The 57,671-nt window shown below is 43.2% G+C and carries 45 protein-coding genes (2 of these 45 cut by a window edge); 22 read left to right on the forward strand and 23 right to left on the reverse strand.

The genetic code is table 11. The annotated features are described in order from the left end of the window. The 6 genes from LXL81_RS04590 to glgX all read right to left on the reverse strand — a co-directional run. Nucleotides 1-252 carry the 5' portion of an SDR family oxidoreductase gene (locus LXL81_RS04590; protein ID WP_234645530.1) on the reverse strand. It extends 666 nt beyond the left edge of the window, so only the first 252 of its 918 coding nucleotides appear in the window; the start codon lies at nt 250-252; its stop codon lies off the left edge, out of view. Nucleotides 253-770: 518 nt separating this feature from the next. Then, on the reverse strand, nt 771-1,154 hold the full coding sequence (locus LXL81_RS04595; protein ID WP_234645531.1) for a RidA family protein: 384 nt from the start codon (nt 1,152-1,154) through the stop codon (nt 771-773). A 233-nt stretch (nt 1,155-1,387) separates the two neighbouring features. Next, complete coding sequence (locus LXL81_RS04600) at nt 1,388-1,960, reverse strand: dihydrofolate reductase family protein (protein ID WP_234645532.1); 573 nt, start codon at nt 1,958-1,960, stop codon at nt 1,388-1,390. Nucleotides 1,961-2,270: 310 nt separating this feature from the next. Next, nucleotides 2,271-3,833 (reverse strand): FAD-dependent oxidoreductase, encoded by a 1,563-nt coding sequence (locus tag LXL81_RS04610; RefSeq protein ID WP_304488672.1) that lies wholly within the window; start codon nt 3,831-3,833, stop codon nt 2,271-2,273. Between the two features lie 88 nt (nt 3,834-3,921). Then, nucleotides 3,922-4,185 carry a SemiSWEET family sugar transporter gene (locus tag LXL81_RS04615; RefSeq protein ID WP_234645533.1) on the reverse strand — a complete coding sequence of 88 codons (264 nt, stop codon included), beginning with the start codon at nt 4,183-4,185 and terminating at the stop codon, nt 3,922-3,924. Beyond that, on the reverse strand, nt 4,185-6,380 hold the full coding sequence (gene glgX / locus LXL81_RS04620; protein ID WP_234645534.1) for a glycogen debranching protein GlgX: 2,196 nt from the start codon (nt 6,378-6,380) through the stop codon (nt 4,185-4,187). The genes LXL81_RS04615 and glgX overlap by 1 nt, the downstream gene beginning before the upstream one ends. A 356-nt stretch (nt 6,381-6,736) precedes the next feature. Between glgX and LXL81_RS04625 the strand changes: the two genes are divergently transcribed. The 5 genes from LXL81_RS04625 to LXL81_RS04645 all read left to right on the forward strand — a co-directional run bounded on the left by LXL81_RS04625 (nt 6,737) and on the right by LXL81_RS04645 (nt 10,814). Further along, nucleotides 6,737-7,162 carry a hypothetical protein gene (locus tag LXL81_RS04625; RefSeq protein WP_234645535.1) on the forward strand — a complete coding sequence of 142 codons (426 nt, stop codon included), beginning with the start codon at nt 6,737-6,739 and terminating at the stop codon, nt 7,160-7,162. A 139-nt stretch (nt 7,163-7,301) separates the two neighbouring features. Further along, a complete protein-coding gene (locus LXL81_RS04630; RefSeq protein ID WP_234645536.1) occupies nt 7,302-8,060 on the forward strand; it encodes an OBAP family protein in 759 nt (252 codons plus the stop codon). A 149-nt stretch (nt 8,061-8,209) separates the two neighbouring features. Further along, the gene (locus LXL81_RS04635) at nt 8,210-9,394 is read left to right on the forward strand and encodes a glycosyltransferase family 1 protein (protein WP_234645537.1); all 1,185 of its coding nucleotides are present in this window, start codon (nt 8,210-8,212) and stop codon (nt 9,392-9,394) included. Then, nucleotides 9,391-10,554, forward strand: a complete 1,164-nt coding sequence (locus LXL81_RS04640; RefSeq protein ID WP_234645538.1) for an amine oxidase — start codon at nt 9,391-9,393, stop codon at nt 10,552-10,554. Before LXL81_RS04635 ends, LXL81_RS04640 begins: the two co-directional genes overlap by 4 nt. An 11-nt stretch (nt 10,555-10,565) precedes the next feature. Further along, on the forward strand, nt 10,566-10,814 hold the full coding sequence (locus LXL81_RS04645; RefSeq protein WP_234645539.1) for a hypothetical protein: 249 nt from the start codon (nt 10,566-10,568) through the stop codon (nt 10,812-10,814). A gap of 28 nt (nt 10,815-10,842) precedes the next feature. Here LXL81_RS04645 and LXL81_RS04650 read toward each other — a convergent pair whose 3' ends face one another. Genes LXL81_RS04650 through LXL81_RS04660 form a run of 3 tightly spaced genes read right to left on the reverse strand, consistent with a single transcriptional unit; the run spans nt 10,843 to nt 14,530 of the window. After that, nucleotides 10,843-11,829: a glycosyltransferase family 9 protein gene (locus LXL81_RS04650; protein WP_234645540.1), complete on the reverse strand. Its 987-nt coding sequence runs from the start codon at nt 11,827-11,829 to the stop codon at nt 10,843-10,845. Beyond that, nucleotides 11,826-12,818, reverse strand: a complete 993-nt coding sequence (locus tag LXL81_RS04655) for a glycosyltransferase family 2 protein (protein ID WP_234645541.1) — start codon at nt 12,816-12,818, stop codon at nt 11,826-11,828. The genes LXL81_RS04650 and LXL81_RS04655 overlap by 4 nt, the downstream gene beginning before the upstream one ends. Beyond that, nucleotides 12,815-14,530, reverse strand: coding sequence for a carbamoyltransferase C-terminal domain-containing protein (locus LXL81_RS04660; RefSeq protein ID WP_234645542.1), 1,716 nt, complete (start codon nt 14,528-14,530; stop codon nt 12,815-12,817). The genes LXL81_RS04655 and LXL81_RS04660 overlap by 4 nt, the downstream gene beginning before the upstream one ends. 366 nt (nt 14,531-14,896) lie before the next feature. Between LXL81_RS04660 and LXL81_RS04665 the strand changes: the two genes are divergently transcribed. The 4 genes from LXL81_RS04665 to LXL81_RS04680 are packed head-to-tail and all read left to right on the forward strand — an operon-like array spanning nt 14,897 to nt 18,832. After that, on the forward strand, nt 14,897-15,904 hold the full coding sequence (locus LXL81_RS04665; RefSeq protein WP_234645543.1) for a glycosyltransferase family 4 protein: 1,008 nt from the start codon (nt 14,897-14,899) through the stop codon (nt 15,902-15,904). Further along, nucleotides 15,876-17,201 (forward strand): glycosyltransferase family 1 protein, encoded by a 1,326-nt coding sequence (locus LXL81_RS04670; RefSeq protein ID WP_234645544.1) that lies wholly within the window; start codon nt 15,876-15,878, stop codon nt 17,199-17,201. The genes LXL81_RS04665 and LXL81_RS04670 overlap by 29 nt, the downstream gene beginning before the upstream one ends. After that, nucleotides 17,188-17,772, forward strand: coding sequence for an HAD-IIIA family hydrolase (locus LXL81_RS04675; protein ID WP_234645545.1), 585 nt, complete (start codon nt 17,188-17,190; stop codon nt 17,770-17,772). Before LXL81_RS04670 ends, LXL81_RS04675 begins: the two co-directional genes overlap by 14 nt. Continuing rightward, nucleotides 17,759-18,832 (forward strand): glycosyltransferase family 9 protein, encoded by a 1,074-nt coding sequence (locus tag LXL81_RS04680; RefSeq protein WP_234645546.1) that lies wholly within the window; start codon nt 17,759-17,761, stop codon nt 18,830-18,832. Before LXL81_RS04675 ends, LXL81_RS04680 begins: the two co-directional genes overlap by 14 nt. A gap of 50 nt (nt 18,833-18,882) precedes the next feature. On the opposite strand, the gene LXL81_RS04685 is transcribed toward LXL81_RS04680, so the two are convergent. Then, complete coding sequence (locus tag LXL81_RS04685) at nt 18,883-19,269, reverse strand: hypothetical protein (protein WP_234645547.1); 387 nt, start codon at nt 19,267-19,269, stop codon at nt 18,883-18,885. 77 nt (nt 19,270-19,346) lie between these two features. Next, nucleotides 19,347-20,345 (reverse strand): TIGR03885 family FMN-dependent LLM class oxidoreductase, encoded by a 999-nt coding sequence (locus tag LXL81_RS04690; protein WP_234645548.1) that lies wholly within the window; start codon nt 20,343-20,345, stop codon nt 19,347-19,349. 882 nt (nt 20,346-21,227) lie between these two features. Between LXL81_RS04690 and LXL81_RS04695 the strand changes: the two genes are divergently transcribed. From LXL81_RS04695 to LXL81_RS04725, 7 genes are all read left to right on the forward strand, one after another. Then, nucleotides 21,228-21,455 carry a hypothetical protein gene (locus LXL81_RS04695; protein ID WP_234645549.1) on the forward strand — a complete coding sequence of 76 codons (228 nt, stop codon included), beginning with the start codon at nt 21,228-21,230 and terminating at the stop codon, nt 21,453-21,455. 193 nt (nt 21,456-21,648) lie between these two features. Then, nucleotides 21,649-23,520: a cbb3-type cytochrome c oxidase subunit I gene (locus LXL81_RS04700; protein ID WP_234645550.1), complete on the forward strand. Its 1,872-nt coding sequence runs from the start codon at nt 21,649-21,651 to the stop codon at nt 23,518-23,520. Nucleotides 23,521-23,688: 168 nt separating this feature from the next. After that, nucleotides 23,689-26,790 carry a TonB-dependent receptor gene (locus LXL81_RS04705; protein ID WP_234645551.1) on the forward strand — a complete coding sequence of 1,034 codons (3,102 nt, stop codon included), beginning with the start codon at nt 23,689-23,691 and terminating at the stop codon, nt 26,788-26,790. 32 nt (nt 26,791-26,822) lie between these two features. Further along, entirely contained in the window at nt 26,823-28,367 is a 1,545-nt protein-coding gene (locus tag LXL81_RS04710; protein ID WP_234645552.1) for a RagB/SusD family nutrient uptake outer membrane protein, read from the forward strand. 37 nt (nt 28,368-28,404) lie between these two features. After that, nucleotides 28,405-29,475: a family 43 glycosylhydrolase gene (locus LXL81_RS04715; RefSeq protein WP_234645553.1), complete on the forward strand. Its 1,071-nt coding sequence runs from the start codon at nt 28,405-28,407 to the stop codon at nt 29,473-29,475. A gap of 42 nt (nt 29,476-29,517) precedes the next feature. Beyond that, nucleotides 29,518-31,002 carry a family 43 glycosylhydrolase gene (locus LXL81_RS04720; protein ID WP_234645554.1) on the forward strand — a complete coding sequence of 495 codons (1,485 nt, stop codon included), beginning with the start codon at nt 29,518-29,520 and terminating at the stop codon, nt 31,000-31,002. Between the two features lie 255 nt (nt 31,003-31,257). Next, nucleotides 31,258-31,641, forward strand: a complete 384-nt coding sequence (locus LXL81_RS04725) for a hypothetical protein (protein ID WP_234645555.1) — start codon at nt 31,258-31,260, stop codon at nt 31,639-31,641. A 216-nt stretch (nt 31,642-31,857) separates the two neighbouring features. Here the strand turns inward: LXL81_RS04725 and LXL81_RS04730 are convergent, their stop codons facing one another. Beyond that, complete coding sequence (locus tag LXL81_RS04730) at nt 31,858-32,685, reverse strand: AraC family transcriptional regulator (protein ID WP_234645556.1); 828 nt, start codon at nt 32,683-32,685, stop codon at nt 31,858-31,860. Continuing rightward, nucleotides 32,686-33,657 (reverse strand): aldo/keto reductase, encoded by a 972-nt coding sequence (locus LXL81_RS04735; RefSeq protein WP_234645557.1) that lies wholly within the window; start codon nt 33,655-33,657, stop codon nt 32,686-32,688. It abuts the gene before it with no gap. A 995-nt stretch (nt 33,658-34,652) separates the two neighbouring features. Here LXL81_RS04735 and LXL81_RS04740 point away from each other — a divergent pair. The 3 genes from LXL81_RS04740 (at nt 34,653) to LXL81_RS04750 (ending at nt 38,776) form a co-directional block, all read left to right on the forward strand. Beyond that, the gene (locus LXL81_RS04740) at nt 34,653-35,519 is read left to right on the forward strand and encodes a hypothetical protein (RefSeq protein ID WP_234645558.1); all 867 of its coding nucleotides are present in this window, start codon (nt 34,653-34,655) and stop codon (nt 35,517-35,519) included. Between the two features lie 162 nt (nt 35,520-35,681). Beyond that, entirely contained in the window at nt 35,682-36,815 is a 1,134-nt protein-coding gene (locus tag LXL81_RS04745; RefSeq protein ID WP_234645559.1) for an AraC family transcriptional regulator, read from the forward strand. A gap of 215 nt (nt 36,816-37,030) precedes the next feature. After that, the gene (locus LXL81_RS04750; protein ID WP_234645560.1) at nt 37,031-38,776 is read left to right on the forward strand and encodes a serine hydrolase; all 1,746 of its coding nucleotides are present in this window, start codon (nt 37,031-37,033) and stop codon (nt 38,774-38,776) included. A 138-nt stretch (nt 38,777-38,914) separates the two neighbouring features. Here LXL81_RS04750 and LXL81_RS04755 read toward each other — a convergent pair whose 3' ends face one another. The 5 genes from LXL81_RS04755 to LXL81_RS04775 form a co-directional block, all read right to left on the reverse strand. Continuing rightward, nucleotides 38,915-40,693, reverse strand: coding sequence for a RagB/SusD family nutrient uptake outer membrane protein (locus LXL81_RS04755; protein WP_234645561.1), 1,779 nt, complete (start codon nt 40,691-40,693; stop codon nt 38,915-38,917). A gap of 19 nt (nt 40,694-40,712) precedes the next feature. Continuing rightward, nucleotides 40,713-44,276, reverse strand: a complete 3,564-nt coding sequence (locus LXL81_RS04760) for a TonB-dependent receptor (RefSeq protein ID WP_234645562.1) — start codon at nt 44,274-44,276, stop codon at nt 40,713-40,715. A 168-nt stretch (nt 44,277-44,444) separates the two neighbouring features. Next, on the reverse strand, nt 44,445-45,422 hold the full coding sequence (locus LXL81_RS04765) for a FecR family protein (RefSeq protein ID WP_234645563.1): 978 nt from the start codon (nt 45,420-45,422) through the stop codon (nt 44,445-44,447). Nucleotides 45,423-45,520: 98 nt separating this feature from the next. Continuing rightward, a complete protein-coding gene (locus LXL81_RS04770) occupies nt 45,521-46,105 on the reverse strand; it encodes an RNA polymerase sigma factor (RefSeq protein WP_234645564.1) in 585 nt (194 codons plus the stop codon). 253 nt (nt 46,106-46,358) lie between these two features. After that, entirely contained in the window at nt 46,359-47,234 is an 876-nt protein-coding gene (locus LXL81_RS04775; RefSeq protein ID WP_234645565.1) for a response regulator, read from the reverse strand. 202 nt (nt 47,235-47,436) lie between these two features. On the opposite strand from LXL81_RS04775, the gene LXL81_RS04780 reads away from it, so the two are divergent. After that, nucleotides 47,437-48,723, forward strand: coding sequence for a sensor histidine kinase (locus tag LXL81_RS04780; protein WP_234645566.1), 1,287 nt, complete (start codon nt 47,437-47,439; stop codon nt 48,721-48,723). A gap of 209 nt (nt 48,724-48,932) precedes the next feature. On the opposite strand, the gene LXL81_RS04785 is transcribed toward LXL81_RS04780, so the two are convergent. Continuing rightward, nucleotides 48,933-50,549, reverse strand: coding sequence for a hypothetical protein (locus LXL81_RS04785; protein WP_234645567.1), 1,617 nt, complete (start codon nt 50,547-50,549; stop codon nt 48,933-48,935). Nucleotides 50,550-50,953: 404 nt separating this feature from the next. After that, nucleotides 50,954-51,931 (reverse strand): NmrA/HSCARG family protein, encoded by a 978-nt coding sequence (locus LXL81_RS04790; protein ID WP_234645568.1) that lies wholly within the window; start codon nt 51,929-51,931, stop codon nt 50,954-50,956. A gap of 100 nt (nt 51,932-52,031) precedes the next feature. Here LXL81_RS04790 and LXL81_RS04795 point away from each other — a divergent pair, with 100 nt between their 5' ends. Next, nucleotides 52,032-52,409, forward strand: a complete 378-nt coding sequence (locus LXL81_RS04795; RefSeq protein ID WP_234645569.1) for a helix-turn-helix domain-containing protein — start codon at nt 52,032-52,034, stop codon at nt 52,407-52,409. Nucleotides 52,410-52,537: 128 nt separating this feature from the next. Here the strand turns inward: LXL81_RS04795 and LXL81_RS04800 are convergent, their stop codons facing one another. The 3 genes from LXL81_RS04800 to LXL81_RS04810 all read right to left on the reverse strand — a co-directional run bounded on the left by LXL81_RS04800 (nt 52,538) and on the right by LXL81_RS04810 (nt 56,565). Further along, nucleotides 52,538-53,149, reverse strand: a complete 612-nt coding sequence (locus tag LXL81_RS04800; RefSeq protein ID WP_234645570.1) for a response regulator transcription factor — start codon at nt 53,147-53,149, stop codon at nt 52,538-52,540. Nucleotides 53,150-53,479: 330 nt separating this feature from the next. Further along, on the reverse strand, nt 53,480-54,970 hold the full coding sequence (locus LXL81_RS04805) for a choice-of-anchor E domain-containing protein (RefSeq protein WP_234645571.1): 1,491 nt from the start codon (nt 54,968-54,970) through the stop codon (nt 53,480-53,482). Nucleotides 54,971-55,602: 632 nt separating this feature from the next. Further along, nucleotides 55,603-56,565, reverse strand: a complete 963-nt coding sequence (locus LXL81_RS04810; RefSeq protein WP_234645572.1) for a helix-turn-helix transcriptional regulator — start codon at nt 56,563-56,565, stop codon at nt 55,603-55,605. A 176-nt stretch (nt 56,566-56,741) separates the two neighbouring features. Between LXL81_RS04810 and LXL81_RS04815 the strand changes: the two genes are divergently transcribed. Further along, nucleotides 56,742-57,671: the 5' portion of an FAD-dependent monooxygenase gene (locus tag LXL81_RS04815; RefSeq protein WP_234645573.1), read on the forward strand. It continues 174 nt past the right edge of the window; 930 of the gene's 1,104 nt are visible here — the first part of the coding sequence; it begins with the start codon at nt 56,742-56,744; its stop codon lies beyond the right edge, outside the window.

Below are 57,671 nucleotides of genomic sequence, written 5' to 3' on the forward strand. Positions count from 1 at the left end.
TACAGTGCCTGCCTGCTGAGGTGCCAGCGTATGTATCGATATATAAACCGCATCCATCGATTCGAGCGCATGTTCAAAAGAGGAAAGATCGGTAATGTCGCCTTCAATAATCTCGCATCCGTTCCGGGCAAGATCTTTCATTTTCTGCGGGTTACGCGCAAGACAACGCACCCGGTATCCTTCTGATAATAATTGCCGGGTCAGATAACTTCCCACAAAACCGGATGCTCCGATGACGAAAATATTTTTCATAATCATTGATTTTTTACAAACACAAAGCTCCGCACAATACTGAAAGTAACCGTAGTCAATTCAGGTATTATTGTAGCCAAAACCGGTGCATGGCTGTTTTAATGATTGATGATAAAATCCTTTCGCCAGCTCCGGCATCGGATCATAAAGGTTTTCAGGATGTTTTAGTTATCAGGGGGAGGGGGGCATTTTATTATTATTGTAAAAACAAAGTTAATCTTTTATTCAGGCAACGATTAATGTGATACTTAAAATCAGGCTAACCATGAACACTTAGACAGATTTAGATAGAAAAGCTCTTTTGGTAAACACCCTTTTTGCAAAATCAATAAGAATATTGAATTTTAGGCCGCGTAGATGACAGAGAGGAACCTGTACAAGTCGTCCCTGATATTAATTGAAATAATCAAGCTGGCTTTAATTGTTCAATTGAAATGTTGCTGACGTTGACCATAGTGGAAAGTTTTGTTGCATTAGAATGCAGGGCGCTTGCTTAAAAAATTTCAGGACAAAATTTTTTAAAGCAATGCGATACACTCTATGGAAATTAGAATTCCGCCCGGAAAAGGCATTACCTGGGGAGTGCTGCGTGCAGGTGCGTCTGTTGGAAAGAATTCTGCGTAAACTTTATTTATAACATTGAAATCATTACCAGTCACCATAAAAATTGTTGTTTTTACAACACTGCTCATACTGCTTCCCGCTTCTTCAAGTATTGTTTTAATATTTAAAAAAGCTTGTCTTGTTTGATCTTCAAATGAGCTGCTGACCAACTGACCCGAAACAGGATCCAGGCCCGGCATACCGGAAAGGAAAACAAGATTGTTTGCAATCACCGCCTGTGGAAATGCCGTATTCATTCGCGGCGCTTTGTCAGTATTGAAATTTCTTTTTTCACCCATGACCCGACTTGTTTAACAGTAAAAACTAAGGCAGTCTGCTTCCAACTCACCAGTGGACGCATTTTCATACAAGTTAAGCAACCTTTATCTGGTTTTAAGGGCAAATCATCAGATAATATTATTGAGATACTAATTTGTCATTTGGTTAATGGCTAAGATAATCACCGGTTTGGCTACGTACATTAAACCCATGCAAGTGCCTGGTAGGCTGCCGTCAATTTTGTTAGTATTAGTTATTCAGGCACCTTTTCATAATGCAAAGTAACTATGCCGGAGCCAAGCGTTTTTGATTCCAGTAATTTCAGATTACTCATTGGTGTCTTGCTATCGAACAAACTGATGCCTTTTCCCAGTATGACAGGATGGAGGGTTAATTTATATGCATCGATAAGTCCAAGATTCATAAGGCTTTTTGACAGGCCCGGGCTGCCGAATATGACCAGATCTTTACCTGGCTGTTGTTTAAGTTTATTCACTTCTTCAAGCACATTATCTTTGATCAACGTCGTATTGTTCCAGTCCGCACCTGGCAATGTTGTTGAAAAAACAATTTTTGGAACCTCATGAACCCATTTTGCGTGTTCAAGTGAATGTCCGCTCGCGTTCGGATCTGCTAAAACGGTGGGCCAGTAAACTGCCATTAACTGATAAGTATTCTTTCCATAAACAGGAATGCCTACCGTTTGTACCAGCTCATGGGCGAATTGCTGAAGTTCTTCATTGTATGATAAAAAACCCAGACCGCCGTTAATATCTCCCGCAAAACCGTCCAGGGAAATATGCGCGAACAAAACTAATTTTCTCATATCGATCGTACTTTATTTTTTCAACTAAAAGTACAAAATATATGATATGAAACTATTACCTGCGAAACGGATGGTTCACAGTAGTTGATGATAGTTCTGCTCCTAAAGTGAAACGGCTTTTTTGGAAGAAATCCGTATCACTTTAGGCGGATAAACTGCCGCGCTTACCTTTTTACGACAGGAAAAAATATTGAAATTAAACAGAATGAGCCCGATGGAATTTCGGGCTCATAGTAAGAAATCTGGTTATATAATTCGTTCGGACATTCCAGAAAGTCCAAATTTGTCAGTTTTATAGTTTACAAAATTATTACAGAAAGAAATAGGGATCGCTTGGAACCTGGATATCAACCACCCGAAGGTCCTCTCTTGCCGGGCCGGTCATCACTTTGCCGTCGGTATCAAAACGCGCCCCGTGACAAGGGCAGTCCCAGCTTTTTTCTGAATTATTCCAGTGGACTATACATTTTGAATGCGTACATACAGGATCAAGTGCTTTCACCTGATCAAAGGAATCTTTATAAATCGCCAGTTTCTGACCTTCAAATTCTACAATTTCACCTGAATCAGGTTGCAGTTGGGAAACCGACTCGATCTTTTCAAGACCAAATCGGTCACCTATAAAACGGGCTACCACATCAGCCCCTTCTTTAACGATTTCGCTAAATCCGGCAACAGGTTTAATACGCGCCGGATCATAAAGATTTTCGTATTCACTTTCACCTTGCAGTATCAAATCACTTAAAACCATTGCAGAGACAGTTCCCAGGATCATGCCGTTTCCGTTGAAACCTGTGGCGGTATAAATCCCGTCAGAAGCTCCGGGAAGCTGGCCAATATAAGGCAGGCCGTCAGCCGGAACGTAATACTGCGCCGACCACTGTGTGAATATATCTTTGATCGGGTAACAAAGTTTTGCATAATTGATCAGATCTGTAAAAGCCTGTTCAGGATCGCTGTGACCGGTTTTATGATCATGACCACCTGCCACAAGGTATTTTTGTCCGTCAATGGTATGTGTCCTGAAATAATGGTAAGGCTCCTGCATATCATAAACCAGGGCATCCGGATATTGATCTTTTTCCAAAGTTGCCGCGATGACATAACTGCGGTACGGGGCATTTCTGAAGTGAAGCACATTCACGACTCCCGGAGGGATATGTGTGGCATAGATAACTTTTTTTGCCTTGATCTGTACGGAAGCTGCCGAGGCCATGTGCGTACCACCCACAGATTTTATATCATCAATAAGTGTGTTTTCCAGTAAGACACCTCCCAGATTGTAAAAATGATTTTGTAAACCCCGGATATATTTTAGCGGATGAAACTGTGCATTATGATCAAAAACAATTGCTTTTTGAAATTCCAGGTTGATTGGCACAGCCTTCGTTTCGCTGACTTCAACCCCAACCCGGACAGCACTCTCAAAAATGTCATCGAGCTCGCCGGTTTCCTTTTTATTTTGGGAATAAACATATGCTTTCTTCCATGCAAAGTCACAGTCGATATGACAGGTCTCCACCAATTCATGTATCAGTTGCACGGATTCAGCAATAGATTCTGCAAATTGCGTTGCTGCTTCTGCACTGAATGCGCTTTCTACTTCCGCAAAAGTGGTGTCTGCAAAAGTATTTATATGGGCCGTTGTACCACCGGTTGTGCCGTATCCCGGATTATGCGCCTCAGCAATAATGCATTGCAGTCCTGCCTTTTGTAACAAAAATGCGGTAGTCAGCCCGGTAATTCCGGCGCCGACAATAAGTACATCATAGGTTATTGTCGGGTCAAAAACATTTTTCTCACCGATTGTCTCCGTGTTTTGTTGCCAGAGACTTTTGTTTCGTCCGTCACGCGTATTTTGGTTGGTTTCCATTGTAGCGAATTTTTAGCTATACCATAATTATAATCACGAGTTTCGTAGGTGATCAGGAGTTCTTATGCGGTAGTTGGCAAGAACTGCCTCAATCATTGTCTTTATACTTATATTTCAAAAAAAGCATAGCCACATTCAGGCATATGGTGAAAATATTGGTTGCAATGATGGGAATATCCTTTTTATCAAGTCCATAATAAACCCATAAAGCATTACCTGTAAGCAGCACGACAAACATGGCCGTAGAAACTTCGCTAGCCTTTTTCTTTTTAATTGTCGTAACCAGCTGCGGTATCACTGCCGAAGATGTGCATATGCCCGCCAAAAGGCCGAGTGCTTCTATAAAATCCATCAATCGTTCGTTTTTTGTGAGCTATGAGAGGAGCATTTTAAGGCAATCACGCAGTGCCCGATCACATTCAGTTTGTCACCTGATGCAAGAACATCGTCCTTTTCACCGACGAAACTTTCTGCTGTATTAAGTACAAGCGTCCAGTTGGACCCGCATTCTTCATTGGGCAGTGTAAAGTCAATCGGATCATTTCCGGCATGAAAAATGATATAGAAGTGATCATCCTTAATCCGGTGTCCATCGAAATCGACACATCTGATACCTTGTCCGTTTAGAAAAACACCAAAAGATTTTCCTTTCTCCTTATCCCATTTTTCGTCTGGTATCTGATTGCCGTCCGGTAAAAACCACATAATATCTTTCATATCAGAGCCTGTAACGGGCAGATCCTGAAACCAGCGCCGGCGCCGGAAAGTAGGGTGGTCTTCACAAAGATGGATCAGCGATTTTGTGAATTGAAGCAACTTATAGTCAGCATTATTCCAGTCGAGCCATGATATTTCGTTGTCCTGGCAATATGCATTGTTGTTTCCATGCTGAGTTCTGCCGAATTCATCGCCCGCTACGATCATAGGCACACCTTGTGACAGAAACATGGTGGTCAGCAGATTTCTTTTCTGTCTGTCGCGCAGGGCAATAATTTCCGGATCGTCTGTTTCTCCTTCAACTCCACAGTTCCATGAATGATTGCTATTGTCGCCATCCTTGTTGTCTTCGCCGTTGTCTTCATTATGTTTTTGATCATAACTTACCAGATCATTTATACTGAAACCATCGTGGGCTGTTATAAAATTGATGCTTGCCGTTGGCCTGCGATAGTCATTTTTATACAAGTCGGGGCTGCCTGTAAAACGCTGGGCGAATGAAGTCATTTCAACATCCTCGCCCCGCCAGAAGTTGCGGATCTGGTCGCGGTATATCCCGTTCCATTCTCCCCAACCCACCGGAAACTTTCCAACCATATACCCCTGATCGCCGATATCCCAGGGTTCGGCAATTAGTTTGGCCTGAGATATAATCGGGTCCTGATGAATGATATTGAAAAATGAGCTCAGCGTATCTGTATCATGCAGGGTGCGGGCAAGCGCCACAGCAAGATCAAACCGGAAACCATCCACGTGCATTTCTGTTATCCAGTACCGAAGGCTGTCCATGATCAGGGCCAGCACATTGGGGAGCCGTACATTGAGCGTATTTCCCGTTCCGGTATAATCCATATAATGCCGCTTGTCATCCTCAACCAGCCGGTAATAGGAGGCATTATCCAACCCTTTAAAAGACAAAGTAGGACCCATGTGATTGCCTTCGGCAGTATGATTGTAAACCACATCAAGTATCACTTCAATTCCCGCCTGATGCAGTGCGAGCACCATTTCCTTAAATTCTTTGACCTGCCCGCCTGGTTCGCTGCTGCTGCTGTAACGCAGATCCGGAGCAAAGAAACCCAGTGTGTTATATCCCCAATAATTGGTCAACCCCTTTTCGAGCAAGTGCTTATCTTCTACAAAATGATGGATAGGCATCAGCTCAACCGCGGTTACACCCAGGTCTTTGAGATAGTTGATAGAAACAGGGTCGGCAATGGCCGCATACGTCCCGCGAATCTGTTCTGGGATATGCTCATTTAAAATTGAAAAGCCCTTTACATGAACTTCATAAATGACAGTATTATGATAAGGGATTTCCAGTGGCGAGTCACCCTGCCATTCAAAACCGGGATCGATGACAACCGCTTTTGGCATAAACCCAGCACTATCCTTATCATTGTAACTCAAATCTTTCTCTTCACTTTCAAACTGATAGCCAAAAACTGCACTATCCCATCTTACCGTGCCATTAATGGCTTTGCAATATGGGTCCAGCAATAATTTGTTAGGATTGAAACGATGACCGTTTTCAGGATCGTGAGGTCCGTAAACACGGTATCCGTAAAGCTGACCCGGGTTAAGATCAGGCACGTAAACATGCCATATATGGTGCGTTACCTCTTCGATCTTGATTTTAATAAACTCCTCAGACTCATTTTCCGGCTCAAAAAGGCAGAGCTCCACACCATCTGCATTTTCAGAAAAAAGGGCGAAATTGATCCCTTTTCCATCCCATGTTGCGCCAAGCGGATAAGGCTTTCCAGGAAGCGTTCTTACTTCTTCGCCCTGGGGTGATTCTAATAGCTGGTTTTCTATACGTCTTTCCATGGTTATCGGTATTTAAATTGGTAAGCCATTTTTGTTTGATATTGAGCAGGCATCGACAAATCGAACGGTCAATGCAAACAGGATTTTTCTCTTAGGTATCTCCAATTAATTTTTTTGAGTCAAATCGGTCATAAGAATTCTATTTCAAATTTGGCTTTAACACCCGGGCATTAAACCGGGTCATTGGTTTGGTGAGAATGCCGGCCGTGGTAAAAACTTGTGCCACAACCGGCCAGGCTTCCACGCTGTGTAAATTCTACAAGGTGGGGAACCAATCAGGTTAATTCTTCCAGTGACCGGAATATTGCTTTTGGCAGGATTTTTACTAAGGCGGTGCGATTTTAAAACGCATCAACATGAAAAAAACCAGATTTTTAATAGTAACGATCGGATTAACCGCGTGCTTTTTTACGAATGCATTTTGCCAGACAGAGGTTGTGGAGCACATGCCCGATGAGGCTTATGTTGTCAACTGGCAGCCATTATTTCTGAAAAAGATTGTGTCTTATGTTCAGCTCCCGGGAGATTCACTGGAATACAAGAAAATTAAAACCTATGTTCGTTACAGGGCAAAAAGTAACATGGAAAAAGATGAGGAATTGCTCAAGACCGAGGATCTGAGCCGGACCAGATATCTGGGCGCATATCTGGTTCCGACAGGGCGTACTTTTTCAATATTGATAGACGACAGCGTATTGGGTGTTGAAAATACAAACCTTAATACCCGTGACCAGTTGATGAATAATGAGACTGTTTCGGTCAACCTGGAAACCGGCCCCTGAAAGTTGATGTGCCAGACTGGGTGGCTGTTACCAGATTTAACCTGGTATGGTTTTAAGAATTCCCCGCGATTTTCGGTTCCCCGAATAAGGGTACAGAACAATGATATCAGCAATTTTTAACAACTTCTTGCGAGGCCGTATGAAATACAGCAACTCATTTTTTTTACCCATACTCGTCATTATTGTTTTTGCCTGTGGCGAGCGTAACACTTCGTCAAATGTGGAAGCTCCGGGAGATGAAAAAACCGGAAAAGACAAATTGCTTACAGCGGGTTCTGATGTACTTCAATCTAAAAATCCCTTAAAAAAGTTCAGCACTTATCTTGACGGTTTTCATTTTTACAATGGCAATATCAATGCCCAGATGGAGGCGCATCATTACGTCAGCCAGCTAAATGAGGATCTGTATCAGGCTATCATTTTTGATGGAAATAAAGAGGATGCGAAAATTATGGGGATTGAATATATCATTACTGCCAAATTATTTGCAACACTCAGCCTGGAGGAAAAAAGGCTTTGGCATAGTCACAGCTTTGAGGTAAGCTCCGGATCGCTGATTGCTCCGGGGCTTCCTGATGTTGCAGAACACGAGCTGATGGAAAAACTGGTCTCAACTTATGGGAAAACGATCCATACATGGCATACCGATCAGCAGCGGACTTTACCCATAGGAGCGCCTATGATTATGATGGGGTTTACCAAAGAAGGTCAGCTTCACCCTGAAATGTTAGCTGACAGAGATAAAAGATTTAATGTTTCAACCAAAAAAAAGAAAGAGAACCGTCAGGATATTCCGGTTACAAAACCAGCTGCCGGTGCTGACGCATGGCAAAAAGGGCAGGTAAGGCAACTTGTCATCTCGCATAAACCGGATTCTGCCATGCATAAGCACCAGTGATTTTCAAATATAGGATACTTCCGGATGATACTGATTTGCCGGATCGGACTGCAATTTTATGATATACGTTAGAGCGGCTATTGAATTGACAGCAGTCCTGGCACAATTCTTATTTGGGGGGAGTCTTTTTTATTTCATACCCAATCCATATGAACAACAATTCAAAAAAAGATCTGCTTTGTTTTTCCCACCTAAGATGGGACTTCGTATTTCAGCGTCCACAGCACCTGATGACGCGCTTTGCCCAAATTGCGAATGTATATTTTCTTGAAGAGCCCCAGTTTGACTGCGTAGGCAATCCTTATCTGAAAATTGAAAAAAAGACCGCAGGATTATGGGTTTGCGTCCCTCATTTGCCTGCTGACCTTGGCCAGCAGGAAACAGTAACTGCGATGAGCAGGCTGCTTGAATCGTTTTTTGAAAGCAGGGATTGTAATCAGTTTATATTTTGGTATTACACGCCTATGGCTTTGGAGTTTTCTGGCTCGCTTAATCCTGAAATAGTTGTGTATGATTGCATGGACGAGCTTTCTGCGTTCCAGTTTGCGCCGCCACGTATTAAATACATTGAGCAGCAGCTTTTAAAAAAAGCCGATGTTGTCTTCACAGGCGGCGCCAGTCTTTACGAAGCTAAAAAAAGCAGCCATCAAAATATACATGCATTTCCAAGCAGTATTGATAAAGCGCATTTCAAAGCGGCCCGGACTGTCTTACCACAGCCAGCTGATCAGGCTTCCATTTCTGGTTTAAAACTGGGATTTTATGGCGTCATCGATGAGCGCTTTGATAAGGAACTGATCAGGGAAATTTCAGCTAAAAGGCCCGACTGGCAAATTATTGTGATTGGCCCGGTTGTCAAAATTGATCCGGCAACACTCCCTTATGCTGATAATATTCACTATTTGGGATCTAAAACATACCAGCAGTTACCTGCTTATCTATCGGGTTGGGATCTGGCACTGATCCCTTTCCTTTTAAATGATTCCACCCGCTTTATCAGTCCTACAAAAACGCCTGAATATTTGGCCGCAGGCAAGCCGGTCGTCTCATCGGCCATTCGCGATGTAGTTTTTCCATATGCTAAATTGGGATTGGTCAGTATCGGCAAGGATGCTGAAACTTTTATCACAGCCATTGAAAGTGAGCTTATAAAGTCCGCCGACCAGCGGTGGCTGGAAGAAGTAGATGAATTTCTTTCTGATAAATCATGGGAGAATACTTTTGCTTCGATGTTAAAGCTGATACTTGCTGCCCGGCAGGCGGCAAAACCGGTGGTTTTTATCAGCAAACCAAAATTGCGGGTTACCAAGTACAACCAAACCCTTGGCATATGATCAATGAATTCAAGTCATTCTGGATGGCCGGGTTTGAATGCACCGATCAGATGAACGCTCATGGAGACAGGGTAGATCTGCTTGAATTGACCGGGCACCTGAAACTGATCCGCGAGGATTATGCCCGGGTGTGTTCTCTTGGAATCCGGACCGTGAGGGAAGGGATCAGATGGAGTGTGGTGGAATACGAACCATATCAATATAATTTTGAATACGTACATGAAATGATACGTGCGGGAAAGCAATATGGTGTGCAGCAGATCTGGGATATTTGTCATTTCGGATATCCCGACGATCTGAGCCCTTTATATCCACATTTCAAGTCCCGGTTTGTGGCTCTTTGCAAAGCATTTGCAAGTTTTTATACAGAGAATTATCCAGGTGAGATACTGCATGTCACGCCTATCAATGAAGTGAGTTTTATTTCCTGGCTTGGTGGTGAGGCCGGACTGACTGTGCCTTACTGCACCAAAAATGGCTGGGAGTTAAAATATGCTTTGATGGGCGCGTATATCGCAGGCGTGAAAGCAATGAAAAAAATTAGTGAGGATATCAGGGTGGTTACCACAGAGCCGCTTGTCAACATGGTGCCAGGTCTGAATCCGGATGCAGGGGCACTGGCCAGGGCAGTCCTTGAAAATGAACAGCAGTTTCAGGCCGTTGATATGCTTTGCGGGAGGATTTGTCCGGAACTCGGTGGAAGCGTGGATCTGGTTGATATTATTGGTTTTAATTACTATTATAATAACCAGTGGATCGTTGGCGGATTTGAATTTTTAGGTTGGAATGATCCGGTGCCTGACCCCAGATACATGAATTTGTCCGATTTGCTCGAAACTGCTTATCGGCGGTATAAAAAGCCATTTATCTTGTCGGAAACAAGCCATTCAAAAGAAGACAGACCCTTATGGATTCAAATGATCGCATCTGAATGTGCCAAGGTCATTGCACGCGGTTTACCAATGCTGGGTATTTGTATCTATCCGATCATTGACCGGCCTGACTGGGATCATCCCGCAGTTTGGCACAATTCGGGAATATGGGATACTGATCTTTTAACTGGCCATGGAAGAGTGTTGCATGAGCCTTCTGCGAAAGCTTTGCTGGCCGGGCAAAAATTGATTTCCAGATATTTAGAGATTACTGAAACAACCGTTTGAATCTGATTATTATGAAAGTAGGAGAGAAACTGCTTAAAGTGCTCGGTAAAAAATACGGGCCTGACCAGATGATACACAAGGAATTTGAGCGCTACGACATCAGTTTTAAAACAGATGAGGAAGGAAATCCTGTCATGCTTTTTATAGGGACAAGAAAAGAAGACGGGCTGATTAAAGGAGATCGTTTTGCGAGGGTACTGATCAGGGATACGACCGGAAAAGTCCTGAAAGACCATTGGGATAATAAAGGTAAGATCTGAATTTTATGGCGAACTAACCTACTGGTTCCTATGCTTTCAAGAGCATATCTCTTGTCGCCAGCTCCGCAAATTCAAAATCAGGACGCTTTGTCCAGTCAATCATAGTATGCAGATCTTTGTTTAAAGGCCCCCAGCGTTCGGGCTCACCATCCATACTGATGACAATACTAGGCGTTTGGAGGGCAGCAGCAATATGCGAAACGCCTGTGCAGTTGCTGATCAGTAATTTAGCACCTTCAATTAATGCTCCGATTTCACCCAGACTGGTTTTTCCGGTCAGATCCATGGCCGGATAATCCATCAGTTCAACCACTTGCCCGGTTATAAATGCTTCTTCCTCCGTGCCGGTAATAAGCACTAAATAACCCAAGCCTGCGCAGTAATCTGCTAAAAGCGCAAAATGAGACGCAGGCCATTGTCGCCAGCTGCCGCGCGAACCCGGATGTATACATATGTAACTGCGTCCTTCAAGGAATGGATGTTTTCTGTGTAATGTTGTGTTTTCAATTTGCAGGACCGGAAATTCCAGCTCGTAGCCCTGTACGTTAATGCCAAGGTGCTCGATCAGTTCAAGATGTCTGCTGATCTCGGACGTACCTACCGGATATTCAATGAACAGATTCTTATCCGAGTAGCTTCCTTTTGAATGAAAACCTGCTACCGGCCCCGCCTGCAAATCGGCAAGCATGGTATTGACAACGCTGCCATTACCCTGCATTTGCAATATAAGATCGAAAGGTTCTGCACGCATCTGACAGACAAATTCCTGCCAGTGTTGTTTATCAAAGCGCTGTTCAGGTAAACCGGGGAAACCGGGAAAATGTACAAAATGATCCAGATATTCTGAGAAACGCGTGCAAAATGATTCCGCCCAAGGAAGGCCAAGCAAGGTGATTTCTGAGTCGGGGTAGGCTGCACGCAAAGCGCGGAATGCGGGCACAGCACATAGCATATCCCCCAGCTGCAATGCGCGGAATATGGCTATTCTTTTAGTAGTTTCAGGTAGAAATTTCATAAGAAAAAAACTTTATATTTCCACGCGCCGCGCAGTGTCCAATATACAGAGAGATACGGTATGGCCAAAGAAGTTACAACCATTTCTAAACGGTGCTTTAATGACTTGTCAGTACCATCCAGCCGTCGGATTACAAAAGATCCCACTGCTGAGAGCCAACTGAAAAATGCGATTACAAAAGCTATCTTGTCCCCCAGGAACAGTGAGAAGACTGAGACAAATGTTAAAAGAATAATCAGGTAGTAACGCCATACGGGCGTGTCTGCAATTCTTTTTCTGTAAAGGTCCGGATGCTTTTTAAAAAGCAGGGCATTGAACATACTTTTCCGCTGCTCATAAATACTGACACCCCAGGAGGCTTTTCTGACCGGGTGAAATACTAAAGCGTCAGAAACATGATTGATAGCAATCCCGGCTCGCAGTAATTTGAAATGAAGATCAGAATCCTCCCGCCATGCGGCAGCAAATGCTTCATCAAAACCTCCGACAAGACAAAGCGCTGAACGGGTGCATGCACAATTTGCTGTTATAAATTCAGCGGTTGATAAGTGGGAAATATTCTTTTCATAATCTGTGGGAAGCTGTTTGACCGGAACATTTACCTTTCCGGTAAATGACACAGGTTTTCCCTGCGTATGACGACCATAAGCCTGTTGGTATGCTGCAAGCCAGTTTGATGCAGGAATACAATCATCATCAGTGAAAACGATAAGTTCTCCTTTACTTCTAAGCCAGCCTGCATTACGCGCCGCAGCAGGACCGCTCTTCGCTGGTAAACTGTAATAATGCAAACGCAGCGTTGTGCTGAAATCTGGTATCATTTCACTGATCATCTTTTCGGTTGCCGGATCCGGCCCGTCAGAAACCACAATCACCTCAAAATTCTGGTGTGGGTAAGTTTGGGAGTGCATAGCATCAAGCACACGCATCAACAGCGTCACACGCCGGAAGGTTGGAATAACAACGCTGATGTGTACAGGATTATTCATTTTTGAAGAATGAACGAGTTGATAATCAATGCGTCAAAAGGCGAAGTCCAGAAACATTCAATTGCATCACGCGGTGAGCAGACAATGGGTTCTCCACGGGTGTTAAAGGATGTGTTAACCAGTACCGGCACTCCTGTCAACGCTTTAAATTCGCTGATCAAATCGTAATACAAAGGGTGCTGATCCTTATTGATTGTCTGTACACGGGCAGTTCCGTCTGTGTGCCGCACGGCCGGGATCAGATCTGCTTTTTCATCTTTAACCGGAAATACGAAAAGCATAAATGGTGAAACGCAGGCGCGCTCAAACCACTCAGAAGCATCCTGTTCCAATATCACAGGGGCAACGGGACGAAAATCTTCGCGGTCTTTGATATCATTGAGTCTGGCCTGCATTTGCGGATTGATCGGGGAAGCAAGGATTGATCTTGCACCCAGCGAGCGTGGGCCAAATTCCATTCTACCCTGATACCAGGCAATTATTTTATCCTGCGCAAGTATCTCAGCCGTTTCTTTTGCAACATCCGAAAGCCGTTTGTAAGGCATCTTGGCCCAGATCATAAATTTTTCTATTTCTTCGTCTGAATATTCCGGCCCCCAGTAAACGTGTTCCATCGGCGCAGTATACCGGATGTTTTCATTGGATGCATTTAATTGCACGTCAATCCATTGTGCAGCCCCGAGCGCAGTTCCGGCATCACCGGCTGCTGGTTGTATCCAGACATTTTTGAAAGGGCCTCTGTCCCTTATGACAGCGTTCAGCACGCAATTCAGCGCTATTCCACCGGCCAGGCAAAGGTTTTCAGCATGCGTTTGTCTATGTAGCCAGTCGACTAATTTCAATACCGTTTCTTCCAACGCTTTTTGAAGCGATTGTGCAATGTTAAAATGAAGTTCCCCAAATGGATCATCTCGTTTCCGCCCCGGACCCCAGAATTCTACTGGGTCAAAATCATCGATCGTGTATTGTCCGTTGTTACCTACGTGGATTATAGAGCGGAAATCTTCCAGAAACACAGGCTTGCCATACGATGCCAGAGCCATCACTTTATATTCGTCTGAGGAATGTAAAAACCCGAGATAGGTTGTGATTTTTTCATACAATATGCCCAGTGAATGTGGCATATCAACCGAGGCGATTTGCCTGAGCGAATTGAAGTCTCCGGTAAAATAACCCGTGGTAGCCATCTCGCCGCGGCCGTCGAGCGTTAAAACAGCAGCTTCTGTAAAAGGCGAAGAGAAAAAAGCGCTGGCAGCATGCGCGATGTGGTGATTAACAAAATCCCACTTCCGGCTCAGGTCACCAGCATCTGAAAAACGTTTTTGCAGATGATGCGGATAACCGTCCCGCAACTGGTCGGGTGCTTTTCTTATATAATCCAGAAAAAGAATATCCCAGTTGTTTCGGTTGCCGGCAACAAGGGTTATTTCGTTATCTTCAAACAGTGTTTCTTCAAATATGGCAGAATCATTCACCCCATCAGGGTCAAATGAATAAGCAATCCTGTCTACATCTTTCAATGTAATACCCGCAGTTTTCAAACAGAAATCAATGGCATGGAAAGGCAGTTCCCAGGTCGAGAACGGGACCGGGCGTTTTCCATGTTTGATATGGGTGAATCTTTCCTCTTCGGCGGCGGCAATAATCTTTCCGTCTTTGACCAGTGCAGCAGCAGTATCGTGAAACGCTGCATTAATTCCCAGGATGTACATAGGCGATATATTTTTGAATTGCAGGCGTCCACTGCATAAGTATCATGCCAGACGCCTATGGCCAAAATGGGGAATTATCCGGGATGATGATAAAAACAATTCGTGCTTTATCTACTAGAGGGACATAAATTTTCAGGGTTGATTTTATTGTCGGATCTGAGCGCTGTATTGCCTGTGCCTGGGAACTGTGGATATTACTCCCGACACCCGGTTTCTGTAAAAAAAATCCTCTAAACGTTGAACCGCAAGCGTTTCACAAATATTTACCTGTCAATTCGTAAAGTTCTCGTAATCAGGGAAGCGTCTCTGCGGCATTGGCATATTTTTTTACAAGGGCGCGTCGGTTCAGCGAAAATTTGGAAAATTATGAATGAGATTTCTGGTGAAAAATCAAGACTTAAAATACTTACCTGGCACGTGCATGGGAGTTATCTGTACTATCTTTCACAGGGTGATTATGATATTTACATTCCGGTAAAAAAAGAAAAAACAGAAGGTTATTTCGGCCGGGGAGAGACGTTTCCATTCGGTCCGAATGTGATTGAGATTCCGGCGTCGGAAGTCAGGAATTTAGATTTTGACTGCATCCTTTTCCAATCGGAACGTAACTATCTGATCGATCAGCATGAGCTGCTTGCAGAATGGCAAATGCAGTTTCCCCGGATTTATGTCGAGCACAATACACCCGAAAGGCATCCGACCAATACTGTCCATGTGATGAGAGATCCGTCAGTTACCATGGTGCATGTTACGCATTTTAACAAACTGATGTGGGATAACGGCCCGGCCCGGAACGTTCATGTGATCGAACACGGAGTTTGTATTCCGCCGGTAAGCTATAAAGGTGATATTCCCCGGGGTATTGTTGTGATTAATCACATTGAGCAGCGTGGAAGGATCACCGGCTGGGACATTTTTGATGAAGTAAGAAAACACGTTCCGCTGGATTTAGTCGGGATGGGCACACTGGAATCCGGTGGGCTGGGCGAGGTTCTTAACCCGCAGCTGCCAGAGTTCATCAGTCATTACCGCTTTTTCTTCAATCCTATAAGATATACAAGTTTCGGACTTGCAGTTTGCGAAGCGATGCTGACGGGCATGCCTGTGGTTGCACTGGCAACAACAGAATATGTAACGGTGATCAAGGACGGTGAATCGGGATTTATTGATACCAATATTTCCAGGCTTATCGGCAATATGAAGCTATTGATTGACAACCCGGCTCTTGCCCGCACGATGGGCGACAATGCCAAAGAGATTGCGCTTCACAAATTCGATATCGGAAGGTTCTGCACCGAATGGAAAGACATTATTCAACAAACGATTCAAGCCAACTCCCACAACCATGAAAAACAAAATAGCATTCATCAGTGAGCACGCATCGCCCTTAGCAGTATTGGGCGGAATTGATGCGGGCGGACAAAATGTATATGTTGCTGAAATCTGCAAAGTGCTGTTAAGAAAAGGTTATCAGATTGATATTTTCACCCGGTTAGATCGTCCCAACCAGCCATCGGTTGTAAACTGGATGCCGGGTATCCGGGTCATTTATGTCAAAGCGGGCCCGGCGGCGCAGGTTCCAAAAGAGCTCTTACTTGGCTATATGGACGAGTTTACCGGATGCATGCTGGATTTTATCACCGAGTCAGGTATTCAGTACGATCTGATTCATGCCAATTTTTTCATGTCAGGACTGGTAGCCTCCCGTATCAAGGAGCAACTTGGCATACCATATGTGATAACCTTTCATGCACTGGGCAAAATAAGGATGATCCATCAAAAAGAAAAGGACGCGTTTCCGGTTGCCCGGCTTGAAATCGAGCAGATGATCGTTGATGATGCGGATTATATTATTGCAGAATGCCCGCAGGATCAGCAGGATCTTGTGGATCATTATCAAGCTGATTTATCCAAAATAAAAATAATACCCTGCGGTTTCAGCGCGGACGAATTTTATCCGCAAACCAAGTCGAAGGCACGCAGCAAACTTGGATTGCCGCAAAGTGATCTGGTATTATTACAGCTGGGAAGGATAGTGCCCAGAAAAGGAATTGACAATGTGATCCGGTGTTTGAAATACCTGAAAGATATTCCTAATGTCAGGCTGCTGGTGGTAGGAGGATCCTGTGAAACTCCTGATTTTGAAAATGACAGTGAATTTAAAAGATTGCTTGCGATCGCTAAAAATGAAGGTGTTGATGATAGGGTCGAATTTGCTGGCCGAAGGGACCGCGATCAGCTCAAATTTTATTACCAGGCCGCAGACTTTTTTATCACAACGCCCTGGTATGAACCTTTCGGTATCACCCCGCTGGAAGCGATGGCCTGCGGTACACCTGTGATCGGGGCCAATGTAGGTGGAATTAAATACACCGTAGCGCATAAGCAAACAGGTTTTCTGGTTCCACCTGATGATCCGCGGGCTCTGGCGGATGCAGTCCGGGAAGGGATTTCTTGTCCGGATCAATATCGTTTATTATGCAAAAATGCACTTAAGCGCGTCAATGAATACTTTACCTGGGAATCTGTGGCAGATGATATGAGCAGGTTATATGCACAGGTCGCACAAAGACCGCACACCATGCCGCGTTATCTGCTCAAATTGAAACGTTCCAACCGCAAGTTGACAAGCCGTCAAAGCATTAATGCAGCAGCCTATGTCTTACGCTGATACTGCTTTTCAAAAGGCTGTGTTTCTTGATAAAGATGGCACCCTGATAAAGGATGTCCCATATAATATTGATCCGGCGTTAGTAGTTTTTGAGCAGGGCGTTTTTGATGGACTTCGCAGCTTACAGGACTGTGGTTATAAACTGATTATAATTTCCAACCAACCTGGAATTTCACTGGGCTATTTTTCGGAATGTGAGCTCAGTAATCTCATCCATTATTTTGAAGAAAAGTTTGTAGAGAATAATGTCTTGTTGTCCGGTTTTTATTACTGCCCGCATCTGCCAGAAAAAAGCCACAGCGCGTGCAGGTGCCGTAAGCCCAGGCCGGGAATGATTATGCAGGCCGCTCAGGATTTAGCAATCGACCTAAAAAGCTCCTGGATGATTGGCGATATTTTAAACGATGTTGAAGCTGGTAACAGGGCTGGTTGCCAGACCATATTAATTGATAATGGTAACGAGACCGAATGGGTATCCGGACTTTACCGGGAGCCGGATTATATTACCCGAAATTTCCCTGATGCGGCATATATCACATCCAGAACAGTGATCAAAGATGGAAAACAGTAATGCATATAAAAAGGTGCTTTGTGTGAGAGCGGATAACATGGGCGATGTGATCATGTCATCTCCTGCAATCAGGGCACTGAAAGATAGTTTCGGTTGTCATATTACTTTACTGACCTCCTGTGCAGGGGCCATCATTACGCCCTATCTGGAATGTATCGATGATGTAATGGTGGCAGACCTTCCCTGGATAAACGCGGCCGGATCAGATGATGGTAATTTAAATAATCTAATCGAACAGATTAAAAACAAAGATTTTGATGCGGCTTTGATTTTTACTGTTTACAGCCAAAGCGCGCTGCCGGCCGCCCTGATGTTATACCTTGCCGGAGTGCCGGTCAGAATTGCCTACGCGCGTGAAAATCCATACAATCTTCTCACACACTGGCTGCCTGACACTGAGCCCTATGAGCATATTTTACACCAGGTTCAAAGGGATCTTAATCTGGCCGGCCATCTGGGCGCTGTCACTGAAAATGATCATTTACTATTGGAAATGCGACCTTCTGAAAAGCATTTGTTTTTTCAAAAGTTATTTGATTTACTGCCTGACGCTCCTGATGCACCGTACTTTGTTTTGCATCCGGGTGTTTCGGAAACAAAAAGGCAATATCCGGTCGAACACTGGATAGCCGTTGGTAAATGTATTGGTGCGGAATTTAATATGCCGGTGCTGGTGACAGGTTCGAAATCTGAACTTGCTTTGGCTGAAATGATTACGGAGGGGATTGGATCTGACGCAACATGTGTTGCAGGTACCTTTTCGATTGGAGAATTTATTTATCTTATTGACAGGGCTTACGGACTTATTTCAGTAAATACCGGTACTGTGCACATTGCAGCAGCCAGGCAAACGCCTACTGTTGTGCTGTATGCTCAAACAAATCCCCAGCATTTTCCCTGGAAAAACAAGCATGAGATAATTCCTTTTTCAGTGCCGGGGCATTTGCAGAGCCGTAATGTTGTTATTAGCCATGTTACTTCAAAATGTTATGCTGAGCAAATTCCCTTTCCCCAGCCCAGCTCCATTATGCATGCGCTGAAAAAACTTTTGGTTGAGTAGTGTCAGCATCCAGCACTTTTAAAGTTTCAGTCAGTGATTATGACCGGGATTTATACCACTTTTTGTTCTTCCAGATTTTCCGGTAGCGCTGCTTTCGAGTGCGGTGAAGTGGCCAATGCTGCCACAGTCTCAAATAGTCCAAAGGCAACAAAGGGTAAATAAACCTGATCTGAAAAACCAAAGAACCATGGAGAGCAGGCAACCGTAATTCCGGTAACAACGTCAATGACCAGGTGTATGCGCATGGGCACTGCGGCCATAATTCCACCTTCATAATTGGTAAAAAGAGACATGGTCAAAATCATGAATCCAACAGCAATGACAGTCCATGTCGCAGTAGCAACGTCATTAAATCCGGCAATCCATGGCAATGCCAGCAACGACAGGGCTGATATATAATCAATAACGGCGTGAATTTTTGTGCTAAGAAATCTCATAAAAATAAAGTTTAAGTTCAGATAAAACAAAATTGATCCGGCCGGTTAGTAAAAGTCGTGCCAATAAAAATGCCAGTTTACCAGGAGTTTTGCGCTGCCATATTTCCGGCATTTATCAAATAAGGAATAACCTTTTGGCCAAAAACATCTATAAATTGTGATTGCCGGGTATTAACATTATGAAGATACAGATTCGAAACACCGGCGTTGATATCAGCCATCAGCCACTCCAGATGCTGGTCGGTACTGTCTGAAATGCGGACCGAGGTAAGCATGTCTGCCGGTTTTACCATTTGGCCTGCTGCATCAAATCCTTGTGCAGAACGGATGTCTGAAAGCAGCGCAGAAGAAAATACGTTGTTTCTCCATTGGTCATGAGCTCCGGAAAGCGCACTTGCAAAAGTGGTGTCATATGACAACTGTATTTTCAAATACACCGGTTTGCCCTCTCCGCCACCCAGCCGGAAAGCATCAATTATTTTGCGGAGTTCTGCCGGCTGGCGCGAAGTAGTGATCATGCCATCTGCCCAGCTTCCCACCCATTTGGCAGTTTCTTCGGTAAGTGCCGCACCGATTATGGATGGAATATATTCCGGGCGCGTGTAAAGCCTGGCCTCACTGACCTGCACATGCCCGTTATGGGAGACAGTCTCGCCCCTCCACAGAGCCCGCATAATATCCACGGATTCTTTCAGTCTTTCATTGCGAACTTGTTTTAAAGGCCATTTTTGACCATCGATATGTTCGTTTAAAAACTGGCCGCTTCCGGTAGCGATCCAAAATCTGCCGGGGTTCATTTCGCAGAGTGTCGCAACAGCCTGGGCAATAATGGCAGGATGGTAACGCTGGCCAGGTGCATTGACAATACCATAACCCATTTTCGTAGCATGCATGGCAGCCCCCAACCAGCTCCATGCAAATCCGCTTTCTCCCTGCGATTCACTCCACGGAAAAAAGTGATCCGAACTGAGCACCTGGGTAAATCCTGCCTGTTCAGCTTGCTGTACCAATTCCAAAAGCGCACTTGGTTTAAACTGCTCATGAGATGCATGATAACCAATTTGTATCTTCTCCATTTGTTTGAACTTTGAACATTGAATTATATCGGCGACTGCAGACTGTTGTTAAAATCGCCGGGACCTTATAAATCTTATGCCAAAGTAAGCGTGGGCCTGGCAGGATCATCAAACTTTCGACGATTATAAGAAAGTGGCTCTAAAATGAGGAAATGTTGCCTTTGGAAGAAATTGCACAGCAATATGAAAGGATTGAGCAAGCCCGCCCGAATCATTTCAATTGATCATTGCGCGGTTGTATGAGCACTTTGTGTGCCAGCCTTATCCTTCTAAACACGGAAAGAATATATATTGAAAATAAGTAACTGTTGGAACGGTTTTTTATAAGCGGCCCGGAAAAAAAAGGTGCGTTATGGACGATAGGGTAGAGCTCGTCAAACTGACAGCGGCAATTTGGCGGATACATCACAGGCAAGAGTCAATGTACAAAACATTCATGTGCATGGATATCTCATGCCATACAAGAAAACTCTGCAGCAACGGACACATCAGTGCATTGTTATTCAAGAAAGACATCAAAGTAATCTACGAATCTGTGAAGTGCACTTTTTCTGTGAAGTGCACTTTCTGATGGTGATCTTGGCAATATAACCAGGAGCAATGACCGGTCTGATTTAAGTAAGTCCGATGAAGTAGAAATCATCAGCTTGTTAATGCAGGACCAAAGTCGTCTTATCAAAATGTATCGGGTTGCTTTCGGATTTTTGCCGGAACAGACTGAAATGAGATGGTTATGTGAAAACCACCTGGCCAGACTCAAAGACCTGAACAAAGCATTGGAACACGAGATTAATGTTAGGATAAAACAAAAGCCAAAACATTTTCGGTATGAATCTGTAGCATAAATCAAACACATTTTATTAATTAACTAAACTTGCAAAAATGAAACGTATCCTGATTTTAAGTATTTCAATTGCATTGCTAAGTAGTTGCGGTAGAAAGGACGATAACAAAGACAGCGAGCAAAATAAACCAATCATTGACTCTACGGTGATAGGAAAAGATACTTCACCCGTTGAAACGCGCAAAGACCTGCCCATGAGTGATGAAAAAAAGAAGTCAATTCCCGGAGAGGCTACCAAGCCTACAACATCGGACGAGAAGCATTAAGCGTTTATAATTTTTTACCCGGCGGATTTGGCCTATGGCCAGCAGCAGTTCAATCAGCTTTGTCTGGATTGGAATTAATTGCTATGCGTATACTTATGTACGTTTTGATATTAACGATCTGGATTTTCGATCCGGGCAAGGTGTGCACCTTATTCCACTTAAGCTAAATAACTGAAACTAATCTACATTCATCATGTCAATTGCAACAGAACAATTAGTCATCGGACATAACGATGCGCATGATCATGCACAAAGTTTCTGGTCGAAATATATTTTTTCTCAGGACCATAAAACGATCGCCAAACAGTATCTGATAACCGGGATATTCTGGGCAATTATCGGTCTTTTTATGTCGATCGTTTTCAGAATGCAGCTGGGAATGCAGGACGCGAATTTTACCATGTTGAAACCAATATTAGGTAAATGGATTTCTGAAACAGGGAAACTTGATCCTAATTTTTATCTGGAACTGGTCACCATGCACGGTACTATTATGGTGTTTTTCGTTCTTACTGCCGGATTGAGCGGAACGTTCAGTAATTTTTTAATTCCCTTACAAATTGGTGCGCGTGATATGGCCTCCGGATTTATGAACATGCTTTCTTACTGGTTCTTTTTCATTTCCAGTTTGATCATGTTTTCTTCCCTTTTCATTTCAACAGGGCCAGCCGGTGGGGGCTGGGTAGTGTATCCACCGCTGAGCGCCTTGCCACAGGCGCACCCGGGATCGGGTTCAGGAATGACTTTATGGCTGGCCAGTATGGCATTTTTTATTATATCACAGCTTTTGGGTGGGATCAATTACATTACCACGGTCATCAACCTGAGAACAAGAGGTATGTCATTCAGCAGGCTTCCGCTGACGGTCTGGTCTTTTCTAATAACAGCAATTTTAGGTCTTATTTCTTTTCCTGTATTATTTTCAGCCGTATTGCTGCTTATATTCGACAGACATTTTGGTACCAGTTTTTATCTTTCCGACATTTATATCAACGGGGAAGCACTGCCTAACGTGGGTGGAAGCCCTATACTTTTCCAGCATTTATTCTGGTTTCTTGGGCATCCGGAGGTATACATCGTAATTCTTCCCGGTTTGGGCATAACCTCTGAGATCATTGCCACCAACGCCCGCAAGCCTATTTTTGGCTACCGGGCGATGATTGCTTCCATGCTTGGAATTGCATTTTTATCCTTTATCGTATGGGCACATCACATGTTTGTTTCCGGGATGAATCCATTTTTGGGATCGGTTTTCATGTTTTTGACCCTGATCATTGCAGTCCCGTCTGCTGTGAAGGCGTTTAACTACATTACCACTTTATGGCGGGGAAATATCGTTTTTACACCTGCCATGCTATTTGCAATTGGATTGGTGTCATTTTTTGTTTCGGGTGGTCTTACAGGAATTATTTTAGGAAACAGCGCACTGGATATACAGCTGCATGATACCTACTTTGTTGTGGCACACTTTCACCTGGTTATGGGTGCTGCTTCCGCCTTTGGGTTATTGGCCGGCGTTTATCACTGGTTTCCGAAAATGTTTGGCAAAATGATGAATTATAAACTGGGACAAATCCATTTCTGGATGACTTTTACTGGTGTCTATCTGGTTTTTATTCCCTTGCACTACATAGGAATTGCAGGTTTTCCTAGGCGCTATTATGCTTTTACCAGCAATAATTTTACAAACAAATTTATGGATATGAACGAGTTTATCCTGTATGCAGCTCTTTTGACATTTGTTGCCCAGTTCATATTTCTGTACAATTTTATCAACAGCATTTTAAACGGAAAGAAGGCACCTGTAAATCCATGGCATTCCAATACGCTGGAGTGGACATCACCGGTTGGATATGGACATGGAAACTGGCCCGGTGATTTGCCTGCTGTTTACCGCTGGCCATATGATTATAGCAAACCCGGAGCGGTGCATGATTATATACCTCAAAACGTACCCTTGTCAAAAACGCCTGAATCGAATTTTCCACACGAAAATGAGCAGATAGAAAATGAATCAGCCATTAATCAGCAGTATTTTAATGATCCTTTTAAAAACGAACATTGACACTAAACTACTAATATATCCCCCGGAACAGAAACTGAAAATTCCATTCAGTAGTAAGGTTCATATTTGTTTGGCACAATTTTTTATAAAATCGATGCCATTTTAATTGGTCCTGCTGTAACCAGCTAACGATCAAACTACTCACTTTATCATCTTACTATATCCGTTATGCGCTACTTTTTTACGCTGATTCGAATCGTATTTTTCCTTTTCTTTTTTGTGCCGATCGTTTTTGCACAAACCAGGGAAATTACCGGCACCGTTCAGTCGTCCACCGGGGAAACACTGCCGGGTGCAACCGTGTTTATTACTGGCACGAATACTGCTACAATTACCGATGCCGATGGTAAATTTACCATTGCTGCTCAAAACGGACAGACACTTCGCGTATCGTTTATTGGCTATCTGCCTTCGGATATTGCTGTCACTGACCAATCATCTTATACAATCCAGATGGCAGAGGATGCCCAGAATCTGGAAGAATTTGTTGTAATCGGTTACCAGTCGGTCCGGCGGTCAGATCTGACGGGCGCGACTGGTATTGTTGATGCGCAGAATGTCAATAAGCGGATTGCCCGCTCGGTTCCTGAAACGCTGCAAGGTATGACGCCCGGCGTTGCAGTACGCAGTGGCGGCGCGCCGGGTCAGGAGGCGGTGGTCAATATACGCGGGTTAAGTACGCTGTTTGGAAATGCAAGTCCGCTTTATGTGATTGATGGTATGCTTGCTGATGCCAATACTACCGTCAACCCAAACGATGTTGAAACAATCCAGGTTTTGAAAGATGCATCGGCCGCAGCCATTTACGGATCTCGCGCTGCCAATGGAGTAATTATCATAACCACAAAAAAGGGCAAGGAAGGCCCGCTGAAAGTAGAAGGCTCTGTTCGCGTTGGCCTTTCAACACTTCCCAAACGTTGGGATATGATGAATGCGCAGGAATATGTCGCTACCAATAAAAGTGCCTATCAGGCGGCGGGTTACGCATTGCAGCCTGCGGTGGCCGCTTATAACGGAGCAGTCAATACCAACTGGGCGGATCAGCTGCTTCAGACAGGCAGTATTCAGGATTACAATATCAGTCTATCGGGTGGGGGAAAGGATAGCAAATTTCTGATATCAGGCGCATACTTTGCCGATGAAGGGGTACTTAAAGCGCGCGATTTCCAGCGGGCATCGTTCAGGATCAATACCGAAGCAACCCGTAGTAAATTTACATTCGGGGAAAATCTGATGATTTCAAGCAGCGAGCGTAATGCGCCGTTTCAGGGAGGATTTGCAGAAGGAAATGCCTGGTACGATATCTGGACCAGTCTGCCGATCATTCCTGTGCAAAGTGCTGATCTGACCAGTACGTCCAACCCGGGTGGCTGGGGTTATGGCTCATTTAATGCGCGCTCTTATGCCAGAAACCAGGTTGCGATCAACGATATTACAAAATCGACATCCAACTTTTTCAAAGTTTTGGGGAACGCTTATCTGGATTATAAAATATTAAAAAACGTAACTTACCGTTTCAACGCGGGGCTGGAGACAAGCTTTGATAAAGTAAATGATATTAGAAAGGAAGGGCTTTGGTACTGGAACCAGTCACCTGAATTTAGCAGCGTGGCGCAGACCAGATCACAGTTTCTGAGTTATCTTTTTGAACATACATTAAATTTTAATTTTGCTTTTAGCAAACATACGTTAAACGGAGTGGTTGGTTATACGCAGCAAACAATCCGTAATGAAAGCGTGGGCGGGAGAAGATTACAGCTGGGCATTTATGGCGGGGATTATTTTACAACCATCAATTCTGCCAGCGGCGGCATGACAGCAACCGGGACGCGATCGCAGACGCTTATCAATTCGGCGCTTGGAAGGCTTAATTATAACTATGACGAAAAATATTATCTGACTCTTACTTTCCGGGCCGATAAGGACTCACGGTTTTCGCCGGCACACCGCACAGGATATTTTCCTTCTGCGGCGGCTTCCTGGAAAATCAGCAATGAGAAATTTTTCAAATCAGATATTATCTCAGAGCTTAAACTGAGAGGATCCTATGGTATTCTGGGTTCGGCGAATCTGAGTAATTATCAGTTTACCGGCTTTCTCAACCAGGCGCCCAGGGCAGTTTTCGGCTCCGACCAGACTGAGTTTCCGGGTGCCACCCAGGCCCGGCTGGTGTATGAAGATATTAAATGGGAACAAAAAGCTACGACCAATATTGGTGCTGATCTGGTGCTTTTCAATAACAAACTGGCGATCACTGTTGACGCGTTCCGCTCGGTGGCCAAAGATGTTTTATTGTCACTTCCACTACCGGCATACATCGGTAATTTACAGGGCGATCCACTGGTTAATATCGGTTCAATTGAAAACAAAGGCATTGAGCTTGACTTAAGCTACCGCCAGACTTCCGGCCGGTTTACATGGAGCGTGGCCCCGAATTTTAGTTTGATTAGAAATAAACTGCTTGCGTTAGGAAATCTTGGTGTGGATGAAGAAACAGGCGAGCCGAGAAATTACATTCAGTCGGGCAATACGCGCTCGCAGGTTGGCCGCTCTATCGGAGAATATTACTTGATTAAAACCGATGGGCTTTTTCAAAATAATGAGGAGATCGTTGCACACAAGGCCCAGGCCTCCTATGCAAAACCAGGTGATGTCAGGTATGTAAACCGTGTGGACCAGGGGACAAATGACGATATAAATGACCGCGACCGGACTTTTGCCGGAAGTCCATGGCCAAAGCTTACCTCAGGCCTTATTTTGAACGGAACCTGGTCGGGCATATCACTGAATATTCAGTTTTACGGGGCTTTTGGTCAAAAGCTGTATAATGACGTGAAACGGGAAATTGACGGAATGGGATATTCCAATTACCGCAGGGATATCAACCCCTGGACCCCGGAGAATACCGATACAGATTTTCCACGCCTTGGTGTTTCCTATTCCACAGGAGCGGCCGGGGATCCTGCCTCGGCCGACCGGGGAATTGTCTCAAACGTGCGTGCAAATACAGACCGCTGGCTTGAAAACGGTTCTTATCTGAGATTAAGAAATGTTGAGCTGGCTTATGCTATCCCTAAAACAGTAACCGATAAACTAGCCATCGTGAACGCCAGAGTTTATGTGAGCGCGCAGAACCTTCTGACATTCAGCAAATATTCAGGGCTGGATCCGGATGTGGTAGGAGCGAATTTTAACCTCGAACCGGGTGTGGATCTGGGCAGTTATCCATCTTCACGTATCATTTCTGTGGGCCTGAACCTGGGGTTCTGAAATGCGTTCATTTATCTTACAAAAGAATCAATATGAAAAAGATATTTTTGCTTACCTGTTTTGTTTTGCTGATCACGACGGCTTGCAACCGCGATTTTGACCAGCCCAATCCCAATAACCCAACGATTGCATCCTTTTGGAAAAGTGAAAGCGATGCTGTGAAAGGCATCAATGCAGTTTACAGTACGTTCCACCGGACAGCCACGCTGTATTCGCGGTTTTTGTTCTTTCACGGTATGCTACGCTCCGATGAAGGTTACGGCTCGGGTGGTGATATTACACTAAACAATATCATGAGCTTCAACCAGACCAACTTCAACGAAAGTCTGACGGCAGGGACCTGGCAAAATTTATTTATTGGCGTATTCAGGGCTAATCAGGTAATTGCCTATGTTCCGGGTATTGACATGGATGAAACTTTGAAGAACCGTATCTTGGGGGAAGCAAAGTTTCTGCGCGGTTTGTTTTATTTTAATCTGACCCTGTATTTCGGCCGTCCACCGCTTGTGCTGCAACCCAGCGAAGCCACAGACCGGCCTTCCAATGCTACAAATGCCGAAGCATGGGCTCAGGTTGAGAAAGATCTTATGGAAGCAGCTCCGTTATTGCCGCTGAGTTATACTGGTGATGATCTGGGCCGGGCTACGCGCGGCGCGGCGTTGGGTTTGCTTGGAAAAACATATATGCAGCAAAACAAATATCAACAGGCAGCCACCACGCTGGCCTGGTTTATTACCGGCGAAGGAAAAGGACTATACACGCTGAGGGCGAACTACCGGGATAATTTTACTGCATCGACTGAGAACAACAGCGAATCAGTTTTTGAAATACAATTCCGCTTTAATCCCAACGAAAGTACCGATGATGATGTGGACGAAACCAGGATCAACAACACAGGTACTTCGATTGCACAGTTTTATGCACCGCGTGGCGTGGGTTTTTCTGACGGCGCTGCCCGCCGCTGGCTGGTTGGAGAATTTGAGAAAGAAAATACTGCCCAGGGTGCCCGTGATCCAAGGCTTGCTGCAACGTTACTTTTTGATTCAACCGATGTACGGGGTCCGGAGTTTACGATGATATACGGACAAACTTTTGCCAGCCGTTATGGCACAACCGGGGGGGAAAGCAGCACAGTCTGGTTCAGAAAACAGTTGAACGACAGCGAGCCGGGAAGGACCGAAGAAGGGTTCCGATCGCCCAACAATCACCGGCTACTGCGTTATGCCGATATTTTATTGATGTATGCCGAAGCACTCAACGGCACCGGGCAAACGGCTCAGGCGTACCCATATGTAGATATGGTGCGAGCCCGTGCCGGCTTACCGGCCTTGTCGCAAACAAATCCTGGTATGACTCAGGCGCAGTTTCTGACGCAGATCAAACACGAACGTATTACCGAGCTGACCGGCGAGACCTGGCGGTTTGCAGATTTGCAGCGCTGGGGAGATCTGGGGCCGGAGCTGGCAGTAAGAGATCCGGAATTTACTAATTTTGTGAAAGGGAAAAACGAGTGGTACCCGATCCCGCAATCGGATATAGATCTGAACCCGAACCTGACACAAAATCCGGGGTACTAAACTTGAAATGATCTTTGGTGATTTTTAAATAATATTTATGTTATATAAAGCTTTGTTAAGGCAGGTCATTTTTTGGAGCGTATTATTACTGTTTATTGATGCGTCTTGTAAAAAACAAACCCAGTTACCCAGTCCGGGTGAGCAGCAGACCGCTACTTTCACCAATCCGCTGCTAAATGCTGCGCCTGATCCATATGTTTTTCAAAAAGATACAACCTACTATTATTTGCATACGCTTGGTAACAGGATCCAGATATGGAAAACCGGTAAGATGAGTAAATTAAAGGATGTGACACCTGTCACCGTTTTTAGCGCGCCAGCCACCGGTGGCAATTCCAGGGATATCTGGGCACCGGAGCTTTATTTTGTGAATGGAAAGTGGTATATCTATTATACTGGTTCTGATGGAAATGACCGCGAGCACAGACTTTGGGTACTGGAAAATGAAAACCCGGATCCTACGCAGGGCACCTGGACTGATAAGGGAAAACTCTCAACGCAGCCAGCAGACCTTTGGTCAATCGATGCGACGCTTTTTCAACACAATAACAGCCTTTATTTGATCTGGTCGGGAAGGCCGTTTGCCGGCGGGAGTACTGATTTGACGCAAAATCTGTACATATCAAAAATGAGCGATCCTTTTACGCTTACCGGGTCAACGGTACTGATTTCTTCGCCACAATTCGACTGGGAAAAACGCGGATTTGCGGTGAATGAAGGCCCTGAAATTCTGATAAGTCCAAACGGGAAAATACACCTGGTTTATTCTGCCAGCTACTGCGGAGACGACCGGTATTCGCTTGGATTGATGAACCTAAAAGATGGAAGCGATCCGGTGAGCGCAGCAAGCTGGACTAAAAGTGATGCGCCCGTTTTTACAGGACTTGCATCGGCAAATGCATATGGCGCGGGCCATAACAGTTTTTTTAAGTCCAGAGACGGAAAAGAAGACTGGATTATTTATCATGCAAATTCAGCGTCAGGGCAGGGCTGTGGCGATGCCAGAAATGTCAGAATGCAAAAATTCAGCTGGACAGCGGATGGTTTTCCTGTTTTTGGCGAGCCGGTCGCAACAGGGCAGGCGCTGGCTGTCCCTTCGGGTGAATAGCTTCGTTATATTTGACCTATAAAAACACGATAAAATTTATTCATGAAGAAATTGATTGTTGCCTTACTGGTTATAGTGGTTCATTTTGCCAACGCGCAGCGGGCAGTCATCCGCGGCGATTTTGCAGACCCATCTGTGATCAAAGTTGGAAAAACTTATTACTCCGCAGCAACGAGTTCCAACTGGGCACCGGCATTTCCCATCATGAAATCAAAAGATCTGAAAAACTGGAAGCAGACAGGAGCTATTTTTCCGGATCTTACCGCCTGGGCAGATTATTATTACTGGGCACCTGAGCTGAATTATGATAATGGCAAGGTCTATGTTTACTATACCGCGCACAAAAAAGGCGGTAATTTATGTGTGGGTGTAGCAAGCGCGGACAGCCCCGAAGGTCCTTTTAAAGACCATGGCCCACTGGTTTGTGAGGTAGACGGTTCCATTGATGGTTTTCCCATACGTGATGAGAATAACAAGCTGTTTTTGATCTGGAAAGAGGATGGAAACAGCATCGGCCAACCAACGCCGATCTGGATACAGGCGGTCAATGAAGAAAGAACCGCACTCACAGGCGAAAAAAAAGAGCTGTTCAGAAACGATACACCCTGGGAGGCCAATCTGGTGGAAGGCGTTTCGGTGATTAAAAATAACGGATACTTTTATGCGATCTATGCAGCGGCTGGCTGCTGCGGGCCAGGCTGTACCTACGCAACAGGCATCGCGCGATCGAAGAATTTAATGGGTCCATGGGAGAAATATTCTAAAAATCCGGTAATGAGCGCTCAGGGTGACTGGATGTGCCCCGGGCACGGAACAGCGGTTAAGTACAAGGGGGAAAACTACTTTATGTACCACGCTTATGAGAAGTCAACAAACAAGTATACCGGCCGTCAGGCGCTGATCCGCAAATTTGAATTTACAGATGATAACTGGCTTGTTTTCACAGATGAATATATTTCTTCCAAGACTATTAAAGCAGATTATTCTGTCACCGATAATTTTGACAAGGATAAACTCGATTTGCGATGGAACTGGTCGGTATTTAATAAACCAGTCATGGAGCTGAAAGACGGCAAAATTGCCATACGGCTTAAAGATGATAAGGAAACTTTTCTGGCCCAAAAAATTGACACTCCGAATTATGAGGCGACCGTTCAAATGATTCCTTCTGTTGGTGCAGCAAGCGGAGTGGCTTTAATTGGAGACGATAAAAATTTGATCTATGCTTCGGCAACCCGGGATAGTATCCTGGTTACGCTGGTCAAAGAAGGCGCAAGGAATGTTCTGGGGAAATTTGCAGCCGTCTCAGATGGCAAGAGTGTTCATTTAAAAATGAGCGTTAAAAAAAGTACCGATATCCATTTTCAGTATAGTCTGAACGGTTCTGATTTTATGCCTTTGCAAATTGGTAAACCAGACATCTCTTACCTGCCACCCTGGGACAGGGCCGTGCGGGCAGGGATTGTTGCTGTGGGTTCTAAGGGTAGTGAAGCGGTTATAGAGCGGTTTATTTTTAAAAATCAATAACACCTTCGAAGATGCAGTGTATCGGTCGCTAGGCCGGGGCCAGTCGTATCACATTCATATTTTTTTCCGTTTTTTATCCTGGTGCACCGTACAGGCACCAGCTTAATCTTAGGGGCTACCAGGTTTGTCGGCCTGCGAGATACCTCGCGTTTTGGCAATATTGACTTTAAGTTTTCAGTAAAAATGTAATTAATTGTTCTTTAAGTACAACCATTACCCATCGAAATGTGTCCTTTGAAAAACCAAACTTCCTTGATGATGAACGTTTTACTTAAAATTAAATCAGCCTTTTTCTTAATACTGGTTTTGTTTGTATTAACAAATTGCAAAAGCGAAGATCCGGTAGAAGAACCAGAAAAAGACGTTGTATGCGGCGTGTCAGATCCGGTCAATAATTTGAGATGGCTTAATAAGCTGTATAAAGAATTTTATGGAGGGCCACTAATAAATGGGATTGTTTTATATCAATACAATGACAGTCAGGTCATTGAAGTGCAGAGTGGTGTTTCAAGTTCTACGAATATACACCAATACTTCTGTGACGGAGTGAAGCTGGATCTGCTGGACCCTGTGAAATTCAAAGAATTTAGAGATAACCGAATAGAGATTAAAGTTTTGTACGGGACTAAATTGTGGTAGTTATCAAAAACGTTGATTCGTATTAAAATAACGGGAAGTAAATTCCTTCGTCAATCTGAATGTAATAGTTATGAAGAAGATCCGGATAATTGACAAAGACAAAAGTGACGGCTTAAAATTTATGGACGCTGGATTGTTATCTCTTCAATACGGCCCCCAAATTAAAAGGGAATCACTTATAATTCTGACGGCCAGGTTGGTATAAAATCCGAATAATTATTTTGTGATAACCGGATAATTCATTGCTGTTGGCGGCATACCAAACTTTTTCTTGAACGAATAGGAGAAGTGGGAAAGACTTTCAAAGCCCAGGTCCAGGTAAATGGCCGAGGGTTTTTGGTGTTTGGTTTCGATCAGGTGTTTCGCCTCAGTCAGCCGTTTGTCTTGCAGCCAGTGCCGGGGCGAAGTACCGAATGTCTTTTCAAAATCGCGTTTAAAAGCTGCCAGGCTGCGGCCTGTAAGCTGCGCAAATTTTTCAACAGGAATATTAAACTGAAAGTTACTGAGCATGAACTTTTCAAGATCAATCTTGAAAGGCGCTGAAAAATCGAATAAAAAGCTGCGAAGTTCAGGAACGGCAATAAGCAGTAATTTGACACATTCTTTCACTTTCAGAATGCCCATTTCATCTGTCATAGCCGCTCCTGAGCTGCGTGCATAAGGAACAATCGATTGGAAATATCCCTGAATGAATTCGTTTAACGGAATCAGCATATTGGGCCGGCCAATGTATTTCTGGTCGGCTTCAAGTTTTTCTTCCAACACGATCCTGCGCAGCAGCTGCTCCTGAAGTGATATAACAATTGTTTCATAATGCCCTTCCGCCGCGGGTGTTTTGGTGAGCGTACCCAACTGATTTTTGCCAATCAGCAGTAATTCTCCTTTGCCCATCGATAGACTTTGCCCGGAGGTTTCCATGATTAACTGGCCTGAAACCTGCATGATCAGCGTGTGGTGGTTCCACAAGCATACTTTTTCTTTCCGCTCAGTGGAAAGATATGAATAGAAAATTACCCCGGGAAGTATCTCTGCTGGACTGGTCATTTATCGTTCTAAGTAGGTACTGCCAAGTATAGTGCCTATTGCAAAAGTAGTGTTTAAAGTGTTTATTTCTTCCGCAGTAAATACAATATCCATCGCTTCAATGTTTTCGGGCAAACGAGACCTGCGGCTCATGCTGACAAGTGGCATGATATAATCGCCCTGCTGTTTGACCCAGGCAATTGCAATCTGCGTCGGACTATAACCTTTTTCTCTGGCGATCTGTTTTAAGACTTCTACTTTTATCAGGTTTTTAGTAAGATTTCCACCTTGAAACCGGGAGAAGTGGCTTCGGTAATCGTTTTCTGTGATTGGAGCCTTCATATCACCTGTCAACAGGCCCTCGGCGGTATTGGCAAAGGCCACCACGCTGATACCTAACTGCCTGGCTGCCGGCAGCAGTTCAGTCTCTATTTGACGGTCAGCGAGCGAATAGCCGATTTCCAGTGCGCTTACCGGGTATATGCTGTGGGCTTTACGAAGCTGTTCAGCCGTAATTTCAGATACACCGATATAGCGCACTTTACCTTCCTTTATCAGATCAGCAACCGTTCCGATGATATCTTCCACCGGCACACTGCCATCCATCCGGCTGGGCTGATAAAGGTCAATGGTTTCTATACCCAGACGGGTCAGAGAGTAGTTTATAAAATTCTTGATGGCAACCGGTCGCAGATCCATTCCCAGCGGCTGACCGTTGTGAAAAATGGCGCCGAATTTCACGCTGATGAAGGCATCATCCCGCCTTCCTTTAATTGCTTTGCCTATCAGCATTTCATTATGTCCGGCGCCGTAAAAATCTCCGGTATTCAATAAATTAATACCGCAATCCAGCGCTTTGTGAATCGTGGCAATACTTTCTGTTTCGTCAGGTGTAGCACCGCCCCAGATCGAAGACATACGCATGCAGCCCAAACCAAGTTTTGATACAAGCGGGCCATTGTGTCCGAGTTGAATTTTTGTGATATTTTTCATACCACAAAGATCGAGCTTGAGAGCGCCTGGCACTTTCTTGTACGGCTCAAATATTTTACCTGTAAGGCTCATTTGAAGTTCAGGTGCGCAGCAAATGGTTTTTTAAGTGAAAATTCCAGGCTTATGTTAAAATGCTCTTTTCAGGAAAATAGCATATGCTGTTGAATACGGACAATTTAAATATTTATAAGAATTCCAACTATTTTCACATCAGCGGGTCTTGGTTTTAAATCATTTAGACCACATTAGCTATGAGACTTTTTATCAGGGCATCTTTTTATTTTCTTTTAATTTTTGCTTTCTCCTGTAAAAAAGTAAAGTTGAAGCGGATGCGGATTGTGGGTGTGACGGATCAACCTACCTTGCCATTGAAAATCTGCAAGCCAGATATGCTGGTAACGGCTTTTTTGTTATTAATAAAACCGATACAAATGGTAAGCCCACATATGGATCAGCTTGTGATTCAGATAGTACCTGGATTGTAAGTACTGATGAAAAAATCTGGAATTATACGATTTCAGGTAATCTAAAAACCAGATGCCCAGGTGCCAATGAGGAGTATGAACTGACTGCTCCTGGTGGCCTGCTTCAAATTACATTAATTGTAAAAAATTGACCAGAACTGGATATTTTGCCGGAAGAGAGTATGCAGTTGAAGAAAGTTTTGCTTATATTGTTCATTAAAAATCAGAAGCCACATGATACTAAAAAACCTGATAGCCCTTTGTGTCATTGTTCTTCTGTTACAGAGCTGTAAGAAAGAGAACGCAGTCATAACGCCTGACGAAAAAACTTTCCCGGTTGATCCGCAGTTTGAGCAATATTTGTATGATATAGGTGCTGATCTGCACCTTAATGGTTCAATGCGGTATTCTGATATTCAAAAAATTGACAGTCTTAATTTAAACCATATTTACAGTATAAAGAGCCTTAAAGGAATTGAGCATTTTGAGAATCTGAGGTCGTTGGTGATTTTCGATCTCAAACTTGATTCTTTGGATTTAAGTAAAAATACCAAACTTCAGTATTTGAGCTGCATCACTATTGATGCAGAGCAAGAAGGGCGTTCTTTGACTTTTCTGAACATTAAGAACTGCCGTGCACTGACTTATTTAAATTGTTCATCCAATCTGATTTCTGGGATTGATCTGAGCCAAAATCCTGCATTGCGGGAACTTCGCTGTGGCGACAATCCTAATCTAAAAGCGCTTGATCTATCCGCAAATACAGCATTAGAGATATTGTATTGTGGTTTTACAGAAAACCTCTCCTCGCTCGATCTTAGTAAGAACTTGAATCTTCATACCGTTTCTTTTCCAGCCACCGGAGTCAATGATCTGGATATGCGAATGCTGGCCGGGTTGAAGGTTCTCAACTGCGGTGCTACGGGCATTTCCGCTTTAAAACTTAAAGCGCCTGAAAGTCTTGAGCAACTCAATATTGCTGAATCAAAAATCACCACAGTTAATTTTAACGATTTTCCCAAACTTGAGTCGCTTGCCCTTGGCTCTAACCTGACTAGTTTTGATCTTAAACCTTTGCGTGCTTTGAAAGTTTTAGATTGTTACAGGGTTACTGCTCCAACGCTGGATCTATCAGCAAATTTAAACCTTGATCAACTTTCAATTCGACTGTCGGCCTTTAAAAGTTTAGATCTTAGCCGTAACACGATGTTGCAAAGTATATTTGTTTTTGAATCAGCTAATCTGGCATCACTTGATTTAAGAAATCTTGTAAAACTCAGTTCTTTCGGCAGCACCTACAACGATAATTTAAAAACCATTTGTGTGAATTCCATCCCTGATCCCGCCAATTTAAAATGGTTTAAAGATGACTGGACATCCTTTGTGGTTTGTAAGTAAAAAAACAAAAAATGCAAATTATGGTTTTAGTAAGACAAAGATCAACCTTGAACAGACCTGCCATTTCTTCTACATAAACAAAGCATCTTTATTAAATAATCAATGCAGAAAACCTGCTCATATCCAACTATCACATAAAAACCAGTCTCGCAAATTCTTAAAATGAACAATCCGTTATTGATTGGTATGACTTGCGGTGCAGTATTCTTGCTGGCCTTTTTACTGATCGAACCACCCGGACACAAAAACTTAACTGCCAACCGCTGGTTAGCGGTTTTTGCCGCGACCTTGGGCTGTGCCATGCTCGAAATTTTCCTTCACACACTTGGTTTACAAAATTCGCAGCGGGTGCTTATGGACATGGCAGAAGTGACACGTTTTATTTCGGCGCCTGCTTTATATCTCAGTATTGTCAGTTTCGTTACACCTGCAAAACGGTTTAAATTCCTTGAACTTTTACACTTGTTGCCTTTTGTGATTTTTCTGCTTTTTATGATGCCGCACATGATGACCGGCCAAAATATGCAGATCGCTCCGTGGGCTGCTTATGTGGTCTTTAAAATTTTCTTTTTGACACTACCGGTGCAGACCGTTGTTTACTGGACATTAAGCTTTTTGAAATTAAAGGCGCACCGCCGCAACATCCGCAAGGTGGTTTCATCAACCGGGGCCGTAGATCTGCAATGGCTGCAAAATTTTCTGTGGGTTTTGGCCGGTGTGATTTTTCTTTGGTTAAATCTGGCGCTTTTCGAAATTCCCGTTCTACGTGAGATCACGCCCTGGCTTTATCTTCTATCGGCTTACTTTTTGTCTTTCTTTGCCCTCAGACAGGGAGAAGTTTATTCGTTTTCAAAAGCCAGTCGTATGGAAATACAATCACTGATTCTGGAAACACCTGAAAGACCAGTCAGACAACAACGAGTAAATGCAGATGAGCTCGAAGATCTCAAAAACCGGCTTGAAAATTTGATGGATACCAAAAAGCCCTACCTGGATTCTACACTTTCTCTGCCTTTGCTGGCAGAACATATCGGGATTTCGGTGCACGAGCTTTCCTATCTGATCAACGAAGCGTACAAGGAAAACTTTTTTTCATTCGTAAACCGGTACCGCATCGAAGAGTCCAAACGACTTCTGCTGTCCGGCGCATTTGAAAGGTTAAATATTCTGGGGGTAGCGTATGAGTCAGGATTTAATTCCAAAACGACTTTTAATACAACATTCAAAAAACGGATGGGCTTGTCGCCTACTGAATTTGTGAAGGCGGAGGGCAATAATCTGCAAAAGAAGGACTAAAAGGTGTTCGATCGGATACATCCGAACGCATCGTAAAATGTGTTGAGCAACCTTTGAGCATACAAAATCCAACAATTCGTATGCTTAGTCTCAACTACAAATCATTTACTCTCTTGTTTGCCCTTATATATTTTATGGGCTCGTTATCTTGTAAAGGGCAGCAGAATCCGGTGCCGCATACTGTTCAGGAGCTAATCACCCGGCTAAATTCAGAAATGCAAAAACAGCATATTGCCGGCATGATGCTCTCGGTCGTCACCCGTGATTCGGTCTTGTACTGCGGAGGTATCCATTACGCGAATGTGAAGAAACGCGAGCCTGTTTCCGCCCATCATCTTTTCAGACAGGCATCGATCACCAAACAATTTGTCGCACTCGGAATGCTTAAATTGATAAGTAACGGAAAAGTCACCCTGCAAAGCCGTTTAAAAGATATTGCTCCCGAGATTCCATTTCAAAATTCCTGGGAGTCTGTTGCGCCTGTAACCGTGGAGCAGCTTTTGGAACACAGCACCGGCTTTGCTGATAAATCACCTTTTGAGGAATATAATTTTTCCGAAAGAACATTTCCAGGGATTACGGGCATTATGATTTTTGAAAAATTCATGATCTGCCGGTGGAAACCCGGCCAGCGGCATAGTTATTCCGGTGTTAACTACGCCATCCTTGCTTATCTGATTGAAAAATTATCAGGGCAAACACTTGATGGTTATTTACGGGACAATATTTTTACGCCGCTGGGCATGCAGGATGCAAATGTGGATCTGGCAGGAAAGGCTTCCGGTATGTATGCCCAGGGATATGTATGGCGGGAAGGAAGTTATCAGCCCGTTGCACACCAACCCCAATATAATGCCGGATATGGATCTTTGAATGCATCGGCTGATGATTTCGCTCATGCGTTAAAAGCATATCTGAACGAATGGAAGACCGGCTCGGGTCAGTTTCTGTCGGCCCGGATTCTTGAACAATCCGAAACTCCGGACAGCTACCTTTCGGCAAAAGCAGGCTTGAAAAATACCTATGGTTCGGGAAATGAAGGATATGTCTTCGACGGGCATATTTTCAGAGGGCACCGCGGAGCGATCGGCGGTTTCTTGTCTGCTTTTTTATACGACCGTCACGCTGGCGTTGGTTATGCTTTTAGTATAAATACCCATAATGAAGAATTTTATGGTTATGCTGATGCATTGATCCGGTCCTTTTTAATACAGCACTTGCCCAAATCAATTCCATCCAGGTCATATCCAGTTTCAGCACGCGAAATAAAACCCTACGCCGGCTATTACCGTCTTTCAAATCCCGGCCAGCTGTATACTGGTTTTCTTGAAGCAATTCAGAATACCTTCCGCCTTGATGCGGCCGGCGGGCACTTGAATTTGCATATGCTGCTGGGTGGAGTGATGCATTTTTCTCAGGCCGGCAGCTCATCCTTGCAATTCAAAAATGATAACGCGTATTTTGCCCATGCAGCACTGCTTCGAAATAATGAGAATGAACCCGTTTTTGTCGATCAAACACTTTATTTCACGCGGGTTTCAGCCTTTCAGGCCTGGGCTCCATTGGTTTTATTTGCAGGTAGCGTAATATTTTTATTGAGCAGCATTGTTTTCGGATTAGTCAGTTTAGTCCTTTTTTACTGGAAAAAATGGCCATTGCCATTACTATTGCTCAGACTTTCACCGGCAGTGGCTGCCCTTTGTATTTTGGTCGTAGTCACCACCGGATTGCAGCTTGTTGAGCGAATGAAGGCTGGTCTGCCCATGGATGGTGCGCGTTTTTTATGGATAGCCGGTATGTCTGGCTTTGCACTTTTCGCGGTGGTAACGATAACTCTTTTGATTATGAACTGGCGGCATTTGCGCCCGCTGATTCTGAAAACTTACCTGGTATTGGTCTTCATGAGCTACGTGTATTTATTTGTAATTTTTGTATCTAATCATTGGTACACAATAGTCTGATATTAAAAGGGTTTAGACCAAACCAGAATCTGACATAATCTAAAATTTGAAAGTAATTAAAGGTTTGAATAGAACGGCAGATAAAAACATGGCCTGCAAAACGATTTTGCAGGCCATGTTTTTGTAAATGAAAACCGGTTAGTTATATCCCGGATTCTGTTTCAGCTTGGCTACGCCACCAACAACACTCATATCGATCTGGTATTGAGGAATAGGGTAGTAGACGTTTTTACTATTGGTAAATCTGGCCCCGTTTAAATCGGTGGTGATTTTAGATTCGTAAGAGAAAAAACCATTTAATTTCTGATCGGCTATTCCCCAGCGTACCAGATCAAAGAAGCGGTGGCCTTCCATGGCCAGCTCGATGCCTCTTTCAAAATAAATCGCTTTCAAAGCATAGTCCTTGCCGCTGGCCGTAAATTTGCCAGCCGGATATGTTTTGATGGAATAATTTGCTGCGGGTTTGTCCGAAAATCCTGCCATTGGATCAGCTTCGTCCAAATATTGGTAAAGCCAGCCTGATGGTTTTGCCGCTCTTGCCCTTACCAGATTGACATAATCCTCTGCCTTTTGAAGGCTTCCTGCGTTTGTTTCGGCTTCGGCTGCCATCAGTAAGACATCTGCAAAACGGATCACCAGCACATTAATCGCATTGCCTGGTGCCCACGAGCTTAGATCTGCATAAATATCCTGATTTTTCTGTCTGTGAATATTCTTTTTAGGCGCGTAAGGTCCCGCGTAAGCCTGGTCTCTGACCCAGTCCATTCCTGGAAAAAGTCCCCAGTCATGATAAGGAATGTCCCTTCGGCCAACAGTCCAGTCCAGACGCGGATCAAGTGTTCCTGCGTCAGGCGTGAAAGGTGCAGAAGAGGTAAGGCCCATATCATTTTTTACAGGGCTGCTGTTGGGGTCATCCAATAGTGGAAGCCCGTTAGCATCTGTGCGGTAGGAATTTACCAGCGCTTGTGATGGCTGATAAAATCCGCAGCAGCTGAAAGGGGCTCCGGTTCCATAAGGGAAATTCAGCATACCGCCACCATTGGCATTGGTAATATCCAGGGTGCCATCGTTTGCTACCATTTGAATGGCAAATACAGATTCTGCATTGTTCTTGGTCGCCGCATCAAAATTATCCTTAAAATCTACCAGGCTGTATTTCAATCCGTTTGAAGTCACACCACTTGAAATCACATCTGTAAAAACGGGAATAGCCTCGGCAAATTTCTTTTGGTACAGATACGTTTTGCCAAGGTATGCGCCAGCGGCCCACTTATTAACCCGGCCAACCTGCGATTGTGTAGCGGGCAGATTCTCATAGGCAAATTTCAGATCTGTCTCAATCATAGGCCAGATGTCAACATCATTAGGCTGATTGAAGTCTGTCGTTTTCTCATCGATCCAGGGAACCATGTTCCACATTTTTTTCAGTTCAAAATAATAATGTCCACGAAGAAACCGTGCCTGTGCTTCAATCGGCGCTTTTTCTGATTCGGGCAGATCTTTTACAAGCGTCAAAACCCTTAAAACCGTGTTCGCCCGGGTAACACCTTCATACAAAGCTTTCCATTTGGTATTAAAAAAACCATTGTCGGCACCCGAGGTGAAGGTTGCAATCGCAGCAATAGGCGTCTGATCGCCACCGTCACTTCCTTTGTGCGCATCACCAGCAGCCACTGCGCCATAGATCCAGTTGTCCGGAGCCGATTCCCAGCCGTTGCCACCGGTGAAATCGCCCTGACCGTCCAGAGCGGCATATGCACCGGTGAGCAGCGCATCAAGTCCTTTTGCGTTTGCCAAAACATCATCGCCCAAAGCTCCCTGAACGGGCTTGTCCAGAAAATCATCCTGGCAGGCCTGCAAGAAAAGCAGTGAAACGATCAAACAAAGCGTGGCTATATAGTTGAATATCTTTTTCATATCTGTCGCGCTGTTCAAATTAAAAAGTTAGATTGATACCCACTGTATACTGGCGTGAGGAAGGGTAAGAACCTTCGTCCAGACCAATCACAGTCTGGCTGTTATCGCTGTTTCTGCTGATTTCAGGGTCAAGTCCGGAGTAACCTGTGATGGTAAATAAATTGGTCGCCTGTAAATAAAGACGCAGCTGCTGCACCTTGATCTTTTTTAACAGTCCCGGAGCAAATGTGTAGCCGATCTGTACGTTTTTTGCACGCAGATAAGAACCGTCCTCGATAAAATAAGAGTTGGGAACGTTGATCGTGCTGAATGAGCTGGCATTTTCCTGGATAGGCGCCTTCGCATTATGATTTTCCGGCGTCCATGAATTGTATAAGGCAGTTTTACTTTTTGCTCCTGAGCGTGAAGAGTTAAAATCGGTCCACCAAAGTGTCTGGTTCCATACTTCATTACCCTGAACGCCATAAAGGAACATGCTGAAATCAAAGTTTTTGTAATTAAATGCAAGATTTAAACCGTAACTAAAATCGGGATTCGGATTACCCAGCATGGTTCTGTCGGCAGAAGAAATCAAGCCATCACCATTGGTGTTCGCATACCGGAAGCGGCCCAGGGCAGCTCCTTCCTGATAAACCGCATCCGGGTTTCCGGTTTGTTTGACAGCAGTCGCATTGGCCTGATCGATCTCTTCCTGCGAGTTCCAGAACCCGGCAATCTTATATCCGAAAAACTGGCCAATCGAGTTTCCAACCTGGTTTCTAACGATTGAAGCCCCGTCAAATCCACGGCCTTCCAGATCAAAGTAATTGGCGCTGTTGGTGACTTTTAAAATTTTATTATTGTAGGTTGTAAAGGTCAGCGTTGCATTCAGTTTCAGGTCTTTGGCCAGATCAAATCTTGAATTGACCTGGAGATCAATTCCCTTGTTTTTCATTTGACCAATGTTGACAAATGGAACTGTTCCTCCTCCGGCAGTTCCTATCAAAGATGGGTTGAAAAGAAGATCTTTCACTTCCTTGATGTAATAATCAGCAATGATGTCAAGTTTTCCTTTAAAGAAAGTTGCGTCAACACCAATGTTGGTACTTACATTTTTCTCCCAGACAGCATCCGGATTTCCGATCTGTGATTTTTCAAAACCTTCCAGAGCACCCGAACCACCAGTCCCGTTAAGATCATAATAGGAACTGCGGCGGTTGGAGCCGTAGGTTGTAAACGCATTTGCAGATCCTACGTTGATCTGGTTTCCCATCACACCATAGTTGACGCGCAATTTCAGATCATCCAGCCAGCTGATTCCTTTCATAAAATTTTCCTGGGAAATCCGCCATCCTGCGCTGACAGCCGGAAACGTGCCATATCTTTTGTTAATGAACTTTGAGGATCCGTCCCGGCGGATAACAGCACCGAACAGATATTTATCAGCATAGATATAATCCACCCGGCTCAAAAGCGAGTAGAGCGCATCACCCGAGCGGCTGCTTTTGTTACTTCTCGTACCCGAACCTGTTGAAAGGTTCATATAATTTGGGTCGAAAGAGAAATAGCCCTGCGTGCTGCCACCCACATCATAGCCTTTGCTATCATAACTTTCAGTACCTGCAACGACTGTCAGCTCATGTTTGCCCATGGTTTTGTGAAAAGTCACAAGATTAGACCAGGTCCAGTTGTAGCCTGAGTAGGCTTCTTCGGTGTACGTGTTAGTATTGCTGTTTTCTTTGTTTTCGTAGGTTGGAAAATCAAAGTTTTGTGATCTTCCCGAATAATTCTCGCCCCCAAAACTGGAACGGAAAGTAAAGTATTTAAAAAGGTCGAATTCTGCGAAAACATTTCCAAAAAGTCTGTTGCTTAATCCTTTGTTATAGCGTGTACGTTCACGCATCGCAACCGGATTAAAAGCATCACCCATGCCGGAAGCACGGCTGCCCGCATAGTTTCCCATAATGTCATGAACCGGAACGATGGGCTGCATTCTAAATGAAAACCCGATGGCTGAACCTCCATCCGATAAAGTACTTCTTGGGTTATCACTGATCGAGTAGGCCAGGTTTTCACCCACTCTGATGTGTTTGCCGATATTATACTGACTATTCGAGCGGATCGTATACCGTTTAAGGTAGGTGTTGGTAAGGGCGCCCTGCTGATTGAAATAATTCAAAGAGAAAAGGTAATTTCCCTGATCACTTCCGCCACTCAGTGAAATATTATGACTTGTAGAGGGCGCTTTTTTAAAGATCTCGTGAAACCAGTCGGTCCCTGCTTTATTGGCTTTTACAATCTGGTTGAAAGTATTAAAATCATCAACCGAGGTGTAGTTGGGATTGACATAATAAAGTGACGGGTCTGTGGCCGGATCGCCTTCCTTGGCGCCAGTCGGCAGGATGTAGTCAGGCAGTACGGGCGTAGCGCCATAACCATACTGGTCATCACCCACAGCCAGACCTGAATTTTTTTGCACGTTAAATTTAAGCTGGGCTTGTTCCTGAGGCGAAAGCGTATTCCAGACATTACCACCCGGAGGGGTTTGCATGCCGTAATATGCCGTATAATTTACCTTGACTTTATCTTTTCCTTTTTTGGTTGTAATGATGATCACGCCATTTGCCGCCCGCGAGCCATAGATTGATGCAGAACCTGCATCTTTGAGAACCTGCATCGAGCCAATGTCATTTGGGTTTAAATCCGAAATGGATGTTGTCGGAACGCCATCGACCACATACAAAGGCGCATTGTTTCCAAAAGTGTTAATTCCGCGGATCCTGATTTGAGGAGATTCGCCAGGCTGGCCGGAACCTAGAATGGTTACCCCCGAGGCGCGCCCCTGAAGCTGACTTGTCACTGTTCCGCTTGGCGTCTGGTTCAGCTGCTCTACATCAACGACGGAAACTGCGCCGATCAAATCTTTTTTTCGCTGTGAGCTGTAACCCGTCACGACCAGTTCTGACAGTGTGGAAACGTCAGGTTTCAAAACAATATCGACAACACCACGTGATCCGACCATTACTTCCTGGCCCATAAAACCTATGAAGCTGAAAATAAGGATCGACTCGTCGCCCGGGACATTGATCTGGTAATTACCATCCACATCAGTCATGGTACCTTCGTTGGAGCCTTTCAAACGGATGGCCACCGAAGGCAGCGATTCTCCCTTTTCATCCGTGACCCTGCCTTTTACCAGCCTGAGGTTAACCTGAGAGGAAAGGTCTTTGGCCTGCTGAATCATTTCAGCTTTGGTCTTCTGGGTGATACCGATCATGTTGCCAACTTGCTTGAATTCCAGTGAAGTTTGCTTTTCAATGAGCTTCAATATATCATCCAGCGGCAGTCCGACGGCATAAAGCGTGATCTGGGGCGTGTTTCGGATCAGTTTTTCATCAAATGCAAAGGTAACATGGGTTTGCTGCTCTATCTGGCGGAGCACATTTTTGACCCTTGTCTGACGTACATCCATATGCACGTGCTGGGCTTCACTGGGACTGGCCGCCAGTAATGCCGCAGTCAATAGGTTAATGCCTAAAATTAGCGTAGAAATGCGCATACATTTTTTCAATAAGGGGAGTCCCTTACGGTAATAATTCACCATATTTGTCTGATGTTTAATGGTTAAACGCTTAAACGTTACCCTTTCTGACTGTTGATGGTTCGAAGCATTGCACAGCAGAAGAGGCTATTTATTCCGGGGACATTTGCCGTGTTCCCGGTTTTTTTATGAGCAGTATCTTCCTTGAAAACCTGCCTGATCTTTTGCTGTCTATCTGATTACAATGGTGCTGTCGTTTAGTTGTGAATAGTTAAATTTCTTTGAAAAGCTCAGCACTTTCAGCACATCGGGTAAGGGCTGATTGTCCAGCGTAAGCGATATTTTTTCTTGTGCAAGTACTTGATTTTCAACGACGATGTGCTGGTTGTATTTTCTTTCCAGCGCGCGGAAAACTTCTGAAAGCAGCTCATCTTCCAGCACCGTGCGGTTATCTTTCCAGGGCGCAATGGCCGGTGGACTTATTTCATTGATTTTGATTTCTAATTTTTCATGCTGAACCACAATCTGTTTGTCAGGAAGTAGCATGATGGCAGGTTTTCCGGGTTGATTATGCAAAGTCACACCTACTTTTCCGGATTTTACGGTAACCTTCGACTGCTGATCGTTATCATAAGCTTTCACATCAAACGAAGTACCCAGCACAGTCACATCCAGCTTTTTTGTTCTGACCACAAATGGCCGTTTGGATTCATGTACCACATCAAAAAATGCCTGGCCATTGAGCAGATGGATCTCCCGAAGATTCGGTGGAAATGTTTTTGCGAACCTGACAGTTGATCCTGAATTAAGCCATAGTTTGGACCCATCCGATAGTTGGATAGAGATCGTCTGGCCAAAGGGGGCATGTACGAGCTGCATGGAATCTTCCAGGTCGGGCTTTTTTCTCAGAAAAATCAGCATGAGAATTAAAACGGCTGCCGCAGAAACTGCCCAAAGCAGGGGTCTTCTGAATACACTGCGCTGGACCACAGGTTGCTGAATCTCGTTTTTGGATATGCGCTCTTTTAACTTGCCAAAAATGTTTTGCTTTAACTGTTCAGGAGTCTTATAGCTGTCAGAAAAAACCTGTTCGGCCTGATCTGAGGAAGTGATGCTGTCATACCAGCTGTGCAGGAGCTGTTTTTCCTCCTGGCTGGCGGTTCCATCCAGAAACTTTTGTGCCAATATTTTTAGATACTCCTGATTCATGCTTACCTGGGATTGATCCTCTGTTAAGCGTAGAGTATAGAAGTAAGTAAAACCCCTTAGTTGAAGTGAAAAATTTTTTAATTATTGAAAATTGCAGTTCAGAGTTGGGCCAAAATGAAGATCTGTAAAATAAAATTTATTGGATCGCTCAGACTTGCGCGCACTACTTTCAATGCTTTTGTAAGATGCGCCTCTGCGGTTTTTGGTGAGATTTGAAGCTCCTGACAAATGTCTGCCAAAGAGCGGTCTTCAAGTTTATTGTATTGAAAGACAAGCCTGCATTTTTCTGAAAGCTGGTTGGTCAGCGTTGTTATGATCTCCAGTAACAGTTTATTTTCAATATCTTTTTCAATGGAAATAAAAGGCGTGGTTGTATATCGCACTTCGCTTTCGTAGACCTGTTGTTTTTTCATTTTCGAAAGCGACCGGTAAACCTCATACCTGAGCATGGCCGCCAGATATTGCCCGAGACTGGCGATATTTAAGGTTTCTTTTTTAGTCCATAACAATAAAAAAACATCCTGAGTAATCTCTTCCGCGATTTGTGAAGATTTAACTATGCGGTGGGCGGTATAGAACAATTTGTCCCAATACCTATTGTAGATTGCTTCGAACGCGGCCTGTTCACCCGTTTTTAACAAATCGGTCAATGCATCGTCAGAAAGCTGATCGTAATCTACCATGCCTTTAAGTTGTTTAGCGGGTGCCGGGTTTAGTTATGAATATAAATTAATAATTTCAAGGATAAATTAGATTTATACTTTAATTTGGAATTATTATTCTATATCAGAATAAAGTTAACTAAAATCAGATTAATTGCAATATTTAATTTGGTATTACTGCATATTAATTACCGATACCAGCACTGTTTTACTTCCGGGCAAAAGGCATTATCCAGCTCGTTATTAAATTGAACAAGCTGTTAAACCGATGTTTCTAGGCCTTATTATGGGTAATAATGGTATTCATCCAGAAATGACAGATTAAGGAAAAAAATGAAAACCACATCGTTAAGTCCTTATTTTTGCTCATAAAGGCATTTGCCTGGTACCGGTAGCAATCCCTGACATCATCAGCATCACTCGAATGGCTCAATACGATCACCGGGATAGTCATCAGATTTTTTAGTATCAAAAAATCCTTGATAATTTTCAGAAGAGCCAAACCATTTGCCCTTTCCGGAAGATACAGGTCTAGAAGAATCATATCCGGAGGCTTGCTGTATTGTAGCCATCTTGAAGAAATCAGATCCAGAGCCGTTGACTGATCGGCTGCACTTAATATTTGTGCATTTGGCAGACAATTTTTTAAAGCCAGATTGATCAGATTACTTTGATCAGCATTGTCATCAATCACTAAAATTGTTTTTGCAGAAAGACTACCAGCTGCAACCGGATTATCAAACGCCGGATAGTCATTTAAAAAACAAACGGCGACCGCCTTGGCAATATCCTCATATTCACTTATTTTGAATGGCTTTTTAACGTAAGCATTTATCCCATTATCATAGGCATTTTTGACCTGCTCGCGGTCTGAGGCCGTCGATATCAATATAACAGGGATGTGGGCCAGATCCGGAATAGATTTAAGTATCGTAAGTGCTTCCAGACCATTCATTCTGGGCATGTTCATATCCATGAGCACAACAATCTGACCCGAATTTACACCCATTGTAATCTGATCGACAAAATCAGCGCCGTCACAAGCCTCCCGGATCGTTGCGTCGGGGATGACACTTGTAATAGACTCTTTTAAAAGAAGTCTGTCATCCTCATCATCGTCAACGATATAAATTATTTTGTCAAGCTTCATTCAATCAGATTATTTTCACAGATCTTGGCCGTTGAAAGCCGTCAGGGCCGAAATTAGTACTTTTGCAGCATTTTTTCATAAAAGTCACTGTTGGTATGAAATTTTTGATCAAATAAATATTTTACAGATATTGGGTCAGCGATGCAAGTTTGAAGATTATGAATTGTTGACGCAATGGGGGATAAGCTTTTAAAATTAAAATATGGCAGAAAATTCAAAAAGTGAGCAGGTTTTAGCTTTGGTTGGCTTTCTTCGCTCCAAACGAGAGAGCATTTTAAACTACTGGCGTCAGGTTTGTGAACAGGATGAAAATCTGAACAGTAAAGCAAGTTATTCAAGGGAAGAATTCAATGACCAGGTTCCGCTTTTATTAAACATCATCGAGAAAGATTTGCTTGATGAGCCCAGTGAAAATGATCTGATCCAGGTGGCCAATGAACACGGCCTACACAGGTGGCAGTCAGGTTATGATCTGCATGAGCTGATTATTGAATTTGAGCTTTTATTTAAAATTCTGCTCGATCAGACCCAGCAGTTCATTGAAAGCAATTTAGACTTTGAGCAGCAGTCTGTTTTAAAGGTTAATCGTAAAATTTTTGGAGCTTATTCTGATTCTATCAGAGGAAGTGTTACCTATTATAATAAACTCAAACAAACCGCAGCGGTAGAACAGGCAGCCAATTTGCAAAATGCGGTTGATCAGCTCGAGCATCTTGGGCAAACCCGAATTGAACAGCTGCGCCATAGCTCACATGATCTGCGTTCAAGTTTTAGTACGCTTTTTCTTGCCTCGCAGCTTTTAGAAACGCCTTCCTCGGAGGAAAATCGGGCTGAACTTGTCTCAATGGTTAATAGGAATTTATCTTCAATCCGTGAGCTTTTGTTACAGCTGACAGATTTTTCAAGAATTGAAGCTGGTCTGGAAACTCTTGAAATTAAAGAATTTGACGTGTCAGAACTTTTAAATTCATTAATAAAAACCGCTGCGCCACTTGCTGAAAATAAGAATATTGTCCTGGAAGGGCAGGGGCCAGATCAGCTGGTGGTAAGCAGCGATCCTGTGCAAATACAAAGGATCTTTCAAAATTTAATCCACAACGCACTGAAATATACTAATGTCGGTGGGGTCTATGTGAGCTGGGCCAAGGAAAATGAATCGCGCTGGCTATTAAGTATCCAGGATACCGGACAAGGATTTGAAATCAACAGTACGGCAAATCTTTTGGCAGAACAATTAAAACCTGCCATCAGTACCACGGCTGTTCACCGTGAAAATATCATGGCAGAAAAACCAGCGCCAGCCGGATCTGAGATTGTTATGAACAAGCACTTTAAAGAAAGTGAAGGATTGGGTATTGTAATTGTAAAGAAAATCTGTGAGCTGATGAAAGCTACTATGGATATTGAGAGCAGTCCTCAGAAAGGTACGCTGATTCGTATCCGGTTTCAGTTGAAACAAGAGCCTAATAAAATGGTCAAATCTAATTGAATGAATTCTGAGTAATATAAATCGGCTGGCCATTCAGTATTAAAAATTTACAAAAAACCGCACTGTTTCCAGTTGCGGTTGTATGTTTTTTATAACGAATGATGAAGCATAATAGACTTTTCCTTTTCCCCAAAAATTCAGTTTTAATATTTAAACTGTGTTTGAAGAAAGACTCTTGCAGTTGCTCCGCTATTGAAAGAAATGAAAAATTAATGATCTGGCTGACTACCCTGGGAATTTTCAATTGTACTCATGAACGGCTGCAAATCAAACGCTACCATATTAAGATTTGGCTTTCGATAATACAATTTCCTCCCAAGCAGTAATGCTGTGGCAGGAATTTCACAATGAGCTACCGGCAAGTTGTCGGCTTTGCTTACAATAAATGTTTCCTTATCGTTGCCAAGAAAACGGAAGTCAATATTTTCAAAATAGCTCTTATGAATTGAATTTTTATCCAACTGCCCCAGGAATGTGAGATCATTGTTGAATTGTAAAATCTCTCCCGCTTCTGTTAGTATATAGTAATGTGCATTGTCAAGGCTCAATTGAGTAAACACTGAGTCTTTTTTGGAAAATAATTCATCTGAAATAAATGAATGCATTTTGTCTCCTTCAGGCCTGTCAATCGTATTTTTTTTAGTAAGACCTTCAGGCGAAAATTCATGAATTTCCAGTTTGTCACGATACAAGAGGTAAAGTTCATTTCCCTGGACCATATAATCGGTAAAGTAGTTTTTACGTTCACCCCAAACCTTCATGAAAAGCTGCTGACCGGTAGATGCATCAAATGCAGCAATAAATGGTGTTCCGAAACTTGCCGGAATGCCAAACTTGATCGCATAACCATGATTGATCAAATAGAGTACGTTTCCTTCTTTGAATAAATGTGATTTGCTGGTTTGCTTGTCGTTCAGTTCGGATGTCCAAAATGTTTTTCCATCCATCGAATGGCAACTGATCCTGTTTTTGGAAGCTAAAAAAACCGTATCATTATTGTAGACTGGATTTGAGGAAATTTCAAGAAACATGTTTGTATACCCATCACCGCTATAAGGCACTGCATAACCATAATATGCACCGCCCAATGCGCCGCTGGCAGCACCCAGGGCTACCCCGGTCAATACCGCCAGGCCCACTTTCTTCATGTCTACCTTCTCTGCATGCGATACCCGGTCGATATCCCAGCCATAACCATCGCTGATTTTCACAAGATGTAAGCCTGATGATTTGATCAGGGCAGTTTCATGATCCAGCATTTCCAGGTTCTCCCAGCCATAGCTACCTGGAACATTCCTACTCCAGACCGATTTGCCGTTTTCAAGATCTACCCCCTGCATAAGCTGATATCCTCCTTCCTGCAAATTGTAACACAGAGCCCGGCCTAGTTCAGGGAAAATTTTGAAAGGAACCCCTTTTGATTTCCATAGGGGCATACCGTTATCGGGATTAAGCCTTTCCAGCTTATTACCTCGTTGCTGGAGCATAACATTGCCCTCCATAATTAAGCAGCTCTGCGCATATTTGAATTTCTTTTGCCATTTAATCTGTTCGCTGACAGGATTGAAAGTCAGCACTTCGCCCGCATAGGTCCACATTTTCTTATTGGGATTTTTCTTGCGGAGCATTACTGCAAACGACTCGTCCGACAGTTGGTGTAAATTGTATATAGGCATTCCAAAACTTAATTCTCTGCCCATTAGCGGTGTATTGGTTCTGAAATCTGTACCTATTTCAAGATTGGCGAATACGGGCTGAATTTTGGATTGTGAAAACGTGCTGAACACAGGGTAAAGCAACAAAAAAAGTAATAAACCCTTTTTCATAAATTAAGAATAGACTGACAAGAGAGGTGTTTTGATCTGCTAAATATCGAAATAAATTATAGAATATTCTTGTTTAATCCGACGGAATTTATCTATCCGTGTATACCCTTCTAATTTAATAGGCGATAAAGCTGGAAGTGTTATAGTTAGAGATCAGTATGATACAAACCCCACTTGATACGTGCCTAAATATCCTGAAAAATGAAGGTTTTGTTGTACGGAACGTTGATATTGGAAAAGCCACAGATCTGGATATAAAGCTGAATACTAATTCAAGTATTCAAATTCGTCTCAGGTCTTAAACAATTAAAATATAACTTTGGATAACGGTAAAACCAAGCAACGGCTCGAAATGTCGGACGCCAAAGCGGATTTATTTCGGCTAAAATACCTTTCAATAACGATCAAAATAAGAGCTTTTCACCTTGCCATTGCGTGTTGCGTAAAAATTGTTCCCAATTGATAGTCTTGTTGTTTACCTGTCTGCTCCATAGCAAATCACGATCTTTCCTGAAATAACCGTACTCAACTGCGTATTCTGCCATTCCCAGAATCTCACTGACCAAAAGCTCATTATTTTTAAATTCTGGAAAATGAAGCAGCATTTGATTCCGTGTAAACGCTGAACTATACACAGCTTTCCTTCCTGTAACCGCAATAAAGGTATCAATCATCTGCTGAGGGGAAATCATATCGCCGATTACCGGTAATGCCTTACCGGAATAACGATTCAAATCAGAGAAAATCTCAAGAACAGCTGGCCCTGTGGCTGTAAGTGGATCAACAAACGGCGCAAGAAAGTCTTTTGGTAAATAAAAAGGAAACTCTAGTGTGTCGCCAACCAAACAAGGAGGGTAAAACTCCATTAAATTGGTGTAGAAAAAAGCCATGTAGATAAATGAGCTTGCAATTGGAAGCGTGCGTATATATTCTTCTATTTCGGCCTTGTCGGTAAAATGAGGAGCAAACTTTTTCCCTTTTGTGATTTTATCTACATTTTCAAGACTGCTAAAGATAATGTGTTGCACCCCTGCTTCAACGGCTGCGTCGGCAAGCTGTATGCCCAATTCCAGCTCGTGGATCTGCGGAGGTGCAATGCTTGGCGTCATTAAGAAAACACCATGTGAACCCTGGAATGCTTTTACAAAATCCTTTTTATATCCCAGGTTAAGCGGTGTACTAACGAGTTGAGCACCTTGCTCGGCCAAACTCAGCGCCTCGGGCGAATTTACACGGCGGGTAATTCCGCGTACGCGATATTTCCCACTCTGTAAAAGCGTATGTGCAGCACTCAGTCCTTGCTTGCCCAAAACCCCAACAATGGTGATTAATGGCTTGTCTTTTTGCTTTATTGCCTTATTTGTACTTAAATGAGATGACATATAAATTTTGTTAACTATAAAAATTATAGTTGCAAAACTATTTAGAGCATGATACATTTGCAATAACTATCAAAACGGATAGGTCAAAAACAGCTGTAGTGTGAAAACAGAATGTATTGGTGATTATGTAAAACTAAAAGGGAAAGCCTATCCCTGTACGGTGAGCCTTGCGATGGATTTGATAGGTGGCAAATGGAAAGCAGTGATTCTCTATCATTTGAAAGACACTGAAAAACGTTATAACGAGCTTCGAAAGCAGCTACCGCATATCACTGAAATGACTTTGAGTTTACAGTTGAAACAACTGGAAACTGATGGCTTAGTATTAAGACAAGTATATGGTGAAAAACCTCCAATCAAGGTTATTTATAGTCTAACAGATTTCGGAAGGACATTTATACCGGTCTTGAATACCATTACCACGTGGGGGAACCAAATCGTCTCAGAAAAGGGCGAATTTGTCAGCAACTCCTTTTAGTTATATCGTCACGACAAAGGAAGCTTTAAATGGTTCAGCCGTTAATATCGAGTCAGCGATTGAGCGACGGCTAATCATGGTAAGAATAGCAATAGAAAAAAAGCATACTGAAACAATACAGAACGCAGTTAATGAAAATCTTTATAGATTTGAACTTTGTTAATCAATCCTATAACATTTTCCACATTAAATTTTTTAAAAAGCCTTGATTTGTAGGTACTTATTGTTGAAATCTTTAGGTTAAGATGTGAGGCGATTTCCTTGGTAAACTTACCTTCGATCAATTGATGCAGTACCTCTTGTTCTCTGACAGATAATTGCGAGAATATATCGGTTGATATCGGTGCGGCACTTATTGCCAATGAAGATGAAGAATTGAAAAGCAATTTTTTGATCCATAAAACCAACTCTTTTTCACTATCAACCTTTGATACAAAACCATCGGCCCCTGCCTGTAAATAATGAGAGGCGTATATATCACCTTCCAAGGCGGTAAAAACCAAAATTTTAACCTCTGACTGTATTTCTCGAAGTTTTTTTATCATTTTGCTGTTTTTACCACCTGGTATGTTGATATCTAGTATGATCAGATCGAAGTGATCTTTGCTTAGGTTCCTAAGCGCAGTTTGGAAATCCGAAGCAAAACTCAGTATCATTGATCCAAAAGAATCTTTAAGCAGAATTTCTAATCCCATCTGCACAATCACTTGATCTTCTACAATTAAAATTTTTTCTGCCATGTTAAAAAATGAATATACACCAGCGTGCATATTAGATTCAGATCGTATTTGAGTGCAGATTGTAAATACTCAATCTCACATACAAAAGTGTATCAAAAAATTAATAGCCTACTTCTTTATTCTTTTATCAGTTACGTTAGAATTGATAGAGGAGGGGATCTCAAAAATGATCCAGCCGAATTTAATTTATCGCAGGACTAAACTTTGGATGAAGGAGGGCAAATTCACCCAAAGTTCGTTTGCAGACAATTTAACATTAATACAATACACCGCCGTAAGAGGCATGCAAAGCAACGAAGGTGTGTGTATCGTGGCACAGGGATTGATAATTTAATGGTTTATTAAAATCTTCTTCGATTCTGCTAAGCCTGAGCTGTAAACGATGCGAACGAAATAAGTCCCATTGTCCAAGCTACGCACATCGACATATTTTTTTGCTGGCAAACCTTGTGCTTTTTGTCTTCCATTTTGATCAAATACATCGATCGCTGAAATAGCTTGTCTGTCAGGCGAGTCAATGAATACTTTATCGGATACAGGATTTGGGTAGATCACTAAGGAAGAAGAGCTTTTAAAATTAAGACTAACAATACGGCTATAAGCGAAGGTTTCATCCTGATCTATCATTTTAAGTCTGTAAAGATTTTGTCCCGTAAGCGGTGCATTATCCTTGAATGAATACTGAGCTAATGTTGAACTCTGCTTTAAGGCATTGATGGTTCCAATCTTTTCCCATGTTTTACCGCTGCCACTTCTTTGTATTTCGAAACGGTCACTGTTGGTCTCCGAGGTGGTCGACCATTCCAGGCGTGACACATTTTCATCATTAACGGCAGTGAAAGATGTGAGCGTAACGGGCAAGGCTCCTGACGCGTAAGTATATACCACACATGCACCTGCGCTTACATACGTTTGAACAAAGGTTTCAAGATTGCCACTACCAATAACTGCCACCGAGCTTTGTGCTACGGTTGGAATTGAGAATGTTGCATTTTGTGGCCCTACAAAATTGTTTGTAATTTGGGTTGCATTTGTTACCGACCGAGTATTTGTAGAAAAAGAAGCCTGATTAAAAAATGAGTCACCTGAAATGCCATCGTAATCTCTGACTCCGTCGAAATTGCCTAATTGACCATTCAAGGTCACATCGCTGGTCATTGTCAAAGAAGATCCAACCGGAAGTGTCATAGTGACCTTGCCTGCTGCGGTAATGGTATAACCATTAGCTGTTGCCGTATTTTCTATGCCGATGGTCGGGTGAAAAACAGATTCAGCAGCAAATATCCTTACGTTGAGCGGTACTGGCGTTACCGTTGATTTCGGCAGCGTCAAAACATCGCTCCATTCTGTCACCAGCGTTGCTTTATTTGTGCAGTAGGTTATTGTATTTTCCTGAGCAACCAGTCCAAGACCAAAATTAGAAATCGCTTCGTTGTTGCCGACTGAGAATACATCGGTAAAATTATCATCTCCGGCAGAGCTATTGATCAAGGGATCACTACCCGCTCGCAAGGGGGCTGGGCTAAATCCTTCGGCTGGATAAACAAACTCAATTTGATAGGTTCCCGCGTTTGCTTTCAAACTGTACTGTCCGGTCGCATCACTCAGTGCGGTTGCTACAACGAGCTGGGACTGCGCGTCTAGCAGCTTTACCAAAATTCCGGCAAGTTTCTTTTCTGATGAGGCCCGAAGTCCATTAACAGGTTTTTCATCTTGCCAGATTACACCACTTACAGTGCTGGTTAGATCTGGTGCCTGCGCAGATGTCAACTGGCTAAGCGCAACTAAAAGCGCACTGATAGTAAAAGTTCTTCCAATCATGATAAATAATTTTAGTGATAGAGTAAAAGTATCACTACACACCTATTCGATGCAAGCCGGTTACATCGGAATTATTCAATTTTTGATCATTTCAGACCATATTGACATCTTTCTATATTTACCATAGTAATTATTCTACGAGTGCTTGTAATTGCTTATTGATTGCGGGTTTAATCGTTTTATTTTTCGTATTTTTTAAAATAAGTAAGTCGAATCTCAGCTGAGATTTACATTTATATTATTGGTTTTTTATTATTTAGTGAGACAATAATATATGATGCTGACAAACTTGATGGTCATTCGATTCACTTGGGATCTTTTGTTTATAAGAATGATATATATTCTGAATAATTTAATTTAATTAATTTATTTAAGAGCTTTTCCAACCTTACTTTAAGCCGCCAGCCGCCTGCTTGGTATTAATTTTTTTTATGGATTTCGTAGCCAGGAACACTCAGAACTAACCAATGATGCATTACGTGTAAAGACTACGTTAATACATCAAGCATTGCACCGACAAGCCAAGTTGATGAAGATTCCAATTGCTTTTTATATACAGATATTGTTTTTTAAGGGGAATGGCAGATAGTATTTACCTACCAAGGACTAAAAAGAAAACAACGATTCCGACACTATTGGAGCGAAAATCTTTTGGGTTTCATACCTACATGTTCTTCAAATACACGGGTAAAATGTCCTAAGTTTGAAAATCCCATTTCATATCCTACCTCCGAGACTGAGAGCCTGCGCTCTTTAAGCAGTCTGGCCGCCTCCTTCATCCGGAAGCTCTGGTAATAGTTGAAAATACTTTCACCAAAGATCTGTTTAAACAAACGCTTCAGTTTGGATTTGCTCATCAGGGCTTGCCTGGCAAGATCCTCTAACACTGGAGGCGTTGATAGATCGATGAGTATCTTAGCTCTGATTTGGTAAACCTTTTCAGCATCTATTTCATTAATAGCCTGCATAGAAGTGTTCTGTCTTTTTAATAGCTCTGCAAACACCAAGCATATCAATTCCTCCGCTTTTAACCGGTAATAAAGGTGGTTTAGTGTTTCAGGTATATCGTTCTCAGTAATTTCGATTGCAACCTTCTGAATTCTGGGTGTTATAATTTCTTCGAAAAGTATCGGCTCCTGATTTTTTAGCAGGGTTTGCAAAATGGAATTTTCGATCTGGTTGCCCAACAGCATCTTTAAATCTGAAACATATATTGCTACCAGGATGGATCTGAAATTTGTATGACTGGGATAAAACATTTCTAGGTTCAATCTTCCTTTACCAATTTGCACAGATGGTAAATTTTGGATATTTGCCCGCTCCATGCTTTGATTTGTAGGTAAGAGAATGTTATTAAAAGACATCAATACTCTTTCATGGGGATTAAGGTTAAAATTCCTTTTGATCAAAAGGCCCTCATTGAATTCACAATCTCTAATCATCATTCCAATGGAATTGCCAAGTGAGAAACCTCGGAGATAGCCTTTTCCCTTTTTCTCAGGAACCTTCAAATATCCATTTTGGTAAGTTGCACCCAACACCTCAGCCAACTTATCAAGCACATTTTCCGGTTCGTTTACATTTAATTCCAACATAGAGCTTTTGCGACTAAAATTTGGCCTAATGTAACTAATTTACTCTTAGATTACCTTATACTTTTGAGCATCAAAAACTAAATGCTATTGGATTGGTCGCTAATATGGTATTTGATCAAGCTCAAAGCATGCATTAAACAAATTTTATTAACCGCGAATAACAAAAGATTATGGCTATGAAAACAGGGTCAGTTTTAGTATCAGGTGCGAGTATAGCAGGATTGACTATGGCTTATTGGATGAACCACTATGGTTATGATGTTACGATTGTAGAGATTGGGCATCAGCCAAGGCGGGGCGGTACACCCATTGACGTACGTGGTGAGGCACTGGATTGTGCCAGACGCATGGGTATACTGGATGCGATTAAAAAAGCCAAATTGCCGACCAAAGGATTGAAGTTTATGAATGAGCAAAATGAGCTACAAGGTACCATGTTGGTAGAACAGATTGGAGCTATAACGCCCGATGATACAGAAATCCGTAGGGATGATCTGGTGGATATATTATACGCAAAGGTTAGGAATAGCGTCAATTATAAATTCGCTAATCGCATTACTCAACTCGAGCAAAACGCAGAATATGTCAACGTTAGTTTTGAGGATAAAACTTTTGGTACTTATGATTTTGTGATTGGCGCCGACGGCATTCACTCCGGTGTGAGAAAACTGACATTTGGTAAAGAAGAGCAGTTCACTCACTTTCTGAATTTTTATTTTTCGGTCTTTACCGTTGATGGCAGTTTGGGTGAACAAAATTATGCCCATATGTATAACACACCAAACAACATGGCCACCGTGTATTTTTATAATAAGGATTCAGCCGATACACTTTTAGCATTCAGGGCTTCTAACCAAATAACGTTCGACCGCTACAATATTGAGCAGCAAAAGCAAATTGTGATTGATGCCTTTGAAGGCATTGGATGGAAGCTGCCGCAGCTATTGGAAGAATTAAAAGTAGCAGATACTTTTTACCTGGATCAGGGTTGTCAAATTAAAATGCCTACCTGGACAAGTGGTCGGGTGGCGCTCATTGGTGATGCAGGCTATGCACCTGCATTTCCAACAGGAATGGGCAGTACGCTGGCTATACATGGTGCTTCA

Source organism: Dyadobacter sp. CY356 (assembly GCF_021440195.1).
Lineage (GTDB): Bacteria > Bacteroidota > Bacteroidia > Cytophagales > Spirosomataceae > Dyadobacter.

Bases quoted from the DNA above. Each gene is read 5' to 3' on its own strand.
- LXL81_RS04755 (WP_234645561.1), bottom strand. From the start codon at position 40,693: ATGAAAAAGATATTCAACTATATAGCCACGCTTTGTTTGATCGTTTCA.
- LXL81_RS04790 (WP_234645568.1), bottom strand. From the start codon at position 51,931: ATGTCATCTCATTTAAGTACAAATAAGGCAATAAAGCAAAAAGACAAG.
- LXL81_RS04715 (WP_234645553.1), top strand. From the start codon at position 28,405: ATGTTATATAAAGCTTTGTTAAGGCAGGTCATTTTTTGGAGCGTATTA.
- LXL81_RS04675 (WP_234645545.1), top strand. From the start codon at position 17,188: ATGTCTTACGCTGATACTGCTTTTCAAAAGGCTGTGTTTCTTGATAAA.
- LXL81_RS04690 (WP_234645548.1), bottom strand. From the start codon at position 20,345: ATGGAGAAGATACAAATTGGTTATCATGCATCTCATGAGCAGTTTAAA.
- LXL81_RS04770 (WP_234645564.1), bottom strand. From the start codon at position 46,105: ATGGTAGATTACGATCAGCTTTCTGACGATGCATTGACCGATTTGTTA.
- LXL81_RS04610 (WP_304488672.1), bottom strand. From the start codon at position 3,833: ATGGAAACCAACCAAAATACGCGTGACGGACGAAACAAAAGTCTCTGG.
- glgX (WP_234645534.1), bottom strand. From the start codon at position 6,380: ATGGAAAGACGTATAGAAAACCAGCTATTAGAATCACCCCAGGGCGAA.
- LXL81_RS04640 (WP_234645538.1), top strand. From the start codon at position 9,391: ATGATCAATGAATTCAAGTCATTCTGGATGGCCGGGTTTGAATGCACC.
- LXL81_RS04780 (WP_234645566.1), top strand. From the start codon at position 47,437: ATGGCAGAAAATTCAAAAAGTGAGCAGGTTTTAGCTTTGGTTGGCTTT.
- LXL81_RS04645 (WP_234645539.1), top strand. From the start codon at position 10,566: ATGAAAGTAGGAGAGAAACTGCTTAAAGTGCTCGGTAAAAAATACGGG.
- LXL81_RS04750 (WP_234645560.1), top strand. From the start codon at position 37,031: ATGCAAAAACAGCATATTGCCGGCATGATGCTCTCGGTCGTCACCCGT.
- LXL81_RS04700 (WP_234645550.1), top strand. From the start codon at position 21,649: ATGTCAATTGCAACAGAACAATTAGTCATCGGACATAACGATGCGCAT.
- LXL81_RS04685 (WP_234645547.1), bottom strand. From the start codon at position 19,269: ATGAGATTTCTTAGCACAAAAATTCACGCCGTTATTGATTATATATCA.
- LXL81_RS04785 (WP_234645567.1), bottom strand. From the start codon at position 50,549: ATGAAAAAGGGTTTATTACTTTTTTTGTTGCTTTACCCTGTGTTCAGC.
- LXL81_RS04655 (WP_234645541.1), bottom strand. From the start codon at position 12,818: ATGAATAATCCTGTACACATCAGCGTTGTTATTCCAACCTTCCGGCGT.
- LXL81_RS04665 (WP_234645543.1), top strand. From the start codon at position 14,897: ATGAATGAGATTTCTGGTGAAAAATCAAGACTTAAAATACTTACCTGG.
- LXL81_RS04805 (WP_234645571.1), bottom strand. From the start codon at position 54,970: ATGATTGGAAGAACTTTTACTATCAGTGCGCTTTTAGTTGCGCTTAGC.
- LXL81_RS04595 (WP_234645531.1), bottom strand. From the start codon at position 1,154: ATGGGTGAAAAAAGAAATTTCAATACTGACAAAGCGCCGCGAATGAAT.
- LXL81_RS04775 (WP_234645565.1), bottom strand. From the start codon at position 47,234: ATGAAGCTTGACAAAATAATTTATATCGTTGACGATGATGAGGATGAC.
- LXL81_RS04810 (WP_234645572.1), bottom strand. From the start codon at position 56,565: ATGTTGGAATTAAATGTAAACGAACCGGAAAATGTGCTTGATAAGTTG.
- LXL81_RS04695 (WP_234645549.1), top strand. From the start codon at position 21,228: ATGAAACGTATCCTGATTTTAAGTATTTCAATTGCATTGCTAAGTAGT.
- LXL81_RS04680 (WP_234645546.1), top strand. From the start codon at position 17,759: ATGGAAAACAGTAATGCATATAAAAAGGTGCTTTGTGTGAGAGCGGAT.
- LXL81_RS04625 (WP_234645535.1), top strand. From the start codon at position 6,737: ATGAAAAAAACCAGATTTTTAATAGTAACGATCGGATTAACCGCGTGC.
- LXL81_RS04710 (WP_234645552.1), top strand. From the start codon at position 26,823: ATGAAAAAGATATTTTTGCTTACCTGTTTTGTTTTGCTGATCACGACG.
- LXL81_RS04705 (WP_234645551.1), top strand. From the start codon at position 23,689: ATGCGCTACTTTTTTACGCTGATTCGAATCGTATTTTTCCTTTTCTTT.
- LXL81_RS04670 (WP_234645544.1), top strand. From the start codon at position 15,876: ATGAAAAACAAAATAGCATTCATCAGTGAGCACGCATCGCCCTTAGCA.
- LXL81_RS04635 (WP_234645537.1), top strand. From the start codon at position 8,210: ATGAACAACAATTCAAAAAAAGATCTGCTTTGTTTTTCCCACCTAAGA.
- LXL81_RS04600 (WP_234645532.1), bottom strand. From the start codon at position 1,960: ATGAGAAAATTAGTTTTGTTCGCGCATATTTCCCTGGACGGTTTTGCG.
- LXL81_RS04650 (WP_234645540.1), bottom strand. From the start codon at position 11,829: ATGAAATTTCTACCTGAAACTACTAAAAGAATAGCCATATTCCGCGCA.
- LXL81_RS04725 (WP_234645555.1), top strand. From the start codon at position 31,258: ATGATGAACGTTTTACTTAAAATTAAATCAGCCTTTTTCTTAATACTG.
- LXL81_RS04800 (WP_234645570.1), bottom strand. From the start codon at position 53,149: ATGGCAGAAAAAATTTTAATTGTAGAAGATCAAGTGATTGTGCAGATG.
- LXL81_RS04630 (WP_234645536.1), top strand. From the start codon at position 7,302: ATGAAATACAGCAACTCATTTTTTTTACCCATACTCGTCATTATTGTT.
- LXL81_RS04730 (WP_234645556.1), bottom strand. From the start codon at position 32,685: ATGACCAGTCCAGCAGAGATACTTCCCGGGGTAATTTTCTATTCATAT.
- LXL81_RS04745 (WP_234645559.1), top strand. From the start codon at position 35,682: ATGAACAATCCGTTATTGATTGGTATGACTTGCGGTGCAGTATTCTTG.
- LXL81_RS04660 (WP_234645542.1), bottom strand. From the start codon at position 14,530: ATGTACATCCTGGGAATTAATGCAGCGTTTCACGATACTGCTGCTGCA.
- LXL81_RS04760 (WP_234645562.1), bottom strand. From the start codon at position 44,276: ATGGTGAATTATTACCGTAAGGGACTCCCCTTATTGAAAAAATGTATG.
- LXL81_RS04765 (WP_234645563.1), bottom strand. From the start codon at position 45,422: ATGAATCAGGAGTATCTAAAAATATTGGCACAAAAGTTTCTGGATGGA.
- LXL81_RS04720 (WP_234645554.1), top strand. From the start codon at position 29,518: ATGAAGAAATTGATTGTTGCCTTACTGGTTATAGTGGTTCATTTTGCC.
- LXL81_RS04735 (WP_234645557.1), bottom strand. From the start codon at position 33,657: ATGAAAAATATCACAAAAATTCAACTCGGACACAATGGCCCGCTTGTA.
- LXL81_RS04615 (WP_234645533.1), bottom strand. From the start codon at position 4,185: ATGGATTTTATAGAAGCACTCGGCCTTTTGGCGGGCATATGCACATCT.